Source organism: Streptomyces sp. AC512_CC834 (genome assembly GCF_019049325.1).
Taxonomy (GTDB): Bacteria; Actinomycetota; Actinomycetes; order Streptomycetales; family Streptomycetaceae; genus Streptomyces.
Genome location: NZ_JAGMUO010000015.1, coordinates 1 through 57,671, shown reverse-complemented (window position 1 = coordinate 57,671; position 57,671 = coordinate 1). Strand labels below are relative to the sequence as shown.

The window sequence follows — 57,671 nt, the reverse complement described above, 5'->3', positions numbered from 1 at the left end:
ACGGGCCGCAACAAGCGCCCCCTGGAAGACCACTTCGACCGCAACTACGAACTCGAGTCCGCCCTCCAGAAGAAGGGCGACGCGGGCCGCCTGACCAAGGTCCAGGAGTCCAGCGACCTCGCGATGATGCACTACGTCCGCCAGGGCGACCCCAAGGGCCTCGGCCACGCCGTACTGTGCGCCGCCCCGCACGTCGGCCACGAGCCCTTCGCGGTCCTGCTCGGCGACGACCTGATCGACCCGCGCGACCCGCTGCTCCAGCGCATGATCGACGTTCAGGAGCAGTACGGCGGCAGCGTGATCGCCCTCATGGAGGTCGCGCCGGAGCAGATCCACCTCTACGGCTGCGCGGCCGTGGAGACCACCCAGGACAGCGACGTCGTCAAGGTCGGCGGACTGGTCGAGAAGCCGGACCCGGCCGACGCCCCGTCCCATTACGCCATCATCGGCCGCTACGTCCTCGACCCGCACATCTTCGACATACTCCGCAGGACCGAGCCCGGCCGCGGCGGCGAGATCCAGCTCACCGACGCCCTCCAGCAGCTCGCCGAGGACGAGTCCGTGGGCGGCCCGGTGCACGGCGTCGTCTTCAAGGGCCGCCGCTATGACACCGGTGACCGCGGCGACTACCTGCGTGCCATTGTCCGACTCGCATGCGAACGTGAAGACCTGGGCCCGGACTTCCGGACCTGGCTTCGCAGTTACGTAGCCGAGGAGATGTAACGCCGTTGAGCAGCAGCGCGCACCGTGACACCGGCCATGACCACGCCGGCGCGGGCCCCGGACACGACTCCGGCGCGGACCCCGGTCCCAACCGGCTGTGGTCGGTGCAGGAACACCTGGACGACGTCCTCGCCGCCGTCCGCCCCCTGGACCCCATCGAGCTGAACCTGCTCGACGCCCAGGGGTGCGTCCTGGTCGACGACATCACGGTGCCGCTGTCCCTGCCGCCGTTCGACAACAGCTCCATGGACGGCTACGCGGTGCGGGTCACCGATGTCGCGGGCGCCAGCGAGGAGTTCCCCGCCGTCCTGGAGGTCGTCGGAGACGTCGCCGCAGGCCAGGCCGACCCGCCGTCCGTGGGCCCGGGCCAGGCCGCCCGCATCATGACCGGCGCCCCGCTCCCGCCCGGCGCCGAGACCGTCGTCCCCGTCGAGTGGACCGACGGCGGGCTCGGCGAGGGCCCGGTCTCGGGAATGCGCGCCCGCAGCCTGGCCCCCGAGGGCGCCGAGGGCCACGTCCACGTGTACCGGCCGGCGGAGGCACGCGCGCACGTGCGCGCCAAGGGCAGCGACGTCCGCTCCGGCGACCGCGCCCTGGAGGCCGGCACCGTTCTCGGCCCGCCGCAGATCGGCCTGCTCGCCGCGATCGGCCGGGGCACGGTACGGGTGCGCCCGCGCCCGCGCGTGGTGGTGCTCTCCACCGGCAGCGAACTCGTCCAGCCCGACGAGCCGCTGGCGTCCGGTCAGATCTACGACTCCAACAGCTTCGCCCTCACCGCGGCCGCCCGCGACGCCGGAGCCATCGCCTACCGCGTGGGCGCCGTCGCCGACGACGCCGAGACCCTGCGGGCCACCATCGAGGACCAACTGGTGCGCGCCGACCTGATGGTCACCACCGGCGGGGTGAGCGTCGGGGCGTACGACGTGGTCAAGGAGGCGCTGGCGCACGTCGCCGACGAGGACGAGCCGGGCAGCGGCGTGGACTTCCGCAAGCTCGCCATGCAGCCCGGCAAGCCCCAGGGCTTCGGCTCCATCGGCCCCGACCACACCCCGCTGCTCGCGCTGCCCGGCAACCCGGTGTCGTCGTACGTCTCCTTCGAGTTGTTCGTCCGTCCCGCGATCCGCGCCCTCATGGGCCTGCCGGACGTCCACCGTCCGACGACCACCGCGTCCCTGACCGCGGACAAGGCACTGACCTCGCCGAAGGGCCGCCGGCAGTTCCTGCGCGGCACCTGTGCCGACGGTTCGGTCACCCCGGTCGGCGGCTCGGGCTCCCACCTCGTGGCCGCCCTCGCGCACGCCGACGCGCTGATCGTCGTTCCCGAGGACACCGAGTCCGTCGAGCCCGGCGCCGACGTCGAGGTGGTCCTGCTCGGCTGACCCCGCCCCGTTGGCGGTACCGTGTCGCGCACAGCAGGCCCACGCGCCGCACCGCGCCGGGCCCGGACCGGGAGCGTCACACGAGCATGAGTACGCAGGACCGACCGCCCAGGAGCGGACAGGACCCGCAGGATCCTCAGGACAGGCAGAACCGGCAGTCGCGGCAGGACAGGCAAGACCCACAGGACCCGCAGGACCCACAGGACCCGCAGGACCGGCTGACGCACATCGACGAGGCGGGCGCCGCCCGGATGGTCGACGTGTCCGCCAAGGACGTGACCGCACGCACCGCCCGCGCGAGCGGACGCGTCCTCGTCGCGCCCCGCGTGGTCGAGCTGCTGCGCGGCGAGGGCGTCCCCAAGGGCGACGCCCTGGCCACCGCGCGGATCGCGGGCATCATGGGCGCCAAACGCACCCCCGACCTGATCCCGTTGTGTCACCCGTTGTCGGTGTCCGGTGTGAAACTGGAGCTGTCGGTCGCGGACGACGCCGTGGAGATCACCGCCACGGTGAAGACGACGGATCGCACGGGTGTCGAGATGGAGGCGCTCACCGCGGTCTCCGTCGCCGCGCTCACCGTGATCGACATGGTCAAGGCGGTCGACAAGGGAGCGGTCATCACGGACGTGCGGGTGGAGGAGAAGACGGGCGGCAAGTCGGGCGACTGGAGCCGGTCATGACGACACCGGACACCTCCGTCGGAGGCGCCCTTCCCGCCCCGTACGCCGCCCTGGTCGTCACGGCGTCCAACCGGGCCGCTGCCGGGGTCTACGAGGACAAGGGCGGCCCGCTGATCGCCGAGGGCCTGCGCCGCTTCGGCTTCGCCGTCGACGGCCCGCGGGTCGTCCCGGACGGCGACCCCGTGGAAGCGGCCCTGCGCGCGGGCGCCGAAGCGGGCTACGACGTGATCGTCACCACCGGCGGCACCGGCATCTCGCCCACCGACCGCACCCCCGAGGCGACCCGGGCGGTGATCGACTACGAGGTCCCGGGCATCGCGGAGGCCGTCCGGGCGTACGGCCGGGACAAGGTGCCTACCGCGGTGCTCTCCCGGGGACTGGCCGGAGTGGCGCGGGGGACGCTGATCGTCAACCTGCCGGGCTCCTCCGGCGGGGTGAAGGACGGCCTCGCCGTACTGGAGCCGCTGCTGAAGCACGCCGTGGACCAGCTTCGCGGCGGCGACCACCCCAGACCCGCCATTGGTGGGGGTGCGAGCTGAACACCCCCTCCTGGCCTGCGGAGCTGGTGGACGGCGACATCGTCCTCAGGCCGATAAAGCTGCGGGACCAGCGGGCCTGGCGCGAGGTCAACCGGCGCAACCGGGACTGGCTGCGCCCGTGGGAGGCCACCATTCCGCCGCCCGGACCCGGCGGCCCGATCACGAACCGGCCGACCTACCGGCAGATGGTGCGGCACCTGAGGTCCGAGGCCCACGCGGGCCGGATGCTGCCGTTCGTCATCGAGTACCAGGGGCGGCTGGCCGGGCAGTTGACGGTGGCCGGCATCACCTGGGGCTCGATGTGCTCCGGACACGTGGGCTACTGGGTGGACGAGGCGGTGGCGGGCCGCGGGGTGATGCCGACGGCCGTGGCGATGGCCGTGGACCACTGTTTCCGCACCGTCGGACTGCATCGCGTCGAGGTCTGTATTCGCCCCGAGAACGCGCCCAGCCGTCGGGTCGTGGAGAAACTCGGATTCCGCGAGGAGGGGCTCAGGCCGCGTTATCTGCACATCGACGGAGCCTGGCGGGACCATCTCGTCTTCGCGCTCACCGCGGAAGAGGTGCCGGAAGGGCTGCTGCGGCGCTGGCACCGGTCACGGGACCGGAGCACGCCGAACGCAGGCAACGCGGGGAACGCGGGGAACACCGGGAATTGAATAAACGTTCGAAATTGATCGAACCTCGATCGTCCCGAAACGGATAATTTCGCGACCCTGACAGTCGGCTGATCGTCTGCTGATCGCATCGGTCACAAGAAAAGTTAGAAATATCAGCCAGATCGTGCGACACACCGGCTCAATTGGCGGATGGCCTCACGCAAACCCCTCTACCGTGTGAGGCGTGAGCAGCAGCGGCCTCATCTACGCAGTCATCGTCGGGGCCTGGGCCGCCTACTTGGTGCCGATGTGGCTCCGTAGGCAGGACGAGCTGAACGAGGCCCGTCCGACGGAACGCTTCAGCACCGCCATCCGGCTCCTGTCCGGACGGGCGGGCATGGAGCGCCGGTACGCCAAGGACCTGCGGTCGCGCTCCGCCGACGAGGCGGAGTCCGACGCCGACGCCCCGGGCGCCGTCACCGACTCGGTGGACGTCCGGGCCTTCGCCGTGTCCAGGACCCGACGGCACACCCGCCCGGCCGCACCGCAGCACCCCGCGGAGCGGCACGAACCGGCACGTCCCCGGACGGGCGGAACCGGGCACGCCCCGAGACCCGCGCACTCCCCGGAATCCGCGCACCCGGAACCCGGCCGCCCCGCCGCGTCCGGTGCGGCACCGGCACGGGGGCGGGTGCCCCAGGCCCGGCGCGCACCCGTCTCGGCGGCGGCCGCGGCCCGCGCCCGGCGCACCAGGGTGCTGGCACGCCGCCGGCGTACGACCGTGATGCTGTTCCTGGCCTTCACGCTCGGCTCGGTCGTCGCGGCGGTCGGCGGCCTCGCGTTCCTGTGGGCACCCGCGGTGCCCGCCGTGCTGCTCAGCGCTTACATCGCCTACCTGCGCTCGCAGGAGCGCCACCGGTTCACCTTCCAGATGGACCGCCGCCAGGCCGAGGTTGCCGCCCAGCGACTGCGTGACCGCGACCCCCGCCCGCGCCGGCGCACGCCCGCCGCCCCCGCCGGCGGTGTCGGCAGTGTCGGCGACCTCGACGCCGAGGAGCCGGACGACGGACCCGAGGCGGAGCCCGACGCCGGAATGTCGGCGCTCGCCGCGGACCGGCGGGCGCTGGTCGAGCAGACCGACCACGCCGAGTGGGTCGACCAGCAGCGCGAACGCCGAGGCGGCCCGCACGGCGGAAGCTGGGACCCGGTGCCGGTGCCCCTGCCCACCTACGTGACCGCGCCGGTCGCCCCCCGCGCCACCCCCGACGTGGACCTCACGGCACCGGACGCGTGGAGCTCGGCACGCTCCAGCGCCGTCGCCTCCGAGCAGGAGGACGCCGCCCGGGCCCCCGGCACGGACCGGGACCGCCCGGCCGAAAACGCCGAGGAGCGTCCCGAGGCCCCGGCCCGCAGCGACGCCCGCCGCGCCGCCTCCGCCCGCCGCGCCCGGGAGCGGGGCCGCACACCGCTCTTCGACCAGTACGACGACGGCGAGCGTCCCCGCGCGGCGAACGAGTAGCCCGCGACCGGGGCAGTAAGGGATTTTTGAGCAGGCCTGTCGGGGTGCTAAAGTCTCACTCGTTGCAAGGGCCTGTGGCGCAGTCCGGTAGCGCACCTCGTTCGCATCGAGGGGGCCAGGGGTTCGAATCCCCTCAGGTCCACGCACATGATCGAAGGTCCCGCCCGATCGTCATGATCGGACGGGACCTTCGTCGTTTCCCCAGACCACCCAGACCGGCCGGTGCGGCCGAGACGCATCCGTGATCACACGCCACGCAACCTTTGGCGTTTCCAGTGGGTCACCTGTGCACAGCACCTTTCTTGTCGTCTGGGAACGGAAGAGACACCATGAGACCTAGCTCCCTGCGCTCGCCATGGGCGCGTGCGGCTCTGGCCGGGGTGGCCGCCGCCGGGCTCGCCGCGGGAGGACTGGCCGGCGCCGCCCACGCGGCGGACGGTCAGGCACCGCTGCCCGTCACGATCACCGGTCCGGACAAGGTGGACCTGGCGCTCGACGGGGCCGAGGGCGAACCCGGGGAGCCACAGATCCGACTCGGGCTCACCGGCCCGGGGGAGTACGACCCGGACAGCGACACGGAGCCGGAGCCGATCCCCAACAGCGGCTACCAGGTCACCATCGACGCCACCGCGCTGAAGGGCTTCGCCAAGGTCCGCCTGCCGCAGTCGTGCGACGTGGACGGCCTCGTCGCGGTCTGCGCGGAGAGCAGCCTCTACCCCGGCGCCATGTACAACCCGTCCTGGCGTGTCCGGCTCGACCTGCTGGACTCCGCCGGGGCCGGTGACTACGGCAAGATCGAGGTGACCGGCGAGGGCGAGGGCCTGGAGTTCAACACGCACACCGTCGACGTGCTCGTCGGCGGCCCGGAGCTGCTGAAGAAGAAGCTCCCCGCCGAACCCGAGGGCTTCAGGGCGGGCGACACCTACAACGCCCCGCTCGGCTTCCGCAACACCGGCAGCATGTCCGCCGACGGCGTCGTACTCCGCTTCGCCGGCACACGCGGCCTCTCCTTCCCCGATTCGTACGACAACTGCTCGTACGCGGAGGAGAACAAGGACAACCTGATCCGCTACCGCAAGGTCGCCCTGTGCACCTTCGAGGGCGACTTCTGGCCGGGCCTGGCCTACAAGCTGAGCGAGCCGATCAAGGTGAAGACCGCGGACTTCGCGCTCGGCGACATCTTCAGCTACGGCTTCGACGCGGTCGGCGCCAAGGAGGTCGGCGCGCTGCGGGCGGGCGCCGACTACCGGCAGGGCTCCGGCAGGACGCTCACGCTCGAGCCGGTCGAGAGCGGTCAGGTGGACGACTACTCCAAGTACGCCGAGATCGACCTGGCCACGCAGAACTCCTACGACCTCGACCTCACCGGCGCGCGCGTCGCGGGCGAGCAGGGCGAGACCGTCACCGTCGACGTCGGCCTGAGCAATCACGGGCCCGCGTGGATCGGATCGCTGCGCGCGGGCGGCGAGCCGCTCGGCTTCACCGTGCAGATCCCCGAGGGTGCCAGCGTCGTCGAGAGTCCCTGCCGCCCCCTGAACGGCGAGAGCTCGTCCGAGTACCGCTGCTTCGCCGACACCCCCTTCCTGGAGGACGACGAGCGCTCCTTCCCCTTCAAGCTGCGCATCGACAAGGTCGTCGAGGGCGCCAAGGGCAAGATCGCTCTGCCGGAGTACGACGACCCCTGGGAGGGTGACCCGTCCAACGACACCGGCTGGATCGTGCTGAACGGCACGGGTGACGAGGAGACGCCGGGCGACACGGGCGGCACCACCGGCGGCTCGGACTCCACGGGCGGTACCGGCACCGGCGGCTCGCAGACCACGGGCGGCACGGGTACGGCCGGCGGCTCGGACACGACCGGAGGCACCACCGGCGGCACCTCCACCGCCGGGACCACCGGCGGCACGACCGGCGGCCAGTCGCCCCAGGGCGGCGAGGACGGCCTGCTGGCCTCCACCGGCGCCACGACGCTGCTCGTCTCGGCCGGCGCGGCCGTCGCGCTCGCCGCGGGCGGCGTCCTGTTCGTCGTTTCGCGCCGCCGCAGGACGGGTGGCACGGCCTGACGACAGGGCGGGCGCCCTACTACGAGAACGGGACCTGGAGAGCCTTCGCGTAGCAGAGGCTGTCCTCGTGGAAGCGGTAGTAGCCGAACTTCCCGCACGGCTCGTAGCCGCTCGAGGTGTACAGCGCCACCGCCTCCGGCTGTCTGGTGCCGGTCTCCAGCACCATCCGGGTCCGGCCCGCCGCACGGGCGTCCTCCTCCAGGGCGGCCAGAATGCGGCGGGCCAGCCCGCGCCCGCGCACCTGCTCGATCACGAACATCCGCTTGAGCTCCGCGTCCCCGTCGAGATTGCCCTCGTCGTTGGCGTCCTGGCCGCGCCAGCCGCCCGAGGCGACCGGGACGTCGTTCTCGTCGTACGCGATCAGGTACAGGCCGCCGGGCGGCGCGAAGTGCGCCGGGTCCAGGTACGTGGCGTCGCCGCCGTCGCCGTAGCGGACGTCGTACTCGGCCTGGACCTCGTTGTTGAGCTTCACGGCGTCGGGGTGGTCGAAGGGGACCCGGCGTATGTTCATGCTTCCTACCGTATATTGATGCGTAATGTGTCATGCGGAGCGGGACGACATCCAGTGTGCCGGTATCGTGCCCTGGTGCTCACCGTGACCTCCGTGAATGTGAACGGTCTGCGCGCCGCCGCGAAGAAGGGCTTCGTGGAGTGGCTCGCCGACACCCCCGCCGACGTGCTCTGCCTCCAGGAGGTGCGGGCCGAGCCCCACCAACTGCCGGAACACGTCCGCACGCCCGACGGCTGGCACGTGACGCACGCCCCCGCCGCCGCCAAGGGCCGCGCCGGCGTCTCCCTCTACACCCGCCGCGAACCCGACCGGGTCCAGGTCGGCTTCGGCTCCACGGAGTTCGACACCGGCGGCCGCTACGTCGAGGCCGACCTGCCCGGTGTGACGGTCGCCTCCCTCTACCTGCCCTCCGGCGAGGTCGGCACCGAGCGCCAGGACGAGAAGGTCCGCTTCATGGGCGAGTTCCTCGCGTACCTGAAGGGGCTGCGCGAGCGCGCCGCCGCCGACGGGCGCGAGGTCGTCGTCTGCGGCGACTGGAACATCGCCCACCGCGAGGCCGACCTGAAGAACTGGCGGGCCAACAAGAAGAACTCCGGGTTCCTGCCGGAGGAGCGCGCGTGGCTGAGCCGCGTCCTCGACCCGGTGGACGGCGGCTACGTGGACGTCGTGCGCGCCCTGCACCCGGACGCCGAGGGTCCGTACTCGTGGTGGTCGTACCGGGGGCGGGCCTTTGAGAACGATGCCGGATGGAGGATCGACCTCGCCGTGGCGACTCCCGGGCTCGCCCGACGCGCAGTCAAAACATATGTGGAGCGGGCTGCCAGCCATCAGGACCGCTGGTCGGATCACGCTCCGGTGACGTCGGTCTTCGACCTCTGAGGAGAACAGAGCGGGACGCGCCGGTTTCGGCATGCCCCGCCTGTGTCGTGGCCGTGGCCGATCAGGTGGAAGGCAACCCCGCGATGGTGAACGTCAGCCGTGAAGTGTCCGGTCCGGCCAGCCGTTCTGGCCCACCGCCGGACCGGCCCTTGGCTACGGTTACGCGAACTCCGTGTTTGAGGAACTGCTCGCGGGTAACCTCACCCGCCGTGGCGTGCACCTCCCGGTAACGGCTGATGGCGTACTCGTCCAGCCAACTGGCGCGGATGGCGGCAGGAGCGGTGCAGGTTGTGCCGCGTGCCGAGGCGCGGCACACGTAGTCGCCGTATGCGTAGGCCTTTCTCGTGGCGAAGTACATGCGGCCACGACACCCGGCGCAGTGAGCGATTCCGATCAACAGAGAGGTCTCGCGGCGTCTGGGGTGAGGCCCGGTCGAGCGGGCATCGAGGACCTGTTGCAGAGCGTGAAACTCCTTCTCGGTGAGGAGCGGAAGCCCGATCAGCACGGGTGAGCCGTCAGGAGCACGGACTGACTCTCCTTTGTGGACCCGATGACCCATCAGCGCGGGGGTGCGGAGGATTTTGGACAGGCTGCCGCCTGTCCACCGGAATCGCTCGAAGTCGCGTCCGTGGCGCCTGCCACCCGTCGGACGCCCTTGGAGCTGGGCATGTCGATCTCGTGGCACTGGAATTCCCGCGTCCTCGAGTGTGCGCGCCAGGGCGACCAGAGAGAGCCCTGAATGTACGCCGTTCACAACTGTGCGGACGACCTCGGCGGTCTCCGGATCAGGAGCGAGACACCAGCCGACGCCAGAGGGGTGGGGCGTCTTCTTGTACCCGAAGGGAACCAGGCCACCGCCGTATCGGCCAGTCGCGCGCAGCGCTTCGTGGGCACTGGTGAGCCGAGCGGAGATGGTACGGGCCTCCTGCTCGGCTGCGTGGGCGAGCCCCATGCAGCGAAGGATGACCTCGCTGCCGGCCAGTGGTGGGACGACGAGTGGTTGTTCTTCTTCGGGCAGCCCGAAGACGAGCGTCGTTGTGTGTTGCTGCCCCCACTCGATCAGTTGGGACATGTGGACGACGGACCGTACGGCTCGATCCACGTGTGACCACACGATGGCGTCGTATTCGGCGGAGCGCTGGAGCCAGGGGGCAAGGGACGGCCTCTCGAACGGAGACGACTTGCGTGCAGAAACTCCGAGGTCCGCGGCTTCTGCGATGAGCGTCAAGCCCAGGTGTTCAGCGCACGATTGGATCGCGGCCCGTTGCCTGCCGGGCGACGTGGTCACACGGGTGACGTTGCTGAGGCGCACCGCGCCGAGCGCTCGCGCTGGTCGGCTAGGAGGCGGAGGAGGCAGGGGACTACGCTCGGACATGTCGACGCTCCTTGACAGGGTCGGCCGTACCCCGGGGCTGGTCGCACAGCCGCCGGGGCCTTTCGATCTCACTGTCAGAGCAGGAACTGACTTTCGCCCGCGGTTCTTCGAGAAATAGCCCGATGGGGTGAACGGATCAGGCGGAGTCCGCCCCCTTCCGCATCCGCCGGTCCAACGCCAGCGAAAGTTCCGCCTCCACCACGCTGCGGGCCAGCGGGCGCAGGCGGTGGAGTTCCTGTTCGGAGGCGTGGCGCCGGATCAGGTCGGCGAAGAGGTCGGCGAGGGCGTCGGCGTGTTCGCGGACGCGGGCGCCGGCCCGGAGGACCTCGCCGAGCGGGATGCCCTCACGGACCAGGGCGGAGGAGACCTCCAGCAGGCGGTGGCTGATGTGGACGAGTTCGTCGCCGTCGGTGCCCAGGTAGCCGAGGTCCATCGCGGCGGCCAGGTTCTCGGGGGTGACCTCGCCCTCGAAGCGGGCGGCGAGTTCCTCGGGGGTGAGGCGGACCGGGGTCTCCTCGGTGGGTTCGCCGAGGCCGAGCAGGTCGCCGACGTCGCGGCCGTGGTCGAAGGCGTCGGCCAGTTCCGCGATGCCGCTCAGGGTGTGGCCGCGTTCCAGGAGGGCGGCGATGGTGCGCAGGCGGGCCAGGTGGTGGTCGTCGTACCAGGCGATGCGGCCCTCGCGGCGGGGTGGCGGGATCAGTTTGCGTTCGCGGTAGAAGCGCAGGGTGCGCACCGTGATGCCGGCCAGCCGGGCCAGTTCCTCCATGCGGTATTCGCGCTTCTCGGTCACGTGACCGACCTTAAGTCGTACCGGCGGTAACTTTCGTCCGTCCGACCCCTACCCATGAGTACGGAGCTGCTCTACTCTCCCAATCACGCCAGTGTTCACTGGCATGGTTCCAGACGGGTCCAGATGGTCCAGGCAAGCGTGGAGGCTCCGGGATGGCCGAGCACGAGCAGGTTCACGAACACGTACGGGTGGCGGTGATCGGGTCCGGCTTCGGCGGCCTCGGGGCCGCCGTGCGGCTGCGCCGCGAGGGGATCACCGACTTCGTCGTCCTGGAGCGGGCCGGGAGCGTGGGCGGCACATGGCGGGACAACAGCTACCCCGGCTGCGCCTGCGACGTGCCGTCCCACCTGTACTCCTTCTCCTTCGCGCCCAACCCCGAGTGGCCGCGCACCTTCTCCGGGCAGGAGCACATCCGCGCCTACCTGGAGCACGTGACCGACACCTTCGGGCTGCGCCCCCACCTCCGCTTCGACTCGGAGGTGAAGCGGATGGCGTGGGACACCGAGCGGCTGCGGTGGGAGATCGAGACCGTGAGCGGCAGCCTCACCGCCGACGTCGTCGTGTCCGCGACCGGGCCGCTGTCCGACCCCAAGGTCCCGGACATCCCGGGGCTCGACTCCTTCCCCGGCAAGGTCTTCCACTCGGCCCGCTGGGACCACGACCAGGACCTCACCGGCAAGCGCGTCGCCGTGATCGGCACCGGCGCCTCCGCGATCCAGATCGTGCCGGCCGTGCAGCCCAAGGCCGGTCGCCTCACCCTCTTCCAGCGCACCCCGGCCTGGGTGATGCCCCGCATGGACCGGGCGATCAGCGGCGCCGAACGCGCCCTGCACCGGGCGCTGCCCGTCACCACCAAGCTGCGTCGCGGGGTGCTCTGGGGCATCCGGGAGCTTCAGGTGCAGGCGTTCACCAAGCACCCCGACGAACTGGGCTTCGTCGAGCAGATCGCCAAGCGCAACATGGGCGCCGCGATCAAGGACCCGGCCCTGCGTGCCAAGCTCACCCCCGACTACCGCATCGGCTGCAAGCGGATCCTGCTGTCGAGCACCTACTATCCGGCGCTCGCCAGGCCCAATGTGGACGTCGTCGCAAGCGGGCTCTGCGAGGTGCGCGGTTCGACGCTCGTCGCCGCCGACGGCACCGAGGCCGAGGCCGACGCGATCATCTTCGGCACCGGTTTCCACGTCACCGACATGCCCATCGCCGAGCGCGTCGTGGGCGCGGACGGGCGGACCCTCGCCGAGGCGTGGAAGGGCGGCATGGAGGCGCTGCGGGGCGGCTCGGCGGCCGGCTTCCCGAACTTCATGACGGTCATCGGGCCCAACACCGGCCTCGGGAACTCGTCCATGATCCTGATGATCGAGTCCCAGTTGAACTACATGGCGGACTACCTGCGCCAGTTGAACGTCCTCGGTGGGCGCACCGCCCTGGACGCCCGCCCGGCCGCCGTGCGCAACTGGAACCACCGGGTGCAGGAACGTATGAAGCGCACGGTGTGGAACACCGGCGGCTGCACCAGTTGGTACCTGGACGCGGCCGGCCGCAACACCACCGTCTGGCCCGGCACCACCGCCGAGTTCCGGCGCGCGACGCGGCGCGTGGACCTCGCGGAGTACGAGGTGCTGCGCCCGGCCCCCGCCCCGGTGCCCGCCCCGGCGAACGCCGCCGACGCGAACGCCGGCACCAACGCCGCCGACACGAGCGCCGAGGTGAGCGCGTGAGCCGCCTGCTGCACGTCGCCGACGGGCCGTACGCCCCGCCCGTCCCCGCCCACGAGCTGACCGTCACCGCCGCCGACGGCGCTCGCATCCACGTCGAGGTGCACGGCCCCGAGAACGCGCCCGCGGTCGTCCTCTCGCACGGCTGGTGCTGCTCCACCGCCTTCTGGGCGGCGCAGATCCGCGAACTGGCCACCGATCACCGGATCGTCGCCTACGACCAGCGCGGCCACGGCCGCAGCCCGGCCAACCCGGCGTACGGCACCGAGCCGCTCGCCGACGACCTCGAAGCCGTCCTCGCGGCCACGCTCGCGCCGGGCGAACGGGCCGTGTTCGCCGGGCACTCCATGGGCGGGATGACCCTGATGGCCGCGGCGGCCCGGCCCGCGGTGCTCGAGCATGTGGCGGCCGTACTGCTGTGCAGCACGGGCAGTTCGCGGCTCGTCGCGTCCGCCACCGTGGTGCCGCTCGGGGAGGGCCGGGTACGCACCTGGCTGACCCGGCGGATCCTCGGCTCCCGGGCACCCCTCGGACCGGTCACGCCCCTCGCGCGCCGCATCCTCAAGTACGGGACGATGGGCGCCGGTTCCGGCCCGCACATGGTCGAGGCCTGCGCCCGGATCGTGCACGCCTGCCCGCGCCGGGTGCGCCGCGGCTGGTCGCACGTGCTCGACCTGCTCGACCTCGACCACGGCGTACGGGAGTTGCGGATGCCGGTGGAGGTCGTGGTCGGTACGGCGGACCGGCTGACCCCGCCCGTGCACGCCCGCTCGCTCGCCGCCGAACTGCCCCACTGCGTCGGCCTGACGGAGCTCCCGGGCCTTGGGCACATGACGCCGGTGGAGGCGCCGGAGCTGGTCACCGGGAAGATACGGGCCCTCGCCCACACCTACATACCCAGCGAACGCAGCGAACGCAGCGCACGTGCCGTACACGCCGAGGAGAGCGCATGAGCAGGGTGAGCCTGGAAGGGCGGGTCGCCGTCGTCACCGGAGCGGCGCGGGGCGTGGGGGAACTGCTCGCCCGCAAGCTGTCCGCGCGCGGGGTGAAGGTGGCGCTGGTCGGCCTGGAGCCGGACGAACTCAAGCAGGTCTCCGCCCGGTTGCACAGCGAGAGCGAGCACTGGCACGCCGACGTCACCGACCACGAGGCGATGGCCCGGGTGGCGGCCGAGGTCAAGGAGCGCTTCGGCCGGATCGACATCGTCGTCGCCAACGCGGGCGTCGCCAGCGGTGGCCCCTTCGCCGACTCCGACCCCGAGTCCTGGCGGCGGGTGATCGAGGTCAACCTGATCGGGTCGGCGGTGACCGCCCGCGCCTTCCTGCCGGCGCTGCTGGAGAGCCGCGGCTACCTGCTCCAGATCGCGTCGCTGGCCGCCATCACCCCCGCGCCGATGATGACCGCCTACTGCGCCTCCAAGTCCGGCGTCGAGGCGTACGCGCACAGCCTGCGCGGCGAGGTCGGCCACCGCGGCGTGAAGGTCGGCGTGGGCTATCTGTCGTGGACCGACACCGACATGGTGCGCGGCGCCGACCAGGACGACGTCATGCGCGAACTGCGGCAGCGGCTGCCCTGGCCGTCCAACAAGACGTATCCGCTGGGCCCGGCGGTCGACCGGCTCGTGGAGGGCGTCGAGCGCCGCTCCGCCCACGTCTACGGGCAGTGGTGGCTGCGCGGCATGCAGGGCGTACGCGGGTATCTGCCGGCCGTCATCGGCACCGTCGGGCAGCGCGAGATGCGGCGCTTCGGAGACCGGCTCGAGGGCCTGCGCATCGGCCTGGTCGGCGCCGGCGGAGCGGCCGACGAACAGGGCCGGACCAGCACGACTACGGTCCGTAAGTGATCGACATGCGCACGGTCACGGCTCATGTGAATCTGATCGAGCCCGGCCGATCCGGTCGGGCCCGATCACCACAGGAGTGAACCCACATGGGTATGAAGGACCAGTTCCAGGACAAGGCCGAGCGCATGCAGCAGCAGGGCAAGCAGCGTGCCGAGCAGGCCAAGGACCAGTTCCAGAACCGCGACCGCCGTCGCGACGAGGACGAGGCCGACCCGTCCTCGCGTCGTCGGGAGGCGGACGAGCGGGACCCGTCCTCGTCGCGCCGCCGGGACGCGGACGAGCGCTTCGAGGACAGCTTCGACGCGTGACGCACCGCCGCTGAAGCACTGAAGGGGCGCCCTCCGTTCGTACGGAGGGTGCCCTTTCTCATGCTTCGTGTGTTTCGTGCGCTTCGTGTGCTTCGGCTCTCATGTCCGGGGCGGCAGTGGCGGACGCGACCGGTCCGGTACGGCGTCGTAACCGGGCGGTGTGGCGGGCGGGTTGGTCTCCAGCAGCTCCAGCGCCAGCCGGACCGCCTCGTCCAGCACCGGGTAGCGGCCCTCGGCCCAGTCGAGCGGGGTGCGCAGCGCCTCGACGTCGGGGGCGACGCCGTAGTTCTCGACGGACCAGCCGTACGCGTCGAACCAGGCCGCGTTCATCGGCACCGTGATCACCGTGCCGTCGCCGAGCCGGTGCCGGCCGGTCATGCCGACCACGCCGCCCCAGGTGCGCTGCCCGACCACCGGGCCGAGGCGCAGCAGCTTGAACGCGGCCGTGATCATGTCGCCGTCGGAGGACGTCGCCTCGTCGGCGACCGCGACGACCGGGCCGCGCGGCGCGTTGGCGGCGTACGACACCGGCTGGGCGTCGCGGGTGAGGTCCCAGCCCAGGATGGAGCGGGTCAGCGTCTCGACGACGAGTTCGCTGATGTGCCCGCCCGCGTTGCCGCGCACGTCCACGATGAGCGCGGGCCGGGACACCTCCATGCGCAGGTCGCGGTTGAACTGCGCCCAGCCGGAGCCGCCCATGTCGGGGATGTGCAGGTAGCCGCAGCGTCCGCCGCTCAACTCCCGTACGACCTCGCGGCGTTTGGCCACCCAGTCCTGGTAGCGGAGCGGCCGTTCGTCCACGAGGGGTACGACGGCGACCCTGCGGGACGGTCCCGGGCCGCCCTCGCACGGCGCGCACGGCGCGAAGGTCAGCTCCACCGTCGTACCGCCCGCGCCCGCCAGCAGCGGAGACGGGCCCAGCACCGGATCGACCGGGCGGCCGTCGACGTGGGTCAGTACGGCCCCGTCGCGGATGCCCGTGCCGGCCAGCGGGGAACGCGCCTTCGAGTCGGAGGAGTCGCCGGGCAGGATGCGCCCGACCAGCCATCGTCCGTCCCGGCAGGCGAAGTTGGCGCCGAGGAGACCCTGCCAGCGCTGGTAGTGCGCCGGGCCCTCGTTGCGCCGGGCGGCGGCGACGTAGGCGTGCGAGGTGCCGAGTTCGCCGAGCACCTCGCGCAGCAGGTCGGCGAACTCGTCGGGGGTGGCGACGCGTTCGAGCAGCGGGCGGTACTGGTCCAGTACCGCGTCCCAGTCGATGCCGCACATGCCGGGGTCCCAGAAGTAGGCGCGGATCAGGCGGCCCGCCTCGTCGTACGCCTGGCGCCACTCGGCGGCCGGGTCGACCGCGTGCAGGATGCGCCGCAGGTCGATCCAGGTGGTCGAGTCGCCGTCGCCGACCTCCGTCGCCGGTACGGCGCGCAGGTCGCCCTCGTCGAGCACGACCAGCCGGCTGCCGTCACCGCTGACCCGGAACCAGTCCAGGTGGTCGACGAGTTCGGACTTCTTCGCCTTGGCGAGATTGAAGTGCTCCAGCGTGGGCCGCTCGCTCGGGTCCGCCGGGTTGGCGAAGGTCTCGCCGAGCGCGCCCGAGATCGGCCAGCGCAGCCAGACCAGGCCGCCGCCCGCGACCGGGCACAGGGCCGAGTACTTGGAGGCGGTGACCGGGAACGGCGTCACCCGGGACTCCAGCCCCTCCACCTCGACGGTCACCGCGCCGCCCTCGCCGGGCTCGTCCTCCAGCGGGTCCAGGCCGCCGGCCGCGGGGCGGCCCTCGGGGTTGAGCGCGAAGGGGGAGGGGGTCGCGGAGGACAGCGGCACGAGGTAGGGGCGGCAGCCCAGCGGGAAGGACAGGTCGCCGGTGTGCACGTCGTACACCGGGTCGAAACCGCGCCAGGACAGGAAGGCGAGGTAGCGGCCGTCCCGGGTGAACACCGGGTTCTCGTCCTCGAAGCGGCCGTTGGTGACGTCGACGACCAGCGTGCCCTCCGGTCCGTCGATCCGGGCCATCTTGATCTGCCGCAGGGAACGCCCGATGCCGGGGTGCGACCAGGTGAGCCAGGTCCCGTCGGGGGAGAAGGCGAGGTCGCGCACGGGCCCGTTGACCGACCGGATCAGCTCGGTGACGGTGCCTTTGGCGGCGGTACCGGAGTCGCCGGCGCCACTCGTCGCGCCGACGCTGTCCGGGGCGTCGTCCGCGGCGTCGTCCGGGGCGCCGTCCGGGTCGGCCCTGGCGCTGCGGCGCGAGGCCGGTCCGGGGGCGGCGCCGTCGCGCGGGCCGTCCGTTTCGGATCCGCCGCCGTCGGCCGCGCCGGCCCCCGCCGCGCCGCTGTCCGACGGGGACGCCGCCCTCGCCGGGCTCGGCGCCCCCGCTGGGTTCCCCGCGCCTGCCGGGTTCCCCGCGCCTGCCGGGTTCCCCGCGCCTGCCGGGTTCCCCGCGCCCGCTGGGTTCCCCGCGCCCGCTGGGTTCCCCGCGCCCGCTGGGTTCCCCGCGCCCGCTGGGTTCCCTGTGCCCGCTGGGCTCCCCGCCCTCGCTGGGTTCCCCGCGCCCGGCGCGTCCTCCGTACTCCCCGTGGCCAGCGCGCCTCGTAGGCCCTCCATGCCCTGTGCACCCCCGGCGTCTTGCGAACCCTCCGTGCCTCCCGTGCCTCCCGCGGTGCCCGGGTTCGGGGATTCCTCCGTGTCTCCCGCGCTCCCCGCGCTCCCCGGGTTCGGCGAATCCTCCGCGTCCTCCGCGTCCTCCGCGTCCTCCCCGCCCCCCGCACCTCCCGCATCCCCCGCATCCCCCGCATCCAACGTCAGCGCGACCTCCGTGTCCTCCTCCGTCACGTCGAGGATCAGCAGTCGGCCGTCGTGCGAGGCGACGGCGAGTCGCTCGCCCGCCGGGTCCGAGACCAGCTCCAGGACCCGGCCGAGGCGTCCGGAGGCCAGCCGCCGGGCCGCGCGGCCCCCGGTCGCCCGGGGCAGGTGGGAGATCTCGACGGCGTCCTCGCCCTCCGCGTCCGTCACGTACGCGATCCGCCCGCCGGCCCCGAGCATCTCCGGCAGCCGCACGCGGACGCCCGGGGTGTCGGCGAGGGTGCGGGCCGGGCCGTCGCGGTGGGTGAGCCAGTACAGGCTGCCGCGTACGACGACGCCGCTCGCGCGGCCGGTCTCGTCGACCGAGATGCCGCCCACGTGCTGGGCGGCGGGCACCTGGTACGTACGCCGTCCCGCGCGCGGACCGCTCAGCCGCACGTCCAGCCGGCGCGGCACCGAACCGGGCGCGAGGTCGTCGACGAGCCACAGGTCACCCGCGCACTGGTACACCACCCGGGTGCCGTCGCTCGCGGCGTTGCGGGCGTAACAGGCGTCGTGGTCGGTGTGGCGGCGCAGGCCGGAGCCGTCGTGGGCGCAGGAGTAGAGGTTGCCCACGCCCTCGTGGTCGGAGAGGAAGGCGATCCGGTCGCCGACGAACATGGGGGCGGCGAGGTGCCCGCCGAGGTCGGGCAGGAGCCGCTCGCCGTGCAGCCAGAGCCGGCCCGTGGCGCCGCCCCGGTAGCGCTTCCAGGCGGCGGGTTCGTGCGGCGGGGTGCCGGTGAGGAGGAGGGTCCTGCGCTCCCCTTCGAAGTCGGCGGCCTGGATGTCGGTGACCGGCCCCCAGGGCAGCTTGCGGCCGGGGTCGCCGTCGGGGGTGACCTTGTAGGCCCAGGTGAGGTGCGAGAAGGGCTCGCCGTGCGAGGCGACTGCGAGGACGGCGGTGGTGCCGTCGGCATCGGGGGGCGACCAGCCGCAGACCCGGGTGTCGAAGCCGCCCCAGTGGGTGAGCTGCCGGCCGGGGCCGCCGTCCACCGGCACGAGGTGGACCTCCGGCACCAGACTGCGCCAACTGGTGTACGCGATGTGGCGGCCGTCGGGGGAGAAGCGCGGATGGCCGGCCTTGGTGCGGTCGACGGTGAGCCGCCAGGCCCGGCCCGGACCGTCGAGGGAGGCGAGCCAGAGGTCGTCCTCGGCAACGAAGCACAGCCGGTCGCCACTGAGGTGCGGAAGGCGCAGATAACTCACCCGCCCCATGCTTTGCCGGGGCTCGGACCCCGGCAACTTATGCGTTACCGACAACCGTGACCCACGACACGTACGAAACCGTTTCGTTTCGCTAGTGGACCGGGGTATATTCGTCATGTACGAAACGGTGTCGTTCTGGCAGAGTGGACTGGAGTGGGAGAGGAGTGAGCGAGATGACCGGGGCAACCACCGCGCGTCGCAGCCGCATCACTCCCGAGCGCGAGGCCGAGCTGTACGAGGCCGTGCTCGACCTGCTCCGGGAAGTCGGGTACGACGCCCTGACCATGGACGCCGTGGCGGCTCGGACCCGGTCCAGCAAGGCAACGCTCTACCGCCAGTGGGGCGGCAAGGCCGAGCTGGTCGTCAAGGCCATGCGGCACAACAAGCCCGGCGAGATCGGCGACGTCGACACCGGCTCGCTCCGCGGCGACCTGCACGCACTGATGGCCCGCGAGGACGACTGCACCATGGAGCAGAACTCCGCGCTGATGCGCGGCGTCGCCATGGCCCTCCACCAGCACCCGGACCTGCGACAGGCGTTCCGGGAGCAGCTCATCGAACCCGAGATGGCCGAGTTCCGGCGGGTACTGCAACGCGCCGTCGACCGCGACGAGATCAGACCGGACTGTCCGGCTCTGGACTTCCTCGTCCACATGATGGTCGGCGGCTTCGCCACCCGCACGCTGCTGGACGACCAGCCCCCGACCCGGGCCTTCCTCACGTCCTACATCGACGCCGTGATCCTCCCCGCACTCGGCGTCTCCACCCACTGACACGTCCCTGTAGCTGAACCCCACCTGAGCCCCACCTGACGTAACCGCTCACGTCGTCGGGCCGATCACCCCTGCCCCGAAGTTCCCACGACCTGACCGGGAGTACGCCCCCGTGGCCACGTTCCTCTACAAACTCGGCCGGCTCGCCTTTCGCCGACGGCATTTCGTCGCCCTGATCTGGGTGGCCCTGCTGACGCTCGCCGGCGTCGGCGCGGCCAGCGCCCCGCCCGCCGGCAACTCCTCCTTCTCCATCCCCGGCACGGAGGCCCAGAAGGCCTTCGACCTGCTGGAACAGCGCTTCCCCGGCCAGAGCGCCGACGGGGCGACCGCACGCGTCGTCTTCAAGGCACCGTCCGGCGAGAAGATGACGGACGCCGGGAACAAGGCGACCGTCGAGAAGACCGTCGACGAGCTCGCGGACGGCTCCGAGGTCGCCTCGGTCGCCGACCCCTACACGGGCGACGCCGTCAGCGAGAACGGCACGATCGCCTACGCGTCGGTGAAGTACGACGTCTCCGGCATGGAGCTGGAGGAGTCCACCAAGGACGCCCTGGAGGAGGCCGCCCAGCAGGCGCGCGACGCCGGGCTGACCGTCGAGGTGGGCGGTGACGCGCTCCAGGCCGTCCCGGAGACCGGCGCCACCGAGGTCATCGGCATCGCGGTCGCCGCCGTCGTCCTCGTCATCACCTTCGGATCACTGGTCGCGGCCGGACTGCCCCTGCTCACCGCCCTGATCGGCGTGGGTATCGGCGTCTCCTCGATCACCGCGTTGGCCAGCGCACTCGAGCTGGGCTCGACCACCTCGATCCTGGCGATGATGATCGGCCTCGCGGTCGGCATCGACTACGCCCTGTTCATCGTCTCCCGCTACCGCGCCGAACTCGCCGAGGGGCGTGAGCGCGAAGAAGCCGCCGGACGGGCGGTCGGCACCGCGGGCTCCGCCGTCGTCTTCGCCGGCCTCACGGTCGTCATCGCCCTGGTGGGCCTCGCGGTCGTCAACATCCCGATGCTCACCAAGATGGGCATCGCGGCGGCCGGCACCGTCGCCATCGCGGTCCTGATCGCCCTGACGATGATCCCCGCACTGCTCGGCTACGCCGGCCGCAGGGTCAAGCCCGCCGGCGCGAAGGGCAAGCTGCTGGGCCGCTCCCGCAGGGGCACCGAGAAGACGGACGGACAGGGGACGCCGGAGGCACACGGGAAGCCGCAGGGGCAGCCCAAGGCCAACCTGGGCACCCGCTGGGCGAGCTTCGTCGTCCGCCGCCCCCTCGCCGTCCTCCTCCTGGGCGTCATCGGCCTCGGCGCCGCCGCGATCCCCGCGGCCTCGCTGGAACTGGGCCTGCCCGACGACGGCTCCCAGCCGACGTCCACGACCCAGCGCCGCGCCTACGACCTGCTGTCGGACGGCTTCGGGCCCGGCTTCAACGGCCCCCTGATGGTCGTGGTGGACGCCAAGGGCAGCGACGCCCCGAAGGACGCCTTCACCGACGTCTCCGACGAGATCGAGAGCCTCGACGGCGTCGTCGCGGTGACCCCGCCCGCGCCCAACAAGGGCGGCGACACCGCGACGATCACCGTGATCCCGGACTCCAAGCCGTCCTCCGTACAGACCGAGGACCTGGTGCACGCCATCCGCGACGCGGGCGGCGACATCCAGGCGGACTCGGGCGCGCAGACCCTGGTGACCGGCTCGACGGCGATGAACATCGACGTCAGCGAGAAGTTGAACGACGCGCTGGTGCCGTACCTGGTCCTGGTCGTCGGCCTGGCCTTCCTCCTCCTGATCGTGGTCTTCCGCTCGATCCTGGTCCCGCTGAAGGCGGCCCTCGGCTTCCTGCTCTCCGTCATGGCGGCCCTCGGCGCGGTCGTCGCGGTCTTCCAGTGGGGCTGGCTGTCCGGCCTGATGGGCGTCGAGGAGACCGGCCCGGTCATGTCGATGATGCCGATCTTCATGGTCGGCGTGGTCTTCGGCCTGGCCATGGACTACGAGGTCTTCCTGGTCACCCGCATGCGGGAGGCCTACGTCCACGGCGAGACGCCCCACCAGGCGATCGTCACCGGCTTCAAGCACGGCGCGCGGGTCGTCACGGCCGCCGCGGTGATCATGATGGCGGTCTTCGCGGGCTTCATCGGCTCCAGCGAGTCGATGGTCAAGATGATCGGCTTCGGCCTCGCCATCGCCGTCTTCTTCGACGCGTTCGTCGTCCGCATGGCCATCGTCCCGGCGGTCCTGGCCCTGCTCGGCAAGCGGGCGTGGTGGCTGCCGAAGTGGCTGGACCGCGCCCTGCCCAACGTGGACGTCGAGGGCGAGGGGCTGCGCACGGCCGACGAGCGGGGCGCGGACCCCGACGCGGATCCCGACGAGGACCGCGAGCTGGTGCGCGCCTGACGCACCGCGCCTGACACACCGCCCCTGACAGGAGGACAACAGACCAGCCGGTGAGGGCTCCGTGGGGACGGGGCTGCCCTCACCGGCTTTCCTGTGCGCGGGGGGAACCGTCACCCGGTCGCATGCGCGCTACACGTACCGCTACCGTGCCCTCCATGACGACGACCGACGACGCCACCGACGACGCCCCCGGATCCTCCGCCGCCCATCCCCGTTTCGCCGCGGCCCTGAGCGAACTCGGGCTCGGTGACCTGGCCGGACAGGCCCGCCGTTTCCCCGAGGCCACGCGCACCGCCGCCGAGGCCGCCGCCGCGATCGGGTGCGAGCTGAGCCAGATCTGCAAGTCGCTGATCTTCGCGGCCGACGGAGTGCCCGTACTCGTCCTCATGGACGGCGCCTCCCGCGTCGACCTGGACCGGGTCCGGGAGGAACTCGGCGCCGGGAAGGTCACACGGGCCAAGGCCGACGTCGTACGGGAGACGACCGGCTACGCGATCGGCGGGGTGCCGCCCTTCGGGCACCGGAGCAGGACCCGGGTGCTCGCCGACCGGTCCCTGCTCGCCCACGAGGTCGTCTGGGCCGCCGCCGGCACCCCGTACGCCGTCTTCCCGATGGAGCCCAAGGACCTCGTCGCCACCGCCGGCGCCACCCTCGTGGACGTGCGCGAGCGCTCCGCGTGACACCCCTGGTCACCGCCGCCGTCCTGCTCGCGGCGGTCACCCACGCCAGTTGGAACGCCATCGCCCACCGGATCACCGACAAGCTGACCGGGTTCGCGCTGATCTCGGGCGGCGGGATGCTCATCGGGCTCGCGCTGCTGCCGTTCACGGCGTTCCCGGCGGCCGGGGCATGGCCGTACCTCCTGGTGTCCGCCGTCATCCACGTCGCCTACTACGCCCTGCTGATGCGCTCCTTCCGGCTGGGCGACTTCGGCCAGGCCTACCCGATCGCCCGCGGCAGCGCGCCGCTGCTGGTCACCGTCCTGGCCGCCGTGTTCGCGAACGAGGTGCCGGACGGCTGGGCCACCGGGGGCATCCTGGTGTCCTGCGCGGGACTGACCGGCGTCGCCCTGTGGGGGCTGCGCGGGCGCCGTCCCGACTGGTCCGCTATCGGCGCCGCCCTGGCCACCGGGGTGACCATCGCGGCGTACACGGTCGTCGACGGCCTCGGCGTACGCGCCTCCGGGTCCTCCCTCGGCTACATCGCCTGGCTGATGGCGGTGCAGGGGACGGTCCTCCCGGCGTACTTCCTGTACCGCCACCGCGCCGGGACGGCCTGGGCGCTGCTGCGGCCGCACGCCGGCCTCGGACTGTGCGGCGCGGTGCTGTCCGTCACCGCGTACGCGCTGGTCCTGTGGGCGCAGACCCGCGCCGAACTCGCACCCATCGCCGCCCTGCGCGAGTCCTCCATCCTGGTCGGCGCCGCGATAGGAGCCCTCTTCTTCAAGGAACGGTTCGGCGCGCCCCGGATCGCGGCGGCCGGCCTCCTGGTCGTCGGGATCGGGCTGATGCTGCACACGGGATAGCCGGGAGCCGTCGAGCCGCGAGCCGTCGCGCCCAGAGCCGTCGAGCCCGGAGCCGTCGTGCCGGGATGGTGCGTACGGCGGCCGCGAGGCGCACTCTGGAAGGACTGGAAGCAGGTGTTCCGGGTGTTCCGGAGGTAGATCGTCATGATGCACACCGCAGTGGGATGGCATGTCGAGCTGGAGTTCACGGAGGACGACCAGCACACGCGCGCGGCCGCGATGGTGCGGCTCCCCGACGGCAGCGAGGTCCGCGCGCACGGCCACGCAAGCCGCCACCGGATCGACTCCCAGCAGCCACGGGTCGGTGAGGAGGTCGCGGGGGCACGCGCCTTGAACGAGCTGGCGATGCTGCTGCTCACCAAGGCGCACGACGAGATCGACGCGGCGTCGGGGAGGACCTCACACCCCATCAACGTCTGAGCGGCCGTCAACGTCTGAGCGGCCGGTCCGGCCGAGTGACGCCCGTACCGCCCGCACCAGCGCCTGCGCCCGCGGGTCCGCCGTCACGGTCTTGCGGAAGCCGTTGGTGACATAGCCGAGGGCGACGCCGGCCTCCGGGTCGGCGAAGCCGAGGGAGCCGCCGCGGCCCGGGTGGCCGAAGGAGCCGGGGGCCAGGAACGGGGACGCGCTGCCGTGCAGCATGTAACCGAGCCCGAAGCGGGTGCCGACGACGAGGATCCGGTCCGGCCCCGCGGATTCCTCGGCACGGGCCCGTTCCATGGTCGCCGGGTCGAACAGCCGTGCGCTCCGCGTCACGCCGTCGACGTCGCCGATCAGCGCCGCGTAGAAGCGGGCCAGCCCGTCGGCCGTGGCGATGCCGTTGGCGGCGGGGAGGGCGGCGGCGCGGTACACGGGGTCGTTCTGGTCGGGGAACGGCGTGATCGCGGCGAAGGCGCGGCGGGTGAGGGAGTCCGGGTTGTCGTAGGCCTCGGTGACCGCGCGCTTGGGGCGCAGGCGCGGGCCGTTCGCCGGCCCCGACGGCTCGGGGTCCTCGAGGCGTCCGACGCGACCGGCCCGGCCGGCCGCCTCCTCCGCCGCGGGCAGCCCCACCCACAGGTCCAGGCCCAGCGGCCGGGCGATCTCGTCCGCGATCCACTCCCCGGCGCCCCGTCCGCCCGTCACCCGGCGCACCAGCTCGTCGAGCAGCCAGCCGTACGTCAGCGCGTGGTAGCCGTGGTCGGTGCCCGGCTCCCAGACGGGCGCCTGGGCGGCGACGGCCGCGGGGCCACGCAGCGGGTCGAGGGCCTCCCCGGGGGTGAGCGGACGGTCCAGGACCGGCAGCCCGGCCCGGTGGTTCAGCACGTGCCGGACCAGCACCCGCTCCTTGCCGCGCGCCTTGAACTCCGGCCAGTACTCGCCCACCGGTGCGTCCAGGTCCAGCTCCCCGCGCTGGTGCAGCAGCAGCGGTACGGCGGCGGCGACGCCCTTGGTCGCCGAGCGGACCACCTGGGCGGTGCCCCGGCGCCACGGTTCCGTGCCGTCTGCGCCGTGTGCTCCCTCTGCTCCGCCTGTGCCGCCTGCCCCGCCCGTGCCGTCGACATCCCGGGTGCCGCCCCACAGGTCGACGACCTTGCGCCCGTCCCGGTAGACGGCGACGGCCGCGCCCCGTTCGCCGAGCGCGGTGAAGTTCCGTGCGAACGCGTCCCTCACCGGCTCGAAGCCCTCGGCCACTGTGCCGTGCACGTCCACGTCCACGCTCACCTCTGTACGCCCCTTCCGGCCGCCCGCAACAGTGGCTGCAACCGCCACCGACCGCCCGCCATTCCTCACCCGCTCGCTGACGCCCCCCGCGGGTCGAAGCCGAAGGGCAGTTCCAGGCGGTGGGCGCGCATCAGGTCCTCGTCGGAGAGCAGGCCGGCGGTCGGGCCGTCCGCCGCGATCACGCCGTCGCTGAGGATCAGGGCCCGGGGGCACAGCTCCAGGGCGTAGGGCAGGTCGTGGGTGACCATCAGGACCGTGACGTCCAGGTCGCGCAGGATGTCGGCGAGTTCGCGGCGGGAGGCCGGGTCGAGGTTGGAGGAGGGCTCGTCCAGGACCAGGATCTCCGGCTCCATGGCGAGCACGGTCGCCACCGCCACCCGGCGCCGCTGGCCGTAGGAGAGGTGGTGCGGGGGCCGGTCCTTGAACTCCGCCATGCCGACCAGCGTGAGCGCCCGGTCGACGCAGGCCTCCAGCTCCGCCCCCTTCACCCCGGCCGCCGCCGGTCCGAACGCCACGTCCTCGCGCACGGTCGGCATGAAGAGCTGGTCGTCGGGATCCTGGAAGACGATGCCGACCCGGCGCCGTACCTCGGCCATGTTCCGCCTGTCCACGGGCAGCCCGGCGACCGTGACCGTGCCGGTGCCGCCGGTCAGGATGCCGTTGAGGTGGAGGACCAGGGTCGTCTTGCCCGCGCCGTTCGGCCCGAGCAGCGCGACCCGCTCGCCGCGCGCGACGGAGAAGTCCACGCCGAACAGGGCCTGATGCCCGTCGGGGTAGGCGAAGGCGAGGCCGGAGACGTCGAGGGAGGCCGGGTTGGCTGTCATAGCGTCCATCCCAGCAGACAGACCACCAGCGCCGCACACGGGAGGGCAAGCGCGTACGACCACTGCGCCCGGGACGCGGTCACCTCGTCGATGACCGGCATCGAACCGGCGTACCCGCGGCTGACCATGGCCAGGTGGACGCGTTCGCCGCGCTCGTAGGAGCGGATGAACAGCGCCCCGGCCGACTTGGCGAGCACCCCCCAGTGCCGTACGCCGCTCGCCTCGAAGCCCCGGGACTCCCGGGCGATCCGCATCCGGCGCATCTCGTCCGCGATCACGTCGCCGTACCGGATCATGAACGACGCGATCTGCACCAGCAGCGGTGGCAGCTTCAGCCGTTGGAGGCCCAGGAGCAGGGCGCGCAGTTCGGTCGTGGACGCCAGGAGTACGGAGGCGGCGACGCCCAGGGTGCCCTTGGCCAGGACGTTCCAGGCGCCCCACAGGCCGTTGACGCTCAGGGACATGCCGAGCACGTCGACCCGCTCGCCCTCCGCCACGAACGGCATGAGCACCGCGAACGCGACGAACGGCACCTCGATCAGCAGCCGCTTGAGCAGGAAGGACGCCGGGACGCGGGCCGCGTACGCCACCGCGCCGAGCAGCAGCGCGTAGAGCCCGAAGGCCCACATCGCCTCGCGCGGCGTCGACACCACGACGATCACGAAGGCGAAGGTCGCGGCGAGCTTGGTGTGCGGCGGCAGACCGTGCACGGGGGAGTGCCCGTGCCGGTAGAGCCTGTGGGCGTGGCCGGCGCCCACGTCAGACGGTCGTTTCCGTGTTGCTCGGGGAGGCGTCGTCGCTGCGGCGCCTGCGCACCGCCCAGAACACGGTGCTGCCCGCGACGACGGTGACGCCGACGCCGATCACGCCCGCGAGGCCGCCGGAGAGGCGGGCGTTGGTGATGTCCTCGACGCCGTAGTCGGCGAGCGGGGAGTCGGCGTTCGCGTGCTCCTCGGCCTTCTTGTCGATGCCCTTGTCGGAGGCGACCTTCTCCAGGCCGTCGGGGTTGGCGGAGGCGTAGAAGCTGACGAAGCCGGCGAGGACCAGGGAGGCGGCGAGGCCGGTGATCCACACCTTGCGGTGCGAGCGGGCGGCGACGGGCGCGGGGGCGGCGGCCGGGGACGGCTCGGTGCCGGGGGTGCCGGAGGCGTCGGGGGTGCCGGGGGCGTCGACCAGTTCGCCGTTCACCCGCAGCTTGAGCCGCTGCTGGAGCCCGCGCGCCCCGTACACCAGGTCCGGGCGTACGGCGATGACGGCGCCGACGGTCAGCGCGGTGATCGCGGCCTCGCCGATGCCGATCAGCACGTGCACGCCGATCATCGCGGTGGCGACCTTGCCTATGGAGACGTCGGTGGTGCCGCCGATCCAGTACAGGAGCGTGAAGGCGAGGGCGGCGGCCGGGACGGAGACGAGCGCGGCGACGAAGGAGGCCACGGTGACCGAGCGGCGGGTGCGCGGCAGGACCTTCACCAGGCCCCGGAAGAGGGCGTAGGCGACGACCGTGGTGACGATCGCCATGTCGGTGATGTTCACGCCGAGCGCGGTCAGGCCGCCGTCGGCGAAGAGGATGCCCTGCATGAGCAGGACGACGGAGACACACAGGACCCCGGTGTAGGGGCCCACGAGGATGGCGGCGAGGGCGCCGCCGAGCAGATGTCCGCTGGTCCCGGCCGCGACCGGGAAGTTCAGCATCTGGACCGCGAAGATGAACGCCGCGACCAGCCCCGCCAGGGGAGCCGTCCGCTCGTCCAGCTCGCGGCGCGCGCCGCGCAGGCTGACCGCGATGGCGCCCGCGGCGACGACTCCGGTCACGGCGGAGGTCGGGGCGTTGATGAATCCGTCAGGTACATGCACCGTTCGATGATAGAGGCTTGTTGCGAACCCCTCGCAAGAGCAAGGCACTCGTTATCGCTTGTTGTCTCACAGGTGGGACGGCTCGCCCCGAGAAGGTGTCATTGCGAAAATATGGGACATTGGAGAGGGGTGGACGCACAGCTTTCGCACAGGTGGCTCAGGCGGCACAGGCGCACAGGCGGCACAGGCGCACAGGCGGCACAGCGTAAGGGGCGATCCGATGTCCGTAGTCGAACAGTACGTACGAGCCCACATCCTGACGGACGCGGACCTCCCCGACCAGGACGACGGCGGAGCGATACCCGTCGTACTGCGCTACGACCCCGACCACGACCCGCGATCGGTGTGCGTCGGACTGCCCGCGCGGGGCCGCGCGCCCGGCATCCGTGAGTGGACCTTCGACCGCGCTCTGCTGGAACAGGGCCTGCGCGCGCCGGCCGGCAGCGGCGAGGTGCGGGTGTGGCCGTGCGGGCGGGTGCAGGCCGTGGTCGAGTTCCACTCCCCGCAGGGCTGCTCGGTGGTCCAGTTCGAGAACAAGGCGCTCATCCGGTTCCTGCGCCGCACCTACAAGTCGGCCGCGCAGCCGGTGGCCCACTGAGCCACCGGCCGCACGCGCACGCCGGGCACGCCGGGGACCGGGGCGTCAGCCGCCTGCCTTCAGCAGCGCCGCGACGATCGGGCCCGCGCTGTCGCCGCCGTGGCCGCCCTGCTGGACGACGCCCGCGGCGGCCAGGTCGCCCCGGTACGCCGTGAACCAGCCGTTGGGCTTCTTCTGGCCGTCGACCTCCGCCGAGCCGGTCTTCGCACCGACGTCGCCGCTCAGCCCGGCCATCGGCTCCACGGCGGTGCCGTACGCCGCCGTGTAGGCCATCAGCTCGCGCAGCGCGCCGAGCGTCTCGCCCGACATCGTGCGCGAGGCCGTGGCGAGCGCCCGCCCGTCGACCGACGGGGCGACCAGGTACGGCTGGTGGAAGCTGCCCGACTTCACGGTCGCCGACACCGACGCCATGTTCAGCGGGTTCATCCGCACGCCGCCCTGGCCGATGAGGGAGGCGGCCATCTGGGCGTCGCTCTGGACCGGCACCCTGCCGTCGAAGGTGGACACGCCGACCGACCAGTTGTTCATCGACAGGCCGAAGACCTCCTTCGCCTGCCTGGTCAGGTCGTCGTCCGCCAGCTCGGGGGCCTGGCTGATGAAGGCGGTGTTGCAGGAGCGGGCGAAGCTCGCCTTGAAGGTGCCGTCCTTGATCTCGAACTTGTCGTCGTTGTGGAACTTCCAGCCGCCGTAGCTGAAGTACTTGGGGCACGGGTGCTTCTCGTTCACGGACGCCAGGTCCTTCTCGAGCAGCATCGAGGCGGTGATGACCTTCATGGTGGAGCCGGGGGCGAGCGAACCCAGGAAGGCGGTGTTGAAGCCGTGCCCGCCGTTGGCGACGGCGAGGACCTCGCCGGTGGAGGCGCGCAGCAGCACCACGGACGCCCCCTTCTTGCCGTCCACCTGCTTCTCGGCGGCGGCCTGGAGGTCCGGGTCCAGGGTCGTCTTCAGCGTGCCGGGCGTGCCCTCGCGCAGCTCCAGCAGCGTCTTGTCGGAGGCGGCGCCGGACTCGGAGTCCTTGGCCCCCTTCGCGTCCTCGGCCGACTTGCCGCGCACCACGCGCAACTCGATCCCCGGGGTGCCGCCGGCCTTCTTGCCGTACTTCTCGCGCAGGCCGTCCAGGACGGTGCCGAGGGACGGGTACTTCGCGGCGGTGATCTCCGCGCCGTCCCGGTCCAGCGCCTTGACCGGCGGGTCGCCGGCCTCCCCGGTGACCAGCTTGTCGCCGTCCGCCAGGTCCGGGTGGACGACGGCCGCGTGCCAGTCGACGCGGGGCTCGCCGTCGCCGGCCCGGCGGACGACGGTCAGCGCGCTGTCGTACGCCAGCGGCTCGCTCACCTTGTCGTAGACGACGGTGGCCTGCACGGAGAACGGGACCTTCTCCCCGGCCGGGGTGCCGGGGGTGAAGGTGGCGTCCTTGACGCGGGCGTCCTTGGCGTAACCGGTGAGCAGGGCCTTCGCGGCCTCCGCGTCGTCGGTCGCGGCGGCAGCGGCGGCCAGGTCGCCCTTCTGCCAGGCGGTCAGGAACCGCTGCGCCGTGGTGGTGACCTCCGTCGCCGTCAGGGGGCCCGACTTCACCTTCTCCCCGGCCGCCGCGGACTTCGTGCGGGCGGTGTCCTCGGCGCCGGACTCGCCGCCGTACATCGCGTAGGCGCCGAAGCCGGCGCCGGCCACGACGACCGCGGCCACACTGCCGATCACGGCGGGTCTCGTCCTGCGCCGCTCGGCGGCGGCCCTTCTGCTGCCCACTGCGTCCCGTTCCAGTTCCTCCGCGGCGCCCGGATTCCCGGGGCCTCTGCCTTGCCGTCGTTGCCGATGCTTCCAACGACGGCGACCACAGTAGGGGCAACTGTCACCGTCGGTGCGTCTCAGGATCGGTCTGCGTCAGCCTCCGGCTCGTAGCACGTCTACGACGATCGGCCCGGCCGCGTCGCCGCCGTGGCCGCCTTCCTCGGTCATGGCCGCCGCCGCGATGTCGCCCCGGAAGCCGGTGAACCAACTGTTGGAGGTGGTCTGTCCGTCGACCTCCGCCGACCCGGTCTTGGCGCCCATGTCGCCGCCGAGCCCGGACATGGGGCCCGCGGCGGTGCCCTGGGTCGCGGTGAGCCGCATCATCTGCTTGAGCTGGCCGACGGTGCCCTGCGGCAGCCCCTTGGCGGTGGCCGGCTTCCGGTCGTCCAGGTCGAACGGGACCAGGTAGGGCTGGCGGAACTCGCCGGTGATGGCGGTCGCCGTCACGGAGGCCATGTTCAGCGGGTTCATCTGGACCTGGCCCTGCCCGATGGCGTTGGCCGCGCGGTCCGGGCCGCCGGACGCGGGGACGCTGCCGTCGAAGGAGACGATGCCGGTCTGCCAGTTGTCCTGCCCGAGCCCGAAGCGCTCCTGGGCCTCCTGCGTCAGTGAGGAGTCGGTGAGCGGCTTCTCGTCGACGAGTTTGATGAAGCCGGTGTTGCAGGAGCGCATGAAGGTGTTGGCGAGCGTGGCGCTCAGGTTGGGCTTCATGGTGGTGATGTTGTGGAAGGTCTGGCTCTGCCAGGTCGCTGTCTCGGGGCAGGGCGCCGGGCCGTTCATCGAGGTCACGCCGTTGTCGATGAGCATGGCCGCGGTGATGATCTTCATGGTGGAGCCGGGGGCGACCCGCCCCTGGAAGGCCGCGTTGAAGCCGTCCTTGCGGTTGTTCGCCACGGCCAGGACTTCGCCGGTGCTCGGCTTCACGGCGACCACGGAGGACTCGCCGTACCGCTTCACCGCCTTCTCGGCCGCCGCCTGCACGCTCGCGCTGAGCGTCGTCTTCAGCTTCCCGGGCTTGCCCTCGGTCAGAGTCAGCAGCGGGGCGTCGGGGGCGTCCCCGACCGTGTGGCGGACCGCGAGTTCGACGCCGGGGGTGCCGCCCACCTTCGAGCCGTACCGCTCCCGGAGGGTGGCGATGACCGGCCCGAGGGAGGGATATTTCTCCTTGCTCAGCACGGCGCCGTCCCGCCCGACGGCCTGGATCTGCGGGGTCGCCGACTCCTCGGTGACCAGGGTGTCCCCGTCCTTCAGATCCGGATGGACGACGGACGGCTCCCAGTCGACCAGCGCCCGCCCACTGGTCTCCCCGCGCACCACCGTCAGCTTGCTCTTGTACGTCAGCGGCTTGGTCGTGCCCTCGTACGACACCTTCGCCTTCACGGTGAACGGCACGCCGGTGGCGATCGGCGTGCCCGGCGTGATCTCGACGCCGGTGATGTGCGCCTCGTCGGCGTAGGCCGTCAGCAGTGTCCCGGCGACCGAGGCGTTGTTCGTGTAGGACGCCGCCGTCGTCGCGTCGCCCTTCTCCCAGGCCGTGAAGAACTTCTCCGTCGTCTCCTCGACCTCGTCCCCGCTCGGCGGCCCGCTCTTGGCCTCCGACGACCCCGAGCCCCCGTCACCGTCCAGCGCCGACACGACGTTGTAGGCGCCGTACCCGGCACCGCCCACCATCACGGCGAACACCCCGCCAATGACGGCGACCTTCACCCCCCTGCCCATCGGCAGTCCCCTCCCCGGTTCCGTTCCCCGTCAGACCTTCTGCCCGCAATCTTGAACGCGTTCAGAAGTAGTTGTGGTTGCACTCTATGCGCAGGGAGTGATCGGCGGTACGGATGTTTCCGTTTGGTGGCCTAAAGGAGACCCCGGGCCGCCTTGACCACGGGATCAACTGTCCCTCGGAGCCCGGCTCGTGCTAGTGGAGCCCGTCAGGGCGGAACTCCTTCTTGCTCATGTGAGCGCGTGGAGGACAGTGGTGGGTGGAGTGCTCACGTGCGGCGACACCCCCTGGGCGTGGCGGGGGTCAGACCCACGTGTCGAGCCACATCCGCGCCCGCCAGTCGTCCATGGGGATCGCCGTGCCCGTGTACAGGGGCCAGAAGTAGATGAAGTTCCAGGCGATGAGCAGCACCAGGACGCCCGCGCCCGTCGCGCCCGCGACGCGTCTGGCGTCGCCGCAGCCGGGGCGGCCGATGATCGCCCCCAGCAGCATCGCCACCGCGAGGCACAGGAACGGGACGAAGACTACGGAGTAGAAGAGGAAGATCGTGCGCTCCTGGTACATGAACCAGGGGAGGTAGCCGGCCGCGATGCCGCAGGCGATGGCGCCCGCGCGCCAGTCGCGGCGGAAGACCCAGCGCCACAGGACGTAGAGCAGCGCGAAGCAGCCCACCCACCACAGCAGCGGGGTGCCCAGGGCCAGTACCTCGCGGGCGCACTTCTCGCCCGCGTCGGCTGGGCAGCCGTCCGTGCCCGCCGACGGCGACTCGTAGAAGTAGGAGACCGGGCGGCCCTGGACGATCCAGCTCCACGGGTTCGACTGGTAGGTGTGCGGCGAGGTGAGGTGGGTGTGGAATTCGAGGACCTGCGTCTCGTAGTGCCACAGGCTGCGCCACCAGTCGGGGAAGAGCCACGACCAGGAACTGTTCGCGCCGTCCTTCGTCGCCCAGTCGCGGTAGTAGCCGCCGGTGCCGTCCGAGGGGGAGAGGATCCAGCCCAGCCAGGACAGGACGTACGTGGCGAGAGCCACCGGGACCGTGGAGAGGAAGGCCCAGCCCAGGTCGTGCCGCAGCACCGCGAGGTGCGGGCGGTGGGCGCCCGCGACCCGGCGGGAGCCGACGTCCCACAGCACGGCCAGCACGCAGAAGGCCGCCATGATGTACAGGCCGTTCCACTTGGTGGCCGCCGCCAGGCCCAGCATCAGGCCCGCCGTCAGCCGCCAGGGGCGCCACCCGAGCCGGAGCGTCTCGGCGACCTCCGCGTCCGGGCGGACCCTGCCGTCGTCGTCCACCGGCAGCGCGGCGGCGAGTTTCCGGCGGGCCCAGTCGCGGTCGGCGACCAGGCAGCCGAAGGCGGCCAGCACGAAGAACATCAGCACGCTGTCCAGCAGCGCGGTGCGGCTCATCACGAAGTGCAGCCCGTCCACCGCCATCAGCGCGCCCGCCAGGCACCCCAGGAACGTGGAGCGGAACAGCCGGCGCCCGATCCGGCACAGCAGCAGCACCGACAGCGTGCCGAGCAGCGCCGTCATGAACCGCCAGCCGAACGGGTCGAAGCCGAACAGAAGTTCGCCCAGGCCGATGATGTACTTGCCCACCGGCGGATGGACGACGTACGCCGCGTCCGTCGGGATCGGGATGTCGCCGCCGCTGTTCAGGATCAGGTCGTTGGCGTTCTTGTCCCAGTTGACCTCGAAACCGCGGTGGATCAGCGCCCACGCGTCCTTGGCGTAGTACGTCTCGTCGAATATCACCGCCTTCGGGCTGCCCAGGTTCCAGAACCGCAGCACGCCCGCGAGCAGCGCCACCAGCAGCGGCCCGCCCCACGCCGACCAGCGCGCGATCCGGTCGGTGAGCGGCTTCGACAGACCCAGGAAGGCCCACAGGCGCGGACTCGGGCTCGTGTACGGCGGCACCAGCCGGTCGCGGACGTCGCCGGCCGCCGGCCCCGCCGTGTAGCCGAAGCGGCGCAGCCGCTGCTGCCAGGTGGGCCGCTCGTCGTGCGGGGTCTGGCCCTGCCGGGTGTCCGTGGAGGACGCGGTACTGGTCACCGCGCCATCGTAGGGAACCGCGCTGTGCACGTCCCGCGCATGGGCCTCACCGGTGCGCTTCGAGGGGTGCCCGGCCGGTGCTGGGAGGATGGGGGAGTGACTGGAACCCTTGTACTCGCGGGCACCCCCATCGGCGACGTCCGGGACGCCCCGCCACGGCTCGCCGCGGAACTGGCCGGCGCGGACGTCGTCGCCGCCGAGGACACCCGGCGGCTGCGCCGGCTCACCCAGGCGCTCGGCGTCGCACCCGCGGGGCGTGTCGTGTCGTACTTCGAGGGCAACGAGTCCGCCCGGACGCCCGAGCTGGTGGAGGAGCTGGTCGGCGGAGCGCGCGTGCTGCTGGTCACCGACGCCGGGATGCCGTCGGTGTCCGACCCGGGCTACCGGCTGGTCGCCGCCGCCGTCGAGCGCGGCGTCCGCGTCACCGCCGTACCCGGCCCGTCCGCCGTGCTCACCGCGCTCGCCCTGTCGGGGCTGCCGGTCGACCGGTTCTGCTTCGAGGGCTTCCCGCCCCGCAAGGCCGGCGAGCGGCTGACCCGGCTGCGCGAGGTCGCCGAGGAGCGCCGGACCCTCGTCTACTTCGAGGCCCCGCACCGCCTCGACGACACCCTCGCCGCCATGGCCGAGGTCTTCGGCGCCGACCGGCGGGCCGCCGTCTGCCGGGAGCTGACCAAGACGTACGAGGAGGTCAGGCGCGGCGGGCTCGGCGAGCTGGCCGCGTGGGCCGGTGAAGGGGTGCGGGGCGAGATCACCGTCGTCGTCGAGGGTGCGCCGGACAAGGGGCCCGAGGAGTTCGGCGCCGAGGAGCTGGTGCGCAGGGTGCGGGTGCGCGAGGAGGCGGGGGAGCGGCGCAAGGAGGCGATCGCGGCGGTGGCCGTCCAGGTGGGCGTGCCCAAGCGCGAGGTGTTCGACGCGGTGGTGGCGGCGAAGAACGCCGGCGTCTGACGGGCCGGCCTTGACCCGCCCCTGACCTGGACCACCCTTGGGCCAAGGGCAGCCCAAATCGGCTCAAATACTCGGCATGACCTGGTGCTTTCCCGCTGGTGGAGGAGTCCACTGGAAGAAGGAGAAGCAGGAAGAGGAACAGGACGAACCGAAGGAGCCGGGATGAGCATGAGTGAGAGCGCCGCGCGGACCGGAGTGCGAGCCGGTGCCACCGCCGTCGTCCACGAGTCGTACTCCTTCGCCTGCATGCGCTGCGGGCACGGCTGGGAGCAGGCGTTCGAGATCGAGCACCACACGGACACCGACGGCCACGAGTTCGTGCTCTACGTCGCGGACGGCCGCGTCGTGCCCTCTCCGCTGACCCGGCCGACCTGCGCCAACTGCGACAACCACGTCGTACGGATCATGCGCCCGGGCCGGGTCGCCTCGGTGCGCGGCACCAGCCAGGGCATCCACCGGGTGCCGCCTGCCGGCCCCCTGGAGGTGCCGCCGGTGCCGCCGGTGTCGTCGGTGTCGTCGGTGCCCGAGGAGCCGGGGCCGGGGGCGCCGGGACTCGACGACGGGCGCCGGCACTGGCACCTCGCCGATCTGCTGCACGCCCTGCACCTCCACCGCAAGGCGAGCTGACCCGGCGGGGAGTCGGCCGGGCCGGTGGGGTCCGGTCGGGTCCGGTCGGGGCTTTCGTAGGATCGGAGGCATGCCTTCGAACGCCTCGGGCCGGTCCGACAAGAACGACGCGCCCCCGCTCCCCGAGCCCCTCCGGGTGCCGGTCGCCGACTCGCACACCCACCTCGACATGCAGTCCGGCACGGTGGACGAGGCGCTCGTCAAGGCCGCGTCGGTCGGCGTCACGACCGTCGTCCAGGTCGGCTGCGACCTCGCTGGCTCCCGCTGGGCCGCCGAGACCGCGGCCGCGCACGACGCCGTCCACGCCACCGTCGCCCTGCACCCCAACGAGGCGCCGCGGATCGTCCACGGTGACCCTGGGGGCACCTCCCAGCCCCCTGGGGCTGGGGGAGGATGGTCCAGGCAGGGGGCGCGGCAGCCCGGCGGGGACGCGGCGCTGGACGACGCGCTCGCGGAGATCGACCGGCTCGCGGCACTCCCGCAGGTCAAGGGAGTCGGCGAGACCGGCCTCGACTACTTCCGCACCGGCCCCGAGGGCAAGGACGCGCAGGAGCGCTCCTTCCGCGCCCACATCGAGATCGCCAAGCGGCACGGCAAGACCCTCGTCATCCACGACCGCGACGCCCACACCGACGTCCTGCGCGTCCTCAAGGAGGAGGGCGCCCCCGAGCGCACCGTCTTCCACTGCTACTCCGGCGACGCGGACATGGCCGAGATCTGCGCGCACGCCGGCTACTACATGTCCTTCGCGGGCAACGTCACCTTCAAGAACGCCCAGAACCTGCGCGACGCCCTCGCCGTGGCCCCGCCGGAGCTGGTCCTGGTCGAGACCGACGCGCCGTTCCTGACGCCGATGCCCTACCGGGGGCGGCCGAACGCCCCCTACCTGGTGCCGGTCACGGTGCGTGCCATGGCCGAGGTCCGGGGCGTCGACGAGGACACGCTGGCGACCGCCCTCGCCGCGAACACGGCCCGCGCCTTCGCCTACTGAGCAGCGCGCGCCACGCTGCGTAGTCGCTTCGCTTTGGAGAGTGACGAACGCTCCGCTAGGTTCTGGGGGCCCGATCCGGACCCCTGGAGCGTTGTCGGCGTGAGCAGAACGCAGTTCGAGCACTCAGAGGCATACGCGGCGCACGAGTACCTCGCTCCGTACGACGTGCACAGCGCGCCGACCCTGCCGTACGGCGCGCCCTCGGCGCCCTCGGTGCGCGCCCCGGGAGACGGGCGGCGGGCCGGGCGCCGGCGCCGGGCGCGGTACGCCGGGCGTGCGGACGCCTCCCTGCGCCGGCTGCTGCCGCGGGCGCTGGTCGTGGCGTTCCTCGCGGGCGGCACCACCGCCTTCGTCGCCAAGGACAAGGCGGTCGAGCTGACCGTCGACGGCACCCCGCGCACGCTGCACACCTTCGCCGACGACGTGAGCGAACTGCTCGCCGACGAGGGCGTCGAGGTGGGCGCCCACGATGTGATCGTGCCCGCTCCCGGCACCCCGCTGACCAGCGGCGAGGACGTCGCCGTCCGGTACGGCCGGCCCGTCCTGCTCACCCTCGACGGCCACCGGCGCCAGGTGTGGACGACCGCGGAGACGGTGGAAGGGGCCCTGCGGCAGTTCGGCGTACGGACGCAGGGCGCCCACCTGTCCACCGAGGGCTCCCGGCGTATCGGCCGCGAGGGCCTCGCCCTGGTGGTGCGGACCGAACGGGTGGTGACCGTCATGGCGGACGGCCGGGCCCGCACCGTCCGCACCAACGCCGCGACCGTGCGGGAGGTGGTCGAGGAGGCCGGGATCACCCTGCGCGGCGAGGACACCACCTCCGTCCCCGCGACCGGCTTCCCGCGCGACGGGCAGACAGTCACGGTGCTGCGGATCACCGGGTCCCAGGAGGTCCGCGAGGACCCGATCCCCTTCGACGTGCGACGGACCGACGACGCCTCCCTCTACCGGGGCACGGAGGTCGTCCAGCAGGCGGGGCGGCCCGGACTGCGGCGCACCACGTACGCCCTGCGCACCGTCAACGGCGTCCGGGACAAACCGCGCCGCCTGCGCACCGAGGTGGTGCGCGAGCCCAGCCCGCGGCTCGTGCGGGTCGGCACCCGGCCCCGGCCGACGTCCGTCGAGGGCGCCGACCACCTGAACTGGCAGGGCCTGGCCGCCTGCGAGTCGGGCGGCCGACCGGACGCCGTCGACCCGTCGGGCACCTACGGGGGGCTCTACCAGTTCGACACCCGCACCTGGCACGACCTCGGCGGCGAGGGCCGCCCCCAGGACGCGTCGGCCACGGAGCAGACGTACCGGGCGAAGAAGCTGTACGTACGCAGCGGCCCCGACGCCTGGCCGCACTGCGGCGCCCGACTGCGGGGATGAGGCAGCCCGCCCCCGGCTACCCTTGCCGGGTGAGCAGCCCCACCCCCGACGCCCTCCTGGGTCCCGCCGACGTCCGTGAACTCGCGGCAGTCCTCGGCGTACGCCCCACCAAGCAGCGCGGCCAGAACTTCGTCATCGACGCCAACACGGTCCGCCGTATCGTCCGCACCGCCGGGGTACGCCCCGACGACGTGGTGGTCGAGGTGGGACCGGGCCTCGGCTCGCTCACCCTGGCCCTGCTGGAGGCCGCCGACCGGGTCACCGCCGTCGAGATCGACGACGTCCTCGCCGGCGCCCTGCCCGCCACCGTCGCCGCCCGCATGCCCGAGCGCGCCGGCCGGTTCGCGCTGGTCCACTCCGACGCGATGCGGGTGACCGAGCTGCCGGGTCCCGCCCCGACCGCGCTGGTCGCCAACCTGCCGTACAACGTGGCGGTCCCCGTCCTCCTCCACATGCTCGAGACGTTCCCGAGCATCGAGCGGACCCTCGTCATGGTGCAGGCCGAGGTCGCCGACCGGCTCGCCGCCGGACCCGGCTCGAAGGTCTACGGCGTGCCCTCCGTGAAGGCGAACTGGTACGCCGAGGTCCGCCGGGCCGGCTCCATCGGCCGCAACGTCTTCTGGCCCGCGCCGAACGTCGACAGCGGGCTGGTGTCACTCGTCCGGCGGACGGAGCCGCTCGAGACGACCGCCTCCAGGCGCGAGGTCTTCGCCGTCGTCGACGCCGCGTTCGCCCAGCGCCGCAAGACCCTGCGGGCCGCGCTCGCCGGGTGGGCGGGGTCGGCCGCCGCCGCCGAGGCCGCCCTCGTCGGCGCGGGCGTGTCTCCGCAGGCGCGCGGAGAGGCACTGACCGTGGAAGAGTTCGCGCGTATCGCCGAGAGCCGTACCGCCGAGCACAAGGAGTAGGGAGTGACGAGCAAGTGAGCGTGACGGTCCGCGTCCCCGCCAAGGTCAACGTCCAGCTCGCGGTCGGCGCCGCCCGCCCCGACGGCTTCCACGACCTGGCCAACGTCTTCCTCGCCGTCTCCCTCTTCGACGAGATCACCGCGACCCCGGACGCCGACGGGCTCCGCGTCACCTGCGACGGCCCGGACGCCGGCCAGGTCCCCCTCGACCGCACCAACCTGGCGGCCCGCGCGGCCCAGGCGCTGGCCGCGAGGTACGGCCGTGAACCCGATGTCCACCTGCACATCGCCAAGGACATCCCCGTCGCCGGGGGCATGGCGGGCGGCAGCGCGGACTGCGCCGGCGCGCTGGTCGCCTGCGACGCGCTGTGGGGCACGGGAGCGTCACGGGCCGAGCTGCTGGAGATCTGCGCCGAGCTGGGCAGCGACGTGCCGTTCAGCCTGGTCGGCGGGGCGGCGCTGGGCACGGGGCGGGGGGAGCGACTGACCGGGCTGGAGGTCGGCGGCGACTTCCACTGGGTCTTCGCGCTGGCCTCGCGGGGACTGTCGACCCCGGCCGTCTTCCGCGAGTTCGACCGGCTGGGGGAGGGCCTGGACATCCCGGAACCGGTCGCCGACCAGACGGTCCTCGACGCCCTCGCCAAGGGCGACCCCGTCGCACTCGCCGTGGCCCTCACCAACGACCTCCAGCCTGCCGCGCTCTCGCTCTTCCCGGAGCTGTCCGACACCCTCGCGGCCGGACGCGCGGCGGGCGCCCTGGCCGCCCTGGTCTCGGGCTCGGGCCCGACCACAGCGTTCCTCGCCCCGGACGCCCGGTCCGCGTCCGACATCGCGGGGGTGCTGCGGGCGTCGGGGACCTGCCGTGACGTGCGTACGGCGGTGGGGGCGGTGGCGGGGGCGACGGTGGTGTGAGGGTCAGAGGTTGTCGATTGCGGTCAGGTCGATGTCGATGTCGTAGGGGACGCTGATTTTCAGGTGGTCGTGGTGGATGCCGGTGAGGGCGTATGTGCCGGTGACCTTGCCGCGCTCGTAGACGTGGACGACCGGACGGTCTTCCGCGCCCTCCATCTCGACCAGCCAGAAGTGGGGGATTCCGGCGGCGGCGTACTTGTGCGGCTTCGTGTCGCGGTCGCGGGACTCGGAGTCGGGGGAGACGACCTCGATGGCGAGGAGGACGTCGGACGCCGCGTAGCGAGTCTTCTTCCGCCCGACCGCCTCCGCGCGAAGGACGCTCACATCGGGCTCAGGGCCGTTCCGCCGGTCGAGGACGATGGTCATTTCCCGTCGCACCCGCAGCTCGGGTGGCAGTGTCGCGCGCAGACCGTAGACCAACATGTCCATCACGATGGTGTGAAAATCTCGTTGCGGACTCACGAAAACCAGGCTCCCGTCGATCAGCTCGGTGTGCGGCGGGAGATCAGGCAGCGTGAACAGGTCGTCCACGGTGTAACCGTCCTGTGGCGGCATCGGCCACTCGACGCGGCGCTTGACGGACTCGGCGGTCATGGTTCCTCCCATGGACGGGATCCTGCTGCCCACTCACCACGGTAGCCGGGCCTTTCGCATCACGTCACTACAACGAGTGACTGCCCCCGCCCGCGTCACCCCACCCCCCGGAGGGCCTACGCTTGAAGGCTGGTAGATCCCCCAGTCAGGAGAGAAATGGCCGTCAATCTGGTCAATGTCGAGAACGCCACCAAGGTGTACGGCACCCGTGCGCTTCTCGACGGCGTGTCCCTCGGCGTCTCCGAGGGGGACCGCGTCGGTGTCGTCGGCCGTAACGGCGACGGCAAGACGACCATGATCCGGATGCTGGCCAAGCTGGAGCAGCCCGACACCGGCCGCGTCACCCACTCCGGCGGGCTGCGGCTCGGCGTGCTCACCCAGCACGACTCGCTAGACCCCGGGGCCACCGTCCGCCACGAGGTCATCGGCGACCTCGCCGACCACGAGTGGGCGGGCAACGCCAAGATCAGGGACGTACTGACCGGGCTGTTCGGCGGGCTCGACATGCCGGGGTTCCCGCAGGGCCTCGACACCGTCATCGGGCCGCTCTCCGGTGGCGAGCGGCGCCGGATCGCGCTCGCCAAGCTGCTCATCGACGAACAGGACCTCGTCGTCCTGGACGAGCCCACCAACCACCTCGACGTCGAGGGCATCGCCTGGCTCGCCCGGCACCTGCGCGAGCGCCGCTCCGCGCTCGTCTGCGTGACGCACGACCGGTGGTTCCTCGACCAGGTCTGCACCCGCATGTGGGACGTGCAGCGCGGCGACGTCTACGAGTACGAGGGCGGCTACTCCGACTACGTCTTCGCCCGCGCCGAACGCGAGCGCATCGCCGCCACCGAGGAGACCAAGCGGCAGAACCTGGTCCGCAAGGAGCTGGCCTGGCTGCGGCGCGGCGCCCCCGCCCGCACCTCCAAGCCCCGCTTCCGCGTCGAGGCCGCCAACGAGCTGATCGCCGACGTGCCGGCGCCCCGGGACAGCAGCGAGCTGATGAAGTTCGCGTCGTCCAGGCTCGGCAAGACCGTGTTCGACCTGGAGGACATCACCGTCCAGGCCGGCCCCAAGGTGCTGCTCAAGCACGTCACCTGGCAGCTCGGCCCCGGCGACCGCATCGGCCTCGTCGGCGTCAACGGCGCGGGCAAGACCTCCCTGCTGCGCGCCCTCGCCGACGCCGCGACCAGCGAGGGCGAGCAGCAGCCCGTGAGCGGGCAGGTCAAGGTCGGCAGGACCGTCAAGCTGGGCTACCTCTCCCAGGAGGTCGCCGAACTCGACCCCACCTGGCGGGTGCTGGAGGCCGTCCAGCGCGTCCGTGAGCGCGTCGACCTCGGCAAGGGCCGCGAGATGACCGCCGGGCAGTTGTGCGAGACGTTCGGGTTCGCCAAGGAGAAGCAGTGGACTCCGGTCGGGGACCTGTCCGGCGGTGAGCGCAGGCGGCTCCAACTGCTGAGGCTCCTCATGGACGAGCCCAACGTCCTCTTCCTCGACGAGCCCACCAACGACCTCGACATCGAGACCCTGACCCAGCTCGAGGACGTCCTCGACGGCTGGCCCGGCTCGATGATCGTCATCTCCCACGACCGCTTCTTCGTCGAGCGCACCACCGACCGGGTCTTCGCCCTGCTCGGTGACGGCGCACTGCGGATGCTGCCGCGCGGCATCGACGAGTACCTGGAGCGGCGGCAGCGGATGGAGGAGGCCGCCGCCGCCAGTGCCCCGGCCGCGGCGACCGGGCCGGCCGCCGCCGCCGGACCCGAGAAGAGCGCCGCCGACGTGCGCGCCGCCAAGAAGGAACTCCAGAAGATCGAGCGACAGCTCGACAAGGTCTCCGAGAAGGAGACCAAGCTGCACGCGCGGATCGCCGACAACGCCACAGACTTCGCGAAGGTCGCCGAACTGGACACCGAGCTGCGCGGACTCGTGGGACAGCGCGAGGAGCTGGAGATGCGCTGGCTGGAATTGGCCGAGGACGCCTGAGCCCTCCCTGCGCGCAGAGGGCGCGGGTGGTGTAAAGAGGGCGTGAAGGCTCGTAACAGTGGCATCACGGGCCGGTCCTCCCTTGGGAACAGGGGCGGACGCGGCCCGGTGGGCGGTAGGCCCCGGGTGATAGAAAGGCCGTCCGAGGACTGTCCGAGGCTTGCCCGGGTCAGTCCGAACGACCGCCTGCAGACGACTCCGGGGCCAGCGCGTACCTCGGGGCGTGGCTAGAAATCAGTAGTAATAAGGGGGAACGCGCTGATGAGCCAGCCGCCGAATCAGCCGCCGCAGCCTGGTGGCTTCGGAGCACCGCAGGATCCACCGCCGGGAGGTTTCGGGGCCCCGACCCCACCGCCCCCGCAGGGCCCGCCCCAGACGCCGCCGCCCCCGCAGGGCCCGCCGTCCGGACCGCCGCCGCAGCAGCCGGGGTACGGCTATCCGCAGCAACCCGGTCAGCCGGGTCAGCCGGGGCAACCCGGGCCGTACGGCCAGCAGCCCGGACCGTACAACTCCGGCCCGTACGCCCAGCCCCAGCCCCAGCAGCCGGGGCCGTACGGCCAGCAGCCCGGTCAGCAGCCCGGCTACGGCTATCCGCAGCAGCAGTACCCGGGCGCGCCCGGCACCCCGCCGCCCGGCGGCTCCGGGTCCCGCAACCCCTTCAAGGGCAAGCCCGCCCTCGCCATCGGGGCGGCGGTCGCCGCCCTGCTCGTCATCGGCGGCGGCGTGTGGGCCGTCACCGCGAGCGGCGGCGACGACGGCAAGGACAAGAAGCCCGTCGCGGGCAAGAGCGACGACCCCAAGCCCTCCGGCTCCAAGGGCGGCGCCCCGGTCAACCCCGGTGACGGCAGCGGCGACGGCGGCGAGGACCCCGAGAACCTCAACGAGGGCCGCCAGGCCGGCGAGTCCAAGGTGCTCTGGTACAAGGAGGCGCCCGACGCCCCCGGTTCCGGCGCCGACGCCAACGGCATGTGGATCACCGACAAGGCGGCCGTGAAGGCGGCGTACAAGCAGGTCTTCGCCTACAACGTCGGCGACGGCAAGCCCGCCTGGGACCCGATCGCCTTCCCGGAGAAGATCTGCGCGGTCACCCCGGAGAAGACGGCCGACGACAAGATCGTCGTCGCCTACATGAGCGGCTCCAGCGACCGCGCCAAGTGCAACAAGCTCCAGGAGATCGACCTCGCCACCGGTGCGAAGGGCTGGAGCGAGGAGATCGGCGACGGCGAGCTGTTCGACTCCACGCTCTCCGTCGAGCTCTCCGTCAGCGGCAAGACCCTGATGGTCGGCCGCTCCCAGTCCGGCACCGCCTACGACGTCACCAGCGGCAAGAAGCTGTACGACAAGAAGAAGTACGGCGACGCCTGCTTCCCCGCCGGGTTCGCGGGCAGCGCGACCAAGCTCGTCCAGGTCGCCTCCTGCGGCGCCGGCGGCAACAAGGCGCACGACGAGCTCCAGGGGCTCGACCCGAAGACCGGCAAGGTCCTGTGGACCTACAAGTACGAGAAGGGCTGGCGGGTGGCCCGCGCCTACTCCGTCGACCCGCTCGTCGTCTACGCCACCAACGAGGACAAGAAGGTCTGGAACATCTCCTCCTTCACCTCCGCCGGCAAGGTCCAGGAACAGGTCGGCGTCGACGAGGACTTCGCACCCGAGTGCGGCTGGGCCATCCTCGAACGCGACCTCCAGGGCTGCTCCGGCGTCGCGGTCGCCGGGGGCACCCTCTACCTTCCGACCGAGGCGACCAGCGGCGCCAACGAGATCGTCGCGATCAACCTCGCCACCGGCAAGGAGAAGTGGCGTACGAAGTCCCCCGCGGACGAGTCGATGATGCCGATGAAGGTCGAGGGCGACCAGCTCATCGCGTACGTCCAGCCGTCCTACGACGCGGGCGGCCAGGTCGTGTCCATCGCGACCGGCGGCAGCGACCACAAGCCGGCCAAGCTGCTGCAGAACCCGCAGGGCGTCGCGGACATCGAGAACAGCTTCTACTCCAAGGACATCGACTGGGTCGACGGGCGCTTCTACATCTCCAGCACCCGGCTGACCGGAAACGACGAGTCGAAGGAGAAGTTGATGCTCGCCTACGGCAAGTGACCTCTTCTTCCGCTGCCTCCGCCGCCGCTGTTCCGCGGCTCGTTCCGTCCCCGTCGTCTCCGCTCTCCGAGGTGCTCACGTCATGACCCAGCCGCCGCCCCCGCCGCCCAACCAGCCCCCGCAGGGGGGCGGCTTCGGTCCGCCGCAGCCGCCCACGCCGCCCTCCGGGCCCGACCTCGGCAAGACTCCCGAGCCGGGCTACGGCTACCCGCAGCAGCCCGGAGGCGCCCCGCAGACGCCGCCGCAGGCACCCGCGGCTCCGCAGACGCCGCCGGCGGGTCCGCCGCCGCAGCAGCCGGGGTACGGGTATCCGCAGACGCCGCCGCAGCCCCAGCCCGGATACGGCTACCCCGGTCAGCAGCCGGGCCCGCAGCCGGGCCAGCCCGGGGCGTACGGGCAGCCGACGCCGCCCTACGGGCAGCAGCCGGGTCAGCCCGGCCAGCCCGGCTACGGCTATCAGCACCCGACCGCGCCCATGCAGCCCCAGGCCGGCGGGCCGGGCGGCGGCCGGAAGATCAACGCGCAGATGGCGATCATCGTGGCGGCCGTCGTCGCGATCGCGCTGATCATCGGCGGCGGTGTCTGGTACGCCGGTTCCTCCGACGACGGGGGCAAGGACGACACCGCCTCCAGCGGCGGCAAGGGCGGCGAGGGCGGCACGCAGGAGAAGGGCGGCGACGGCGGCAAGTCCTCCGGCGGCAAGGAGAAGGCGCCCGCCGACCCCGCCGCCAAGGTGCTCTTCCAGGTCCCCATGCCCGCGGTGAGCAAGGACGACGACAGCGTCGTCGTCTCCGGCTCGTGGCTCACCGACAAGGTGTACGCCAAGAGCGGCATCGCCGAGGTCGTCGGGTACGACCCCGACAAGGGCAGCAAGAAGTGGACGATCAAGCTGGACGGCCCCGTCTGCGCGGTCACCCGGCACGTCACCGACGACAACAAGACGGTCATCGTCCACCAGCCCGCCATGCCGACCAAGGCGGAGCCCTCGCACGGCTGCACCCAGGTCGCGGTCCTCGACCTGGACGCCGGGAAGAAGGTGTGGACGAAGACCGCCGGTGAGGGGCCGATCTCCTTCGACAACGTCACGATCAGCGGTGACACCGTCGCAGCGGGCAGCACCGACGGCGGCGTCGCCTTCGGCATCGCCAAGGGCGACATCCTCTGGTCCCCGAAGACGACCGACACCTGCTACGACGCGGGCTACGGCGGCGGCGACAAGCTGGTCGCGGTGCGCAAGTGCGGCTCGTACGACGCCCGGCAACTGCACATCCAGACCATCGACCCGAAGAGCGGGAAGGTGATCTCCGAGTACAAGATGGCCAAGGGCATCGAGTACGCGGGCGTCGTGTCGACGAACCCGCTGGTCGTGGCCGCCGACGTCGGTGACTCCGCCGGTGACGGCAGCGGCATCTCGGACTTCTTCTCCATCGACAACAAGACCGGCAAGCTGCTCAACCGCATCTCGGCGCCGGGCGAGAAGTTCGCGGCCCGCTGCGACACCATCACCAAGATCGAGAGCTGCAAGGGACTCGCGGTCGGCAACGACAAGCTCTACATCCCGACCGAGGAGCACGAGGGCAGCGGCGAGTCCTACAGCCGGACCAACGAGGTCGTCGCCTTCGACCTCACCACCGGCAAGCAGACCGGGCAGCGCGCGGACGCCGGCGAGGGCTACACGATCACCCCGCTGCGCATGGACGGCGGCAACGTGATCGCCTACAAGCGCCCGCCGTACGACAAGGGCGGCCAGATCGTGAGCATCGACGGCGGGACGTTCAAGCAGACCACGCTGCTGGAGAACCCGGCGACCGACGCGGTGCGGGACGTCGAGTCCAGCATGTCCCCGGACTACTCCGAGATCCTCTACTCGCAGGGGCACCTGTACATGTCGCAGGTGTACGCCAGCGAGCCGACCAGCGCGGACGAGAAGGAGTACCTGGCGATCGGGTTCGGCACCAGCGGCTGACGCCGTCCGTACGCCGTCCCGTACGCATTCCGCTCGCCGTCGTTTCGTGGGTGTCCGTCGCGGCCCCGTCCCTCGTTCTTCCGTTCGAGGGGCGGGGCCGTTTCGTGGGGTGCGGCGGGGGTGTATTGCGGGGGATTTCGGCGATCCGGGGCGGTTCTCGCCGGTAGGGGCAGCGCGAGGTCCGGCTAGCGTGTAGCTTCCGGGTTCATGCCGGGGGCATGCATGCCGGGTACTGGGTGACTGGGGGGTTGCTCCATGGGAGTACGGCTCATGGTGGTCGACGATCACCGACTGCACGCCGAGGCGTTGGCCTCGGCGCTGAAGCTGAGGGGGCACCGGGTGCTGGCCGCGGCGGCGCCGGCCGCGGGGGCGGCGGAGCTGGTGATCAGCCGGGCGCCGGAGGTGTGCCTGCTGGGGACGGCGGCGCCGGCCGAGCCGGGGATCTTCGACCCGGTGGCGCGGGTCAAGCGGGAGCGTCCGCAGGTGGCGGTGCTGGTGCTGGGGCCCGTGCCGAGCCCCCGCGGGATCGCGGCGGCGTTCGCGGCGGGGGCGTCGGGGTATGTCCGGCACGACGAGCGCATAGAGGGCGTCGAGCGGGCGATCATGAAGGCGCGGGCCGGGGAGGCGGCGGTGGCGCCCGCGTTGCTGCAGGGGGCGTTCGGCGAGCTGCTGAACCCGGCTGCCCAGCCCGACGACGAGGGGCAGCGGCTGTTGCAGATGCTCACGCCGCGCGAGGTGGAGGTGCTGGTGCGGGTCGCGGACGGTGAGGACACGCGGCTGATCGCGGCCGGGATGGGAATCGCTCCGTCGACGGCGCGTACGCATGTCCAGCGCGTGCTGATGAAGCTGGGCGTGGGGTCCCGGCTGGAGGCGGCGGCGCTGGCCGCGCGGACGGGGCTGCTGGACCGGGCGGGTACGGAGGCCGCCGGCGGTTGAGCGGGTGGCTGCGGGCAGTCGTGCCTCCCCCAGTGCCTGAACGGCCTGGGAGGTACCCCCAGGGCGGCGCCCGTCCCAAAGAGAGCGGCGCCCCGCTACGCCGGGCTGCGCACCCGCCCCCCGCCCACTCCTGACGCCGGACCAGTCGCCGGCGTCAGGAGGACCCGTCACTCCTTCGGGGCGGTCTCCTCCAGCGGTGGCGGCGGCGGAGCCGTGGGCCGGAGCTTCAGCCAGGCCAGGAAGAAGAGGCCGAGGACCAGCATGGCCAGGCCGGTCCACAGGTTGATGTTCACCCCCTGCGCCTTGTCGATGTCGTCGTCGGACGCCACGAAGCCCGCGATCGTCACGATGACGCCGTAGACCACGAAAAGACCGCCGATGATCCGCCGGATGTCGAAGAGACGCGCGGCGGTGACGGACTTGGTCTCCAGCTCGGAGACCTCGTCCTGGAGGTTCTTGTCGGAGTAGGAATCAGACATGTTCTCTCAATCCTCCCGCGATCAGAACGAGAACGGGATGTAGCAGGCGGCGGCCAGTACGACCGCGCCCCAGCCCAGCAGCGCCGGCTTGCGGTACCACGCGTCGTCGCCCTTGGCGGGCGGCTCCGTCATGCCGGGGGAGGTGGTGCCGTAGACCAGGCCCTGGAGGTCGGCGGTGGGCTTCGGTGCGGTGAACAGGGACACGGCGACCATGACCACCGCGCCGGCGACGAAGCCCGCGATCGCGGAGACGAAGTTGGCGCCCTGGTCGGAGGGGATGTCGATGATGCCCTGCTTGTAGATGACGAAGTAGTTGACCATCGCGGCGGTCGTGCCCGCGACCAGGCCCCAGAAGCCGGACTTCATGGACGCCCGCTTCCAGAACATGCCGATGATGAAGACCACGAACATCGGGACGTTGAAGAAGGAGAAGAGCGTCTGGAGGTAGCTCATGATGTTGGAGAACGAGGAGGCCAGGAACGCCGTGCCGATGGAGGCGAGGACGCCGATCACCGTGATCATGCGGCCGAAGCGGACGTAGTAGCCGTCCTCGCGGTCCTTCACGACGTACTTCGCCCAGATGTCGGTGGTGAAGACCGTGTTGAAGGAGGAGATGTTGGCCGCCATGCCGGCCATGAACGCGGCCAGCAGGCCGGTCACCGCGATGCCGAGCACACCGTTGGGCAGCAGTTGCTGCATGAGGTACGGGATGGCGTCGTTGTACTGGAGGTCCGAGCCGGGCGTGCCGATCTTCGGGACCAGGACGGCGGCGACCAGGCCGGGGATCATCACCACGAAGACGATGAAGATCTTCGGGAAGGCGGCGATGAGGGGGGTGCGCTGGGCCGCCGAGAGGTTCTTCGCGGACAGGGCGCGCTGCACTTCGGCGAAGTTCGTCGTCCAGTAGCCGAAGGACAGGACGAAGCCCAGGCCCAGGACGATGGTCAGCCAGTTGGCGCCCAGCGGGTTCTCGCTGCCGATGCCCGTACCGCCCCACGCCGTCATGAAGTCGGAGCCGTGGGACTGGGAGAGGGAGTCGGACAGGCCGTCCCAGCCGCCGACCTTCTTCAGGCCCAGGATGGTGACCGGGATGAGGCCGGCCAGGATGACGAAGAACTGGAGGACCTCGTTGTAGATGGCCGAGGAGAGGCCTCCGAGGGTGATGTACGCCAGGACGAAGAAGCCGGCCACCACGATGGCCACCCACTCCGGCCAGCCGAGGAGCGCCTCGACGACGATCGCGAGGGCGTAGAGGTTCACGCCCGCGATCAGGATGGCGGCGACGGCGAACAGGGCCGAACTCAGCAGGTGCGAGGCCTTGTCGAAGCGGAGCAGGAGGAACTCCGGGACCGAGCGGACCTTCGAGCCGTAGTAGAACGGCATCATCACCAGGCCCAGGAAGACCATCGCGGGGATGGCGCCGATCCAGTACCAGTGGGTCGTGTAGACGCCGTACTGGGCGCTGTTGGCGGCCATGCCGAGGATCTCGGTGGCGCCGAGGTTGGCCGCGACGAAGGCGAGGCCGGTGACCCAGGCGGGCAGCGAGCGGCCGGACAGGAAGAAGTCCAGGCTGGTCTTGACGGAGCGGCGGGCGGCGAAGCCGATGCCCAGGACGACCACGAAGTAGATCCCGAGGATCGTGTAGTCGAGCCAGTTGGTGGGGAGTCGAAGCTCTGCGGCCAGGTATGTGGAGCTTGTGGGGGTTTGCATTAAGCACTCGCTTCGTTCGCGAACTGATCCGGAGCGGAACCTACGCCTCCGCGTTCAGTAATTGAACACTTTTGGTGATGAACTTTGTTTGATTGTGATGAACGACGAGCCGTGGTGGGTTGTGATGTGTTATGTTTGATTGTGTTGGGTGATTGATTGACGGTTGTCCCTTGGTGGTTGGCCTTGGTGGTTGCCTTGGTGGTGCAGAGGAGTGCGGCAGTGAAGAAGACCTCGACCCGGCTGGCCGACGGTCGTGAGCTCGTCTACTACGACCTGCGCGACGACACCGTGCGGGACGCCGTGGACCGCCGCCCGCTGGAGCGGACCGTCACCACCTCCGAGGTCCGCCGCGACCCGCTGCTCGGCGACCGTGTCGCCATCGCCTCGCACCGGCAGGGCCGCACCTACCACCCGCCGGCCGACCAGTGCCCGCTGTGCCCCTCGCAGGGCGAGCGGCTGAGCGAGATCCCGGACTCGTCGTACGACGTGGTGGTCTTCGAGAACCGTTTCCCCTCGCTGGCCGGCGACTCGGGCCGCTGCGAGGTCGTCTGCTTCACCTCCGACCACGACGCCTCGTTCGCCGACCTGAGCGAGGAGCAGGCCCGGCTCGTGCTCGACACCTGGACGGACCGCACCGCCGAGCTGTCCCATCTGCCCTCCGTTGAACAGGTGTTCTGCTTCGAGAACCGGGGTCCCGAGATCGGAGTGACGCTGGGTCACCCGCACGGGCAGATCTACGCCTACCCGTTCACCACCCCCCGCACCGCCCTGATGCTCCGTTCACTCGCCGCCCACAAGGACGCGACGGGCGGGGAGAACCTGTTCGACGCCGTCCTGGATGAGGAACTGGCCGGTGAGCGGATCGTCCTCGAGGGTGAACACTGGGCCGCCTTCGTGCCGTACGCCGCGCACTGGCCCTACGAGGTGCACCTCTACCCCAAGCGGCGCGTCCCCGACCTGCTCGGTCTTGACGAGGCGGCGCGCACAGAGTTTCCCCAGATCTATCTGGAACTGTTGAGACGCTTCGACCGGATCTTCGGCGAGGGGGAGCCTCCGACGCCCTACATCGCGGCCTGGCACCAGGCCCCGTTCGGGCAGTTGGAGGAGTTCGAGGGCGTGACGCGGGACGACTTCGCGCTGCACCTGGAGCTTTTCACCATCCGCCGTACGTCCGGCAAGCTGAAGTTCCTCGCGGGCTCCGAGTCCGGCATGAACGTGTTCATCAACGACGTGCCCCCGGAGCGCGCGGCCGAGCGACTGCGAGAGGTAGCGAGTTCATGAGCGGGAAGTACCTGGTGACGGGCGGGGCCGGATACGTCGGCAGCGTCGTCGCCCAGCATCTGGTGGAGGCCGGCCACGAGGTCGTCGTCCTCGACAACCTCTCGACCGGTTTCCGCGAGGGCGTGCCCGCCGGTGCCTCGTTCATCGAGGGCGACATCCGCGACGCCGCCAAATGGCTGGACGCCTCGTTCGACGGAGTCCTGCACTTCGCGGCCTTCTCCCAGGTCGGCGAGTCGGTCGTCAAGCCCGAGAAGTACTGGGACAACAACGTCGGCGGCACCATGGCCCTGCTCGAGGCCATGCGCACGGCGGGCGTCCGCCGGCTCGTCTTCTCCTCCACGGCCGCCACCTACGGCGAGCCGGAGGAGATCCCGATCGTCGAGAGCGCGCCGACGAAGCCGACGAACCCGTACGGCGCCTCGAAGCTCGCCGTCGACCACATGATCACCGGTGAGGCGGCCGCCCACGGACTGGGCGCGGTCTCCCTGCGGTACTTCAACGTCGCGGGCGCGTACGGGGAGTACGGCGAGCGCCACGACCCCGAGTCGCACCTGATCCCGCTGGTCCTCCAGGTTGCACAGGGCAGGCGCGAGGCCATCTCCGTCTTCGGCGACGACTACCCGACGCCGGACGGCACCTGCGTGCGCGACTACATCCACGTCGCCGACCTGGCCGACGCCCACCTGCTCGCCCTGGCCGCGGCCCGGCCCGGCGAACACCTCATCTGCAACCTGGGCAACGGCAACGGCTTCTCGGTCCGCGAGGTCGTCGAAACCGTCCGCGGGGTGACGGGGCATCCGATCCCCGAGGCCGTGGCCCCCCGGCGCGGCGGCGACCCGGCGGTCCTGGTGGCATCGGCGGACACCGCCCGCGAGAAACTGGGCTGGAACCCGTCCCGCGCGGACCTCGCGGGGATCGTCGCGGACGCGTGGGAGTTCGCGCAGCGGCGCGCGGGCTGAAACTTGCGGAGTTACCGGAAGGGTGAGGGGCCAAGGCATGGGTGAGGCTGTCGTGGGGACCGTCGGCGAGCGGTTCCGGGAGCTGTACGGGGCGGACCCCGAGGGGGTGTGGGCGGCGCCGGGCCGGGTCAACCTCATCGGCGAGCACACCGACTACAACGACGGCTTCGTCATGCCGTTCGCCCTGCCGCACACGGCCCTCGCGGCCGTATCCCGGCGTACCGACGGCATCCTGCGGCTGCACTCGGCCGACATCGCCGCCGACCCGGTCGAGCTGCGCGTCGCCGACCTGACGCCCGGCTCGGACAAGGCCTGGACCGCGTACCCCTCGGGTGTCGTCTGGGCGCTGCGCGAGGCGGGCCACGAGCTGACCGGCGCCGACGTGCACCTGGCCTCGACGGTCCCGTCGGGCGCGGGGCTCTCCTCCTCGGCGGCCCTGGAGGTCGTCGTGGCGCTGGCGTTGAACGACCTGTACGCCCTCGGCCTGCGCGGCTGGCAGCTCGCCCGCCTGTGCCAGCGCGCGGAGAACGTCTACGTCGGCGCCCCCGTCGGCATCATGGACCAGACCGCGTCCGCCTGCTGCGAGGCGGGCCACGCCCTCTTCCTCGACACCCGCGACCTCTCCCAGCAGCAGATCCCCTTCGACCTCGCCGCCGAGGGCATGCGCCTGCTCGTCGTCGACACCCGGGTCAAGCACTCCCACAGCGAGGGCGAGTACGGCAAGCGCCGCGCCGGCTGCGAGAAGGGCGCCGCGCTGCTCGGCGTCGACGCGCTGCGCGACGTGCCCTACGCCGACCTGGACGCGGCACTGGAACGGCTCGGCGACGAGGAGGAGGTGCGCCGACTGGTACGGCACGTCGTCACGGAGGACGAGCGCGTCGAGCGGGTGGTGGGGCTCCTGAAGTCCGGCGACACCCGCGCCATCGGCCCCGTCCTCGTCGAGGGCCACGTCTCCCTGCGCGACGACTTCCGCATCTCCTGCGCCGAGCTGGACCTGGTCGTCGACACCGCCCTGGCCACCGGCGCCCTCGGCGCCCGCATGACCGGCGGCGGCTTCGGCGGCTCGGCGATCGTCCTGGCCGAGGCGGCCGACGTGGACACCGTCACCAAGGCGGTCGAGGACGCCTTCACGGCGGCCGGCCTCAAGACCCCGCGCGTGTTCGAGGCGGTGCCTTCGGCGGGGGCGCGCCGGGTGGGGTGACGTCCGGGCGGACGGTTTCGACGGACGACGCGGCAGGTGAACTCCCACCTGCCGCGTCGTCCGTTGTTGTCCCCCGGGGGAGCTACGCGCAGGTGTCCACCGAGGGGTGACGATCCGGGGGCGCCGGATCCATAGAGTCTTCATCAGTCGCCGGGAACGAGTCGCCGGGAACGACAGGCCGACTGAGCAAGACCCGAGAAGGACCCGAGCAAGACCCGAGAAGGACCCGAGCAAGACCTGAGCAAGCCCCCCAACCCCCGAGTAGCCGATCCGTACCCCACCCTTGCCTGCTGGAGGCCCCCCATGTTCCGCACCTTCGCCAAGGCGATCGCCGCCATCGCCGTCGTCTGCACCGTGGCCGGCGCGGGCCTCGTCCTCAACGAGGAGTTCGGCAAGGACGACTCCGACAGCAACAGCAAGGACAAGGCCTCGGCGGGAGCCTCCTTCACCGGCACGAAGAAGATCCAGGTCGACGGCCACTCGGTCAACGTCTCCTGCTCCGGCCGCACCCACCGTGGCGAGCCCCTGGTGATGCTGATGCCCGGCGCCGGCGAGGGCCTGGACAACATGGCCGCGCTCCAGAAGTCCGTCGCGAAGACCTCCCGCGTCTGCTCCTACGACCGCCTCGGCGAGGGCAAGAGCGACAAGCCCGCCCCGGACACCCTGCAGACCGCCAACGACACCGACGTCCTGCTCACCAAGGTCCTCGACCACCTGGCCGGCGACCGCCCCGTCGTCCTGGTCGGCCACTCCATGGGCGGCTACATCGCCGCCCGCTACACCCCCGACCACACCGACCGCGTCAAGGGCCTGGTCCTCCTCGACGCCACCATCCCCCACCTCACCCGCGACATGAACCGCACCATCCCCGCCGACGTCACCGGCCCGGCCGCCCAGGCCCGCGACGGTGCCATCGCCGGCAACGAGGGCCAGAACGCGGAGAGGTTCGTCATCGCCGACGGTCCCGTCCACTCCGCCGGAGACATCCCCGTGGAGATCCTCAAGCACGAGTCCCAGTACGGCGCGGTCCCCGAGTACGGCCCCGCCCTGGAGGAGATGTGGACCAAGGGCCAGAACGAGTGGCTCAAGATCTCCACCGCCAGCAAGCTCACCACGGCCAAGGGCAGCGGCCACTACATCCACACCGACCGCCCCGACCTCACCCTCAAGGCCGTCCAGAAGGTCACCCAGCAGCTCTGACGCCCGCCCCGCCTCCGTCAGCCCCACCCCGCACACCGGCCCCGGGCCGTGGCTTCCCCCGCCACGGCCCGGGGTCTTTGCCGTTCCGCCTTTGGTCACCGGGTCGACCTCCCGGCCCAATTGATCCCTGCCGGGCGGGACTGACGTAAACCCACCTGGTGTCACTCGGAGCCCGGTCGATAGCGTTGGCACTCTCGTGCGAACCCTCGCCCCACCGGGAGCCATCCGTGAACCGCCGTCCAACCCTGATCGCCGCCACGCTGACTGCCGTCGCGGCCCTGTCGCTGTCCGCCTGCGGGGGCGGTGACGACACATCAGAGGGCAATGACAAGATTGCGGGTGCAGACACGGGCGGTGACTCCGCGGCGTCGGCTTCGCCGAGCGTCAGCGCATCGGACAGTGCCAAACGCCCGACAATCGAACTGCCATCGGATGTCAAGGACGTCTTCACACCGGAGAAGACCGGGAATCCGGTTGAGGACGCAATTCTGAGGGACAACGCGGAGCTTGTCCGTGCGCTCGACGCGGCGATTGTTGCTCAGGACCCGCACCTTCCCGCTCTGGAATTCTACACGGAGGGGGAGGGTGCTGTTGCTGCTGAGAAATGGGTCCAGGGTTTCAAGGATGCGGGTTGGACGATTACGGGAACCACCAGGTACTTCGACCGTGCAGTGAAGGTAAACTCCGAGACCAGTGCGGCGATCGGCTACTGCGCTGACGAGAGCAAAGCCCACAGCAAGGTGATCAAGACCGGTGAACTCAAGGGCACGAAGGTAACCAAGGACAGCTACGTGGCCTACAACATTGAAGTCGCCAAGAATAAGGTTGGGGTCTGGGAGCTGGTAGAGATTACGTCAACTCGCGGCGCTACTGGGTGCCAGCCGTGACCCGGCTTCTCCGTCCGGCCGCTGTGGCCGTCGCGGCAGGTTCGATGTTGCTGTGCTTGTCGCCCAGCGCATTCGCCGACAAGACCAATCCTGGAGAGGGCTCCTTTGGCGGGTCTGGTTCGGAGACAGATACGAGTGCCTCGGGCGGACGCGTCGACGAAACGATCAAGTCTGGAGTCAGCAGCGTCATCGTTTTCGACCGCTCGAAAAATGGGGGTGGCGAGTCCACTGGTGGTGTCACATCGACGACATCCTGGACGCCTCCTGCTTGCTACTACGCGCCGAAGCACACACCCAAGGAACTTGACGCGCAGATGCGACAGGTGTGGATGAGTAGTGCACCCAGCCCCGAGTGGGCCCTGAAAACCCAGAACTACTTCGTCAACGGGAAGCCTTACAAGGACTTCAACAAAGACAAGGAGGGAAAGGGCTACTGGTGGGACGCGTACGTCACAGAAGGCAGAGAGGAGGACCCGGCAGCCCGGGACTGTAACGAACTTCCCTTCTGGGTGGATGAGGGCGACGAGCCGCCAACTGATATTCCACAGGTCATATCACCCGAGATGCTCGCCCAGCTTGCGTATGCCGAGATTCGGGTGCCGTCTACCGAAGTCGAGCTTGCCCCCGCAGACACCACGAAGGTAAACCTGCCGACTTGGGCATGGCTGGACACTGCCGAGTTCAAGCCAGTCTCCGTCACCGCCTCTGTCCCGCTCCTCGGACTCAGTGCGACGACTAGGGCAGAGCCCGTATCACTGAAAATCACTCCGGGCACGGACGACGCGGTCACCTTCCCCGCTTCTGGGCAATGCGAGATCCGGGACGGGCAGATTGGCGAACCGTATACCAAAGGGAAGGCCGACGAGACCCCGCCATGCGGGGTGAAGTACCTGCGTTCTTCAGGTGACGGCTCGTACAACCTCCAGGCCACCGTCACTTGGAAGATCAGCTGGACGAGTACGATCGGTGCGGGCGGTGATCTGCCCGACGGTGAATTCGGTGCGGACCAGGATGTCGTGGTCCAGGAGATCCAGGCTGTTAACCGCTAGTGTGTGGTGATTCGGTTCGTGTCGACTGATCAGCGGGCACCTCTCTGCGCCCTCCACGCCCCCATCACCGACCGGTGGATTCAGACTCAAGGTATGAAGATGGCCAAGGAACGGGCCAATTCCTCCACATCGTCAGCGGCATTGAGGATACGAGCGACGTCTTCAGTCCCCGTCCAAATCACGACGTCTGCCTCGTGCTCTTTCACCTGCCATGCGTAACGGACACAGGCAGCGAGGTGTGGGGAGTCTTCTTGAATGACGTATCGGAACGTTGTCATGCCCTCCCCTAGATAACGGGAGACGAAGGATTTCACGACAGGTGGTTCGACGGCTGTGGTGTCGTCGGCCTCCGTGAGGACGCGCAGAGTCGTCTCGCGTGACTCTTGGGCTGGGCCAATGGCCGCACACACGGGTAGTGGGATATCCGTCGGGTGGTCGAGATGCAGAAATAGCCAGTGATCCGAGCCGGGAGGGCACAACGACTCGGCACAGCGCGCCAGTGTTTCTCCGACGAAGGCAACCCCACTGGACCCGGGAGACATCTGCCTGTCCGCCCACAGATCCTCGGCCCGTTCCAGACACCAACCATGGATGTCGTTCCACTCCTCAAAAGGGGCGGATATCCCCGCTCGCGGAGGAATGATCACCCACGGGTAGGCATCAACATATTCGATGTCGATGATCGGCCAGAATATCTCACTCACACATGCCTCCACCGAAATGTGGCCATGACCGCGTCGAACCACTGCACGAGAGCTTCCGCCAATTCGTCCCTCGGATCTCCTCCGCCAACGGTTGAGAACGCTGCAATGAACCATCGGTCGGGATCTCCTGGAACGGAGACCATGTATTCGACGCGACGAGAACCAGATGGTGCTCCTCGGTCGGGTGCTGCGGCGGCGACGTTTTCTCGTCGGACAGCAAGGGCGCCGTCCACCTCGCCGGAACTGAGGTCGCCGTCCTCTGTACCATCGTTGGTCAGCAACTGAACGGCTACCTCGCTGGGTGGGGTGCGGGGTCCTCCCGTGTTTCGCGTGGGCAATACGGTCTCGGTGACGAGGATCGAAGCGCCGAGGTTGAATTCCTCGTCCCCCACGGGTTTTACCGGAAGATACAGGTCGAGAGCATTTCGCTCCTGGGCGCCTGCGACAGCTTTGCGGAACCGCCGAGCCAGCTCTTGCTTGTATGGGCCGATCTTGTCTGGAGGAGCATCAGCAGGGATGCGTGCGTACGCCTGGTGCAAAATCTCCTCGACAGCTTCCTCCGTGCCCTGACGCAGAGGGATCTGTGCCCATTGGGAAGGGAGAAGAGCAATAGTCAAGAGTTGTGGATGGGTTGGATTTGCAGCTCAGTTGTTGCCCGGCTGCGCGAGGTTCGTTCTGGCGGCGTTGCGGATCCGCTTGGTG

50 protein-coding genes and 1 tRNA gene (1 of these 51 running past the window's edge) are annotated in these 57,671 nt (G+C 71.1%); 35 read left to right on the top strand and 16 right to left on the bottom strand.

Annotated elements, in window-relative coordinates:
• From galU to KUM40_RS06265, 8 genes are all read left to right on the top strand, one after another.
• On the top strand, positions 1-723 hold the 3' portion of the coding sequence (gene galU / locus KUM40_RS06300; protein ID WP_217163715.1) for a UTP--glucose-1-phosphate uridylyltransferase GalU. 180 nt of this gene lie to the left of the window's left edge; only the last 723 of its 903 coding nucleotides appear in the window; its start codon lies off the left edge, out of view; it ends in the stop codon at positions 721-723.
• 5 nt (positions 724-728) lie between these two features.
• The gene (gene glp / locus KUM40_RS06295; protein WP_374227348.1) at positions 729-2,102 is read left to right on the top strand and encodes a gephyrin-like molybdotransferase Glp; all 1,374 of its coding nucleotides are present in this window, start codon (positions 729-731) and stop codon (positions 2,100-2,102) included.
• 86 nt (positions 2,103-2,188) lie between these two features.
• Positions 2,189-2,782 carry a cyclic pyranopterin monophosphate synthase MoaC gene (gene moaC / locus KUM40_RS06290; RefSeq protein ID WP_302180807.1) on the top strand — a complete coding sequence of 198 codons (594 nt, stop codon included), beginning with the start codon at positions 2,189-2,191 and terminating at the stop codon, positions 2,780-2,782.
• On the top strand, positions 2,779-3,321 hold the full coding sequence (locus KUM40_RS06285; protein ID WP_217163713.1) for a molybdenum cofactor biosynthesis protein B: 543 nt from the start codon (positions 2,779-2,781) through the stop codon (positions 3,319-3,321). Before moaC ends, KUM40_RS06285 begins: the two co-directional genes overlap by 4 nt.
• Positions 3,318-3,980 carry a GNAT family N-acetyltransferase gene (locus tag KUM40_RS06280; protein ID WP_217163743.1) on the top strand — a complete coding sequence of 221 codons (663 nt, stop codon included), beginning with the start codon at positions 3,318-3,320 and terminating at the stop codon, positions 3,978-3,980. Before KUM40_RS06285 ends, KUM40_RS06280 begins: the two co-directional genes overlap by 4 nt.
• Positions 3,981-4,164: 184 nt before the next feature.
• Positions 4,165-5,439 carry a gephyrin-like molybdotransferase receptor GlpR gene (gene glpR, locus KUM40_RS06275; RefSeq protein ID WP_217163711.1) on the top strand — a complete coding sequence of 425 codons (1,275 nt, stop codon included), beginning with the start codon at positions 4,165-4,167 and terminating at the stop codon, positions 5,437-5,439.
• A gap of 68 nt (positions 5,440-5,507) precedes the next feature.
• A tRNA-Ala gene (locus KUM40_RS06270) sits at positions 5,508-5,581 on the top strand.
• 187 nt (positions 5,582-5,768) lie between these two features.
• Positions 5,769-7,502 carry a hypothetical protein gene (locus tag KUM40_RS06265; RefSeq protein WP_217163709.1) on the top strand — a complete coding sequence of 578 codons (1,734 nt, stop codon included), beginning with the start codon at positions 5,769-5,771 and terminating at the stop codon, positions 7,500-7,502.
• Between the two features lie 19 nt (positions 7,503-7,521).
• Here the strand turns inward: KUM40_RS06265 and KUM40_RS06260 are convergent, their stop codons facing one another.
• Positions 7,522-8,013, bottom strand: coding sequence for a GNAT family N-acetyltransferase (locus KUM40_RS06260; RefSeq protein ID WP_217163708.1), 492 nt, complete (start codon positions 8,011-8,013; stop codon positions 7,522-7,524).
• A 54-nt stretch (positions 8,014-8,067) separates the two neighbouring features.
• On the opposite strand from KUM40_RS06260, the gene KUM40_RS06255 reads away from it, so the two are divergent.
• A complete protein-coding gene (locus tag KUM40_RS06255; RefSeq protein ID WP_217163706.1) occupies positions 8,068-8,892 on the top strand; it encodes an exodeoxyribonuclease III in 825 nt (274 codons plus the stop codon).
• Between the two features lie 61 nt (positions 8,893-8,953).
• Here the strand turns inward: KUM40_RS06255 and KUM40_RS06250 are convergent, their stop codons facing one another.
• On the bottom strand, positions 8,954-10,267 hold the full coding sequence (locus tag KUM40_RS06250; RefSeq protein ID WP_217163704.1) for a recombinase family protein: 1,314 nt from the start codon (positions 10,265-10,267) through the stop codon (positions 8,954-8,956).
• A gap of 136 nt (positions 10,268-10,403) precedes the next feature.
• Positions 10,404-11,057, bottom strand: a complete 654-nt coding sequence (locus KUM40_RS06245; RefSeq protein WP_217163702.1) for a MerR family transcriptional regulator — start codon at positions 11,055-11,057, stop codon at positions 10,404-10,406.
• A gap of 152 nt (positions 11,058-11,209) precedes the next feature.
• Here KUM40_RS06245 and KUM40_RS06240 point away from each other — a divergent pair, with 152 nt between their 5' ends.
• The 4 genes from KUM40_RS06240 (at position 11,210) to KUM40_RS06225 (ending at position 14,926) form a co-directional block, all read left to right on the top strand.
• Positions 11,210-12,778, top strand: a complete 1,569-nt coding sequence (locus KUM40_RS06240; RefSeq protein ID WP_217163701.1) for an NAD(P)/FAD-dependent oxidoreductase — start codon at positions 11,210-11,212, stop codon at positions 12,776-12,778.
• A complete protein-coding gene (locus KUM40_RS06235; protein WP_217163700.1) occupies positions 12,775-13,728 on the top strand; it encodes an alpha/beta fold hydrolase in 954 nt (317 codons plus the stop codon). Before KUM40_RS06240 ends, KUM40_RS06235 begins: the two co-directional genes overlap by 4 nt.
• Positions 13,725-14,618, top strand: a complete 894-nt coding sequence (locus tag KUM40_RS06230) for an SDR family oxidoreductase (protein ID WP_217163699.1) — start codon at positions 13,725-13,727, stop codon at positions 14,616-14,618. The genes KUM40_RS06235 and KUM40_RS06230 overlap by 4 nt, the downstream gene beginning before the upstream one ends.
• A gap of 86 nt (positions 14,619-14,704) precedes the next feature.
• Entirely contained in the window at positions 14,705-14,926 is a 222-nt protein-coding gene (locus KUM40_RS06225; protein ID WP_217163697.1) for a hypothetical protein, read from the top strand.
• Between the two features lie 99 nt (positions 14,927-15,025).
• Here the strand turns inward: KUM40_RS06225 and KUM40_RS41045 are convergent, their stop codons facing one another.
• Entirely contained in the window at positions 15,026-18,976 is a 3,951-nt protein-coding gene (locus KUM40_RS41045; RefSeq protein ID WP_254394649.1) for a S41 family peptidase, read from the bottom strand.
• A 164-nt stretch (positions 18,977-19,140) separates the two neighbouring features.
• Here KUM40_RS41045 and KUM40_RS06210 point away from each other — a divergent pair, with 164 nt between their 5' ends.
• The 5 genes from KUM40_RS06210 (at position 19,141) to KUM40_RS06190 (ending at position 24,074) form a co-directional block, all read left to right on the top strand.
• Positions 19,141-19,740 carry a TetR/AcrR family transcriptional regulator gene (locus KUM40_RS06210; RefSeq protein WP_217163695.1) on the top strand — a complete coding sequence of 200 codons (600 nt, stop codon included), beginning with the start codon at positions 19,141-19,143 and terminating at the stop codon, positions 19,738-19,740.
• Positions 19,741-19,852: 112 nt separating this feature from the next.
• The gene (locus KUM40_RS06205; protein WP_217163693.1) at positions 19,853-22,129 is read left to right on the top strand and encodes an MMPL family transporter; all 2,277 of its coding nucleotides are present in this window, start codon (positions 19,853-19,855) and stop codon (positions 22,127-22,129) included.
• A gap of 155 nt (positions 22,130-22,284) precedes the next feature.
• Positions 22,285-22,809 carry a YbaK/EbsC family protein gene (locus KUM40_RS06200; protein ID WP_217163691.1) on the top strand — a complete coding sequence of 175 codons (525 nt, stop codon included), beginning with the start codon at positions 22,285-22,287 and terminating at the stop codon, positions 22,807-22,809.
• Positions 22,806-23,654 (top strand): DMT family transporter, encoded by an 849-nt coding sequence (locus KUM40_RS06195; RefSeq protein ID WP_217163689.1) that lies wholly within the window; start codon positions 22,806-22,808, stop codon positions 23,652-23,654. Before KUM40_RS06200 ends, KUM40_RS06195 begins: the two co-directional genes overlap by 4 nt.
• 144 nt (positions 23,655-23,798) lie before the next feature.
• On the top strand, positions 23,799-24,074 hold the full coding sequence (locus KUM40_RS06190; protein WP_217163687.1) for a DUF1876 domain-containing protein: 276 nt from the start codon (positions 23,799-23,801) through the stop codon (positions 24,072-24,074).
• Here KUM40_RS06190 and KUM40_RS06185 read toward each other — a convergent pair.
• The 4 genes from KUM40_RS06185 to KUM40_RS06170 form a co-directional block, all read right to left on the bottom strand.
• Positions 24,054-25,343 carry a serine hydrolase domain-containing protein gene (locus KUM40_RS06185; RefSeq protein WP_217163741.1) on the bottom strand — a complete coding sequence of 430 codons (1,290 nt, stop codon included), beginning with the start codon at positions 25,341-25,343 and terminating at the stop codon, positions 24,054-24,056. The two genes, KUM40_RS06190 and KUM40_RS06185, sit on opposite strands and share 21 nt — an antisense overlap.
• Positions 25,344-25,420: 77 nt before the next feature.
• Positions 25,421-26,179, bottom strand: coding sequence for an energy-coupling factor ABC transporter ATP-binding protein (locus KUM40_RS06180; RefSeq protein WP_217163685.1), 759 nt, complete (start codon positions 26,177-26,179; stop codon positions 25,421-25,423).
• Positions 26,176-26,937, bottom strand: coding sequence for a cobalt ECF transporter T component CbiQ (gene cbiQ, locus KUM40_RS06175; protein ID WP_217163683.1), 762 nt, complete (start codon positions 26,935-26,937; stop codon positions 26,176-26,178). The genes KUM40_RS06180 and cbiQ overlap by 4 nt, the downstream gene beginning before the upstream one ends.
• 1 nt (position 26,938) lies before the next feature.
• Complete coding sequence (locus KUM40_RS06170; RefSeq protein ID WP_217163680.1) at positions 26,939-28,033, bottom strand: energy-coupling factor ABC transporter permease; 1,095 nt, start codon at positions 28,031-28,033, stop codon at positions 26,939-26,941.
• Positions 28,034-28,253: 220 nt separating this feature from the next.
• Here KUM40_RS06170 and KUM40_RS06165 point away from each other — a divergent pair, with 220 nt between their 5' ends.
• Positions 28,254-28,631, top strand: coding sequence for an SsgA family sporulation/cell division regulator (locus tag KUM40_RS06165; RefSeq protein ID WP_217163678.1), 378 nt, complete (start codon positions 28,254-28,256; stop codon positions 28,629-28,631).
• Between the two features lie 45 nt (positions 28,632-28,676).
• Here KUM40_RS06165 and KUM40_RS06160 read toward each other — a convergent pair whose 3' ends face one another.
• The 3 genes from KUM40_RS06160 to KUM40_RS06150 all read right to left on the bottom strand — a co-directional run bounded on the left by KUM40_RS06160 (position 28,677) and on the right by KUM40_RS06150 (position 34,185).
• On the bottom strand, positions 28,677-30,329 hold the full coding sequence (locus tag KUM40_RS06160) for a penicillin-binding transpeptidase domain-containing protein (RefSeq protein ID WP_217163676.1): 1,653 nt from the start codon (positions 30,327-30,329) through the stop codon (positions 28,677-28,679).
• Between the two features lie 183 nt (positions 30,330-30,512).
• On the bottom strand, positions 30,513-32,138 hold the full coding sequence (locus KUM40_RS06155) for a penicillin-binding transpeptidase domain-containing protein (protein WP_217163674.1): 1,626 nt from the start codon (positions 32,136-32,138) through the stop codon (positions 30,513-30,515).
• Between the two features lie 301 nt (positions 32,139-32,439).
• The gene (locus KUM40_RS06150) at positions 32,440-34,185 is read right to left on the bottom strand and encodes a dolichyl-phosphate-mannose--protein mannosyltransferase (RefSeq protein WP_217163672.1); all 1,746 of its coding nucleotides are present in this window, start codon (positions 34,183-34,185) and stop codon (positions 32,440-32,442) included.
• Positions 34,186-34,281: 96 nt separating this feature from the next.
• On the opposite strand from KUM40_RS06150, the gene rsmI reads away from it, so the two are divergent.
• From rsmI to KUM40_RS06120, 6 genes are all read left to right on the top strand, one after another.
• The gene (rsmI, locus tag KUM40_RS06145; protein WP_217163667.1) at positions 34,282-35,130 is read left to right on the top strand and encodes a 16S rRNA (cytidine(1402)-2'-O)-methyltransferase; all 849 of its coding nucleotides are present in this window, start codon (positions 34,282-34,284) and stop codon (positions 35,128-35,130) included.
• A gap of 168 nt (positions 35,131-35,298) precedes the next feature.
• Positions 35,299-35,757 carry a hypothetical protein gene (locus KUM40_RS06140; RefSeq protein ID WP_217163665.1) on the top strand — a complete coding sequence of 153 codons (459 nt, stop codon included), beginning with the start codon at positions 35,299-35,301 and terminating at the stop codon, positions 35,755-35,757.
• 70 nt (positions 35,758-35,827) lie between these two features.
• Complete coding sequence (locus KUM40_RS06135; protein ID WP_217163663.1) at positions 35,828-36,748, top strand: TatD family hydrolase; 921 nt, start codon at positions 35,828-35,830, stop codon at positions 36,746-36,748.
• A gap of 99 nt (positions 36,749-36,847) precedes the next feature.
• Entirely contained in the window at positions 36,848-38,119 is a 1,272-nt protein-coding gene (locus KUM40_RS06130) for a ubiquitin-like domain-containing protein (RefSeq protein ID WP_308401068.1), read from the top strand.
• Between the two features lie 29 nt (positions 38,120-38,148).
• Positions 38,149-39,024 (top strand): 16S rRNA (adenine(1518)-N(6)/adenine(1519)-N(6))-dimethyltransferase RsmA, encoded by an 876-nt coding sequence (gene rsmA, locus KUM40_RS06125; protein WP_217163659.1) that lies wholly within the window; start codon positions 38,149-38,151, stop codon positions 39,022-39,024.
• A gap of 14 nt (positions 39,025-39,038) precedes the next feature.
• The gene (locus tag KUM40_RS06120; protein ID WP_217163657.1) at positions 39,039-39,935 is read left to right on the top strand and encodes a 4-(cytidine 5'-diphospho)-2-C-methyl-D-erythritol kinase; all 897 of its coding nucleotides are present in this window, start codon (positions 39,039-39,041) and stop codon (positions 39,933-39,935) included.
• Positions 39,936-39,938: 3 nt separating this feature from the next.
• Here the strand turns inward: KUM40_RS06120 and KUM40_RS06115 are convergent, their stop codons facing one another.
• Entirely contained in the window at positions 39,939-40,541 is a 603-nt protein-coding gene (locus KUM40_RS06115; RefSeq protein ID WP_217163655.1) for a Uma2 family endonuclease, read from the bottom strand.
• A 144-nt stretch (positions 40,542-40,685) separates the two neighbouring features.
• Between KUM40_RS06115 and KUM40_RS06110 the strand changes: the two genes are divergently transcribed.
• The 4 genes from KUM40_RS06110 (at position 40,686) to KUM40_RS06095 (ending at position 47,499) form a co-directional block, all read left to right on the top strand.
• Positions 40,686-42,503, top strand: a complete 1,818-nt coding sequence (locus KUM40_RS06110) for an ABC-F family ATP-binding cassette domain-containing protein (protein WP_217163654.1) — start codon at positions 40,686-40,688, stop codon at positions 42,501-42,503.
• A 261-nt stretch (positions 42,504-42,764) separates the two neighbouring features.
• The gene (locus KUM40_RS06105; protein ID WP_217163652.1) at positions 42,765-44,597 is read left to right on the top strand and encodes a PQQ-binding-like beta-propeller repeat protein; all 1,833 of its coding nucleotides are present in this window, start codon (positions 42,765-42,767) and stop codon (positions 44,595-44,597) included.
• An 82-nt stretch (positions 44,598-44,679) separates the two neighbouring features.
• Positions 44,680-46,563 carry a PQQ-binding-like beta-propeller repeat protein gene (locus KUM40_RS06100; protein WP_217163650.1) on the top strand — a complete coding sequence of 628 codons (1,884 nt, stop codon included), beginning with the start codon at positions 44,680-44,682 and terminating at the stop codon, positions 46,561-46,563.
• 255 nt (positions 46,564-46,818) lie between these two features.
• The gene (locus KUM40_RS06095) at positions 46,819-47,499 is read left to right on the top strand and encodes a response regulator transcription factor (protein WP_217163648.1); all 681 of its coding nucleotides are present in this window, start codon (positions 46,819-46,821) and stop codon (positions 47,497-47,499) included.
• Between the two features lie 167 nt (positions 47,500-47,666).
• Here KUM40_RS06095 and KUM40_RS06090 read toward each other — a convergent pair whose 3' ends face one another.
• Complete coding sequence (locus KUM40_RS06090; RefSeq protein ID WP_217163646.1) at positions 47,667-47,978, bottom strand: hypothetical protein; 312 nt, start codon at positions 47,976-47,978, stop codon at positions 47,667-47,669.
• Positions 47,979-47,999: 21 nt separating this feature from the next.
• Positions 48,000-49,688 carry a sodium:solute symporter family protein gene (locus tag KUM40_RS06085; RefSeq protein ID WP_217163644.1) on the bottom strand — a complete coding sequence of 563 codons (1,689 nt, stop codon included), beginning with the start codon at positions 49,686-49,688 and terminating at the stop codon, positions 48,000-48,002.
• A gap of 219 nt (positions 49,689-49,907) precedes the next feature.
• On the opposite strand from KUM40_RS06085, the gene galT reads away from it, so the two are divergent.
• From galT to KUM40_RS06055, 6 genes are all read left to right on the top strand, one after another.
• Positions 49,908-50,969, top strand: a complete 1,062-nt coding sequence (galT, locus tag KUM40_RS06080) for a galactose-1-phosphate uridylyltransferase (RefSeq protein ID WP_217163642.1) — start codon at positions 49,908-49,910, stop codon at positions 50,967-50,969.
• Entirely contained in the window at positions 50,966-51,928 is a 963-nt protein-coding gene (gene galE, locus KUM40_RS06075) for a UDP-glucose 4-epimerase GalE (RefSeq protein ID WP_217163639.1), read from the top strand. The genes galT and galE overlap by 4 nt, the downstream gene beginning before the upstream one ends.
• A 37-nt stretch (positions 51,929-51,965) precedes the next feature.
• Positions 51,966-53,129: a galactokinase gene (gene galK, locus KUM40_RS06070; RefSeq protein ID WP_217163637.1), complete on the top strand. Its 1,164-nt coding sequence runs from the start codon at positions 51,966-51,968 to the stop codon at positions 53,127-53,129.
• A gap of 303 nt (positions 53,130-53,432) precedes the next feature.
• The gene (locus tag KUM40_RS06065) at positions 53,433-54,329 is read left to right on the top strand and encodes an alpha/beta fold hydrolase (protein WP_217163636.1); all 897 of its coding nucleotides are present in this window, start codon (positions 53,433-53,435) and stop codon (positions 54,327-54,329) included.
• 227 nt (positions 54,330-54,556) lie between these two features.
• Positions 54,557-55,216, top strand: coding sequence for a hypothetical protein (locus KUM40_RS06060; protein ID WP_217163634.1), 660 nt, complete (start codon positions 54,557-54,559; stop codon positions 55,214-55,216).
• Positions 55,204-56,265, top strand: a complete 1,062-nt coding sequence (locus tag KUM40_RS06055; protein WP_374227347.1) for a hypothetical protein — start codon at positions 55,204-55,206, stop codon at positions 56,263-56,265. Before KUM40_RS06060 ends, KUM40_RS06055 begins: the two co-directional genes overlap by 13 nt.
• Positions 56,266-56,351: 86 nt before the next feature.
• On the opposite strand, the gene KUM40_RS06050 is transcribed toward KUM40_RS06055, so the two are convergent.
• Positions 56,352-56,969, bottom strand: coding sequence for a hypothetical protein (locus KUM40_RS06050; protein WP_217163632.1), 618 nt, complete (start codon positions 56,967-56,969; stop codon positions 56,352-56,354).
• Positions 56,966-57,586: a hypothetical protein gene (locus KUM40_RS06045; RefSeq protein ID WP_254394646.1), complete on the bottom strand. Its 621-nt coding sequence runs from the start codon at positions 57,584-57,586 to the stop codon at positions 56,966-56,968. The genes KUM40_RS06050 and KUM40_RS06045 overlap by 4 nt, the downstream gene beginning before the upstream one ends.
• Positions 57,587-57,671 lie beyond the last annotated feature (85 nt).

Bases quoted from the DNA above. Each gene is read 5' to 3' on its own strand.
- KUM40_RS06115 (WP_217163655.1), bottom strand. From the start codon at position 40,541: ATGGGAGGAACCATGACCGCCGAGTCCGTCAAGCGCCGCGTCGAGTGG.
- KUM40_RS06230 (WP_217163699.1), top strand. From the start codon at position 13,725: ATGAGCAGGGTGAGCCTGGAAGGGCGGGTCGCCGTCGTCACCGGAGCG.
- KUM40_RS06260 (WP_217163708.1), bottom strand. From the start codon at position 8,013: ATGAACATACGCCGGGTCCCCTTCGACCACCCCGACGCCGTGAAGCTC.
- KUM40_RS06265 (WP_217163709.1), top strand. From the start codon at position 5,769: ATGAGACCTAGCTCCCTGCGCTCGCCATGGGCGCGTGCGGCTCTGGCC.
- KUM40_RS41045 (WP_254394649.1), bottom strand. From the start codon at position 18,976: ATGGGGCGGGTGAGTTATCTGCGCCTTCCGCACCTCAGTGGCGACCGG.
- KUM40_RS06135 (WP_217163663.1), top strand. From the start codon at position 35,828: ATGCCTTCGAACGCCTCGGGCCGGTCCGACAAGAACGACGCGCCCCCG.
- KUM40_RS06225 (WP_217163697.1), top strand. From the start codon at position 14,705: ATGGGTATGAAGGACCAGTTCCAGGACAAGGCCGAGCGCATGCAGCAG.
- KUM40_RS06140 (WP_217163665.1), top strand. From the start codon at position 35,299: ATGAGTGAGAGCGCCGCGCGGACCGGAGTGCGAGCCGGTGCCACCGCC.
- KUM40_RS06180 (WP_217163685.1), bottom strand. From the start codon at position 26,179: ATGACAGCCAACCCGGCCTCCCTCGACGTCTCCGGCCTCGCCTTCGCC.
- moaC (WP_302180807.1), top strand. From the start codon at position 2,189: ATGAGTACGCAGGACCGACCGCCCAGGAGCGGACAGGACCCGCAGGAT.
- KUM40_RS06250 (WP_217163704.1), bottom strand. From the start codon at position 10,267: ATGTCCGAGCGTAGTCCCCTGCCTCCTCCGCCTCCTAGCCGACCAGCG.
- KUM40_RS06165 (WP_217163678.1), top strand. From the start codon at position 28,254: ATGTCCGTAGTCGAACAGTACGTACGAGCCCACATCCTGACGGACGCG.
- KUM40_RS06095 (WP_217163648.1), top strand. From the start codon at position 46,819: ATGGGAGTACGGCTCATGGTGGTCGACGATCACCGACTGCACGCCGAG.
- galE (WP_217163639.1), top strand. From the start codon at position 50,966: ATGAGCGGGAAGTACCTGGTGACGGGCGGGGCCGGATACGTCGGCAGC.
- KUM40_RS06110 (WP_217163654.1), top strand. From the start codon at position 40,686: ATGGCCGTCAATCTGGTCAATGTCGAGAACGCCACCAAGGTGTACGGC.
- KUM40_RS06100 (WP_217163650.1), top strand. From the start codon at position 44,680: ATGACCCAGCCGCCGCCCCCGCCGCCCAACCAGCCCCCGCAGGGGGGC.
- galK (WP_217163637.1), top strand. From the start codon at position 51,966: ATGGGTGAGGCTGTCGTGGGGACCGTCGGCGAGCGGTTCCGGGAGCTG.
- KUM40_RS06065 (WP_217163636.1), top strand. From the start codon at position 53,433: ATGTTCCGCACCTTCGCCAAGGCGATCGCCGCCATCGCCGTCGTCTGC.
- KUM40_RS06090 (WP_217163646.1), bottom strand. From the start codon at position 47,978: ATGTCTGATTCCTACTCCGACAAGAACCTCCAGGACGAGGTCTCCGAG.
- KUM40_RS06085 (WP_217163644.1), bottom strand. From the start codon at position 49,688: ATGCAAACCCCCACAAGCTCCACATACCTGGCCGCAGAGCTTCGACTC.
- KUM40_RS06190 (WP_217163687.1), top strand. From the start codon at position 23,799: ATGATGCACACCGCAGTGGGATGGCATGTCGAGCTGGAGTTCACGGAG.
- KUM40_RS06240 (WP_217163701.1), top strand. From the start codon at position 11,210: ATGGCCGAGCACGAGCAGGTTCACGAACACGTACGGGTGGCGGTGATC.
- KUM40_RS06105 (WP_217163652.1), top strand. From the start codon at position 42,765: ATGAGCCAGCCGCCGAATCAGCCGCCGCAGCCTGGTGGCTTCGGAGCA.
- KUM40_RS06285 (WP_217163713.1), top strand. From the start codon at position 2,779: ATGACGACACCGGACACCTCCGTCGGAGGCGCCCTTCCCGCCCCGTAC.
- KUM40_RS06155 (WP_217163674.1), bottom strand. From the start codon at position 32,138: ATGGGCAGGGGGGTGAAGGTCGCCGTCATTGGCGGGGTGTTCGCCGTG.
- KUM40_RS06210 (WP_217163695.1), top strand. From the start codon at position 19,141: ATGACCGGGGCAACCACCGCGCGTCGCAGCCGCATCACTCCCGAGCGC.
- KUM40_RS06200 (WP_217163691.1), top strand. From the start codon at position 22,285: ATGACGACGACCGACGACGCCACCGACGACGCCCCCGGATCCTCCGCC.